The following is a 47962-nucleotide window of genomic DNA, read 5'->3' on the forward strand; positions in this document are numbered from 1 at the left end:
AGGCAACAAAACACCCCCCCCCCCCCCCCCCCCCCCCCCCCCCCCCCCCCCCCCCCCCCCCCCCCCCCCCCCCCCCCCCCCCCCCCCCCCGCGGCGGAGAGCTCAGGGGCGCCGGTTCTCCGGGAGCTGCACCCCGGCCCGGTTGGGCTTGTCGGTGGGGTGGGCGTAGCGGATCCGCTCCGGCGGCAGGGGGAAGCTGTGGTCCTCACCGAACGGGGACAGCGAGCCGGCCATCTCACCGAGCAGCTCGGTGACCGGCGGGCCGGCGTTCTCCGACTGTCCCCAGGTCGGCTCGACCAGGTGGGCGTGCTTCTCCTTGCGCTTGGCCATGTCGCCTCCGTGCTCCGGGCGCACCCCGGGGGTGCGCGTCCCCGCCATTCTCCCGTGCGCGGGCACCTACCCGCAGGAGGCCTCCCCCGACACGGTCAGCGCGGCCGCCGCGCGACGCGGGCGCCGAACAGCGTGGGCAGCCCCTCGGCGGTGAGCACCCACTGCCCGCCGCCGACCGGCGCGGCGCGCACCTCGCCGCCGTCGAGGGCCTGCACCTGCCGGGTGCGCCAGACCGAGGTGCTGACCAGGCGCAGCCGCACGGGCTCGTCGTCGGGGTCCCACTCGTCGTAGCCCTCCGGCTCGAAGGCGACGATGGCCGGGCCGGCGATGCGCAGCAGCCCGCGCTGCCACGGGACGGCGGACAGGGCCCGACGCCAGCGCAGCGCGCGGGCCAGCCCGCCGAGGCCCGCGGCGACCGCGCAGGCGCCGCCGACGGTGAGCGCGACGACGACCAGCCCGGCCAGCGGCACCGGGCGGCCGCGGTCGTCGGCGAGGCTGACGGCGACCGCGCCGAGCAGCACGGCGAGGACGACGGCGATGGCGCCGCCGACGAGCCAGCGCAGCGCGCCGGCCCGGTAGCCCTCGAGGGCGGTCCGGGTGTGCGGGTCGTCGGCGGCCGGGAGCACGCCGTCATCGTCGCAGGGCACGGGCGGTGTCCCGGGGGGTGGACGTAACGTGGTCCGGATGCCTGCCGACCGTCCCGCCACGCTGGCCGCGTGGCTGCGCACCCGCAGTGACGCACAGCTCGCGGCGCTGCTGGCCGCCCGTCCCGACGTGGCGCGCCCCGCACCGTCGGACGTCGTCGCGCTGGCCAGCCGGCTGGCGGTGCCGGTCTCGGTCGACCGGGCCCTCGACGACCTCGACGCCGCCACCCTGCAGGTGCTCGACGTCGTGCTGCTCGCGCCCACCGACGGGGTGGAGGCCGCCGAGGTCGTGGGCGCGCTGCGGGGGCTGCCCGAGGACGTCGTCGCGGCCGCGATCGAGCGGCTGACCACGCGGGCGCTGCTGTGGGGCGACGACGTCGTGCACGCCCCCGACCAGGTCCGCCGCGCCGTCCGCTACCCCGCGGGGCTCGGGCGCCGCGCCGCCGAGCTGCGGGTGACGCTGCCGGCCGACCTGCCCGCCGCGGTCGCCGCGCTGGAGCCGGCCGAGCGGCAGGTGCTCGAGCGGCTGGCCGGCGACCGCCCGGTGGGCCACCTGCCCGAGGCCGGCGGCGGGACCGCCTCCCCCGCCCGGCGGCTGCTGCAGGCCGGGCTGCTGGCCCGCATCGACGCGCTCAACGTGGAGCTGCCGCGCGAGATCGGCCTGCTCCTGCGCGGCAGCGAGCCCCTCGGCCCGCCGCGGGTGGAGCCGGAGCCGGCCGTGGTGGACCGCGACCCGGCCGTCGTCGACCGGCAGGCCGCGGGCGCCGCGCTGGAGGCGGTCGGGCGGATCGGTGAGCTGCTGGCGGTGCTCGAGGAGGAGCCGGCCGGGCTGCTGCGCAGCGGCGGGGTCGCCGTCCGCGACCGCAAGCGGCTGGCCAAGGCGCTGACGGTGTCGGAGGCCGACGCCGGCTGGCTGCTGGAGCTGGCGTTCTCGTCCGGGCTGCTCGACGTCGGCGGCCCGCACCGCGACGAGTGGCTGCCCACCCGCGGCTACGACGTCTGGCGGGAGCAGCCGCTGGCCGACCGCTGGGCCACCCTGGCCGCCGGGTGGCTGGGCAGCACCCGGCTGCCGTCGCTGGTCGGGCAGCGCGACGTCGCCGGCAAGGCGGTCAACGCCCTCTCCCCCGACCTGGTGCGGCACACCGCGCCGTCGATCCGCCGCTCGGCGCTGGAGGCACTGGCCGGGTACCCGCCGGGCCGCGGCCTGGCGCCCGACGACCTGGTGGCGCTGCTGCGCTGGCGCACCCCGCGGCGGGGCGACCGGCTGGCGCCGGTCCCGGACATGCTGGCCGAGGCCGCGCGGATCGGCGTCCTGGTGGGCGGGGTGCTGTCCTCGGGCGGGCGCGGGCTGCTGGTCGCCGGCGAGGAGGGCGCGGCCGACGGCATGCAGGGGCTGCTGCCCGAGCCGGTCGACCACGTGCTCGCCCAGCCGGACCTGACGCTGGTGGCGCCCGGGCCGCTGGTGGCCGAGCTCGCCGACACCCTCTCCATCGTCGCCGACGTCGAGTCCTCGGGCGGGGCGACGGTGTTCCGGGTGTCGGAGGCCTCCGTGCGGCGGGCGCTGGACGCCGGCTGGTCGGCCACCGACCTGCACGAGTTCTTCACCCGCGCCTCGCGGACGCCGGTGCCGCAGGCGCTGGACTACCTGGTCGACGACGTCGCCCGGCAGCACGGCCGGCTGCGGGTGGGCTCGATCGAGTGCTACGTGCGCTCCGACGACCACGGCCTGCTCTCCCAGGTCCTCGGCGACCGGCGCACCGCGAACGCCGAGCTGCGCCGGCTGGCGCCCGGGGTGCTGGTCAGCGGGCTGGGTGCCGACGAGGTGCTCACCGTGCTGCGGGCCGCCGGTTACGCCCCGGCCGGGGAGTCGCCGGGTGGCGCGGTGCTCACCCGCCCACCGGCGCGGCCGCGCGCGGCCGGGCGCCGTCCCGGCTTGCCGACGGCCGCCGCGGCCCGCCCCCTGACGGCGGCCGAGGCCGACGCGACCGTGCGCGAGATCCGCGCGGGCGACGCCGCGCTGGCGGCCCGGCCGGCGGCGCCGGTCCGGCAGGTCCCGGGCGTCACGACCGCGGGCACGCTGGAGGTGCTGTCCCGCGCGATCCGCGACGGCGTGCCGGTGTGGCTCGGCTACGTCGACGCGCAGGGCAGCGGCAGCCAGCGCGTGGTGCAGCCGGTGTCACTGGCCGGTGGTTTCCTCCAGGGCTGGGACGAGCGCCGGCAGGAGAACCGCACCTTCGCGGTGCACCGGATCACCTCGGTGGCGCTGGTCGAGGAGGAAGCACCGGCCGCCGGCAACGGTTGACCTGACAGACGCCCACCCGCCGAGGAGAGGCCACCCATCCCGTGAACGACGGACCCCTCATCGTCCAGTCGGACAAGACCCTGCTGCTCGAGGTCGACCACCCGCAGGCCCGCGACTGCCGCGCGGCCATCGCGCCGTTCGCCGAGCTCGAGCGCTCGCCCGAGCACGTGCACACCTACCGGGTCACCCCGCTGGCGCTGTGGAACGCGCGCGCCGCCGGGCACGACGCCGAGCAGGTCGTCGACGCGCTGGTGCGGTACTCGCGCTACCCGGTGCCGCACGCGCTGCTGGTCGACATCGCGGACACGATGGACCGCTTCGGGCGGCTGACGCTGCAGAACAACCCGGTGCACGGGCTGGTGCTCACCACCACCGACCGGGCGGTGCTCGAGGAGGTCGTCCGCTCCAAGCGGGTGGCCCCGATGATCGGCGCACGGATCGACCCCGACACCGTCGTCGTCCACCCCTCCGAGCGCGGCCGGCTCAAGCAGGCGCTGCTCAAGGTGGGCTGGCCGGCCGAGGACCTCGCCGGTTACGTCGACGGGCAGGCGCACCCGATCGAGCTGGCGCAGGACGGCTGGCACCTGCGCGACTACCAGCAGGAGGCCGTCGAAGGCTTCTGGGCCGGCGGCTCTGGCGTCGTCGTGCTGCCGTGCGGTGCGGGCAAGACGCTGGTGGGCGCCGCGGCGATGGCCGAGGCCAAGGCGACCACGCTGATCCTGGTCACCAACACCGTCTCGGGGCGGCAGTGGAAGCGCGAGCTCATCGCGCGCACCTCGCTCACCGAGGACGAGATCGGCGAGTACTCGGGCGAGCGCAAGGAGATCCGCCCGGTCACCATCGCCACGTACCAGGTGATGACCACCCGCCGGAAGGGCGAGTACCGGCACCTGGACCTGTTCGACGCGCAGGACTGGGGCCTGATCGTCTACGACGAGGTACACCTGCTGCCCGCGCCGATCTTCCGGCTCACCGCCGACCTGCAGTCCCGCCGCCGGCTGGGGCTCACCGCCACGCTGGTGCGCGAGGACGGGCGCGAGGACGACGTCTTCTCCCTCATCGGGCCCAAGCGCTACGACGCGCCGTGGAAGGACATCGAGTCGCAGGGCTACATCGCCCCGGCCGAGTGCATCGAGGTGCGGGTCGGCCTCGACGACGAGGAGCGGATGACCTACGCGGTCGCCGAGCCCGAGGAGCGGTACCGGATCGCGGCCACCGCGACGTCGAAGCTGCCGGTGATCCGGCGGGTGCTCGACCGGCACCCCGACGAGCAGAAGCTGGTGATCGGCGCCTACCTCGACCAGCTCGAGGAGCTCGGGCGGGCGCTCGACGCCCCGGTCATCCAGGGGTCCACGACCAACCGGGAGCGGGAGAAGCTGTTCGACGCCTTCCGCCGCGGGGAGGTCAAGACGCTGGTGGTCTCGAAGGTCGCCAACTTCTCGATCGACCTGCCGGAGGCCGCGGTCGCCGTCCAGGTGTCGGGGACGTTCGGGTCGCGGCAGGAGGAGGCGCAGCGCCTCGGGCGGGTGCTGCGGCCCAAGGCCGACGGCCGCCAGGCGCACTTCTACACGGTGGTCAGCCGCGACACCCTCGACGCCGAGTACGCCGCCCACCGGCAGCGGTTCCTCGCCGAGCAGGGCTACGCGTACACGATCGTCGACGCCGCCGACCTGGCCGGCCCGGGCGAGGTCAACGGGCCCGACTGGGTCGACGAGCCCGCCGACTGACGCTCACCCCGGCCACGTCCGCGGCCCCCTGGTCCTCGCGACCCGGGGGCCGCGGTCGTCCCAGCCGCCGGCGTGCCGGCGGAGGACCTCGGCGGCGTCCTCGCCGATGCGGCGCACGAGGTCGCCGGCCGGCTCGGCCCGGCACAGGACGTGGCCCTGGCCCGCCCACAGGTTGACCGCCTCCGCATCACCGGCCGCGCGGGCGGCGGCGCGCAGCGGGGTGGTCAGGTGGTGCACCTCCGGATAGGCCGCCGGCGCCGCGGCGGAGTGCTCCGCGAGGAAGCGGTTGACCAGGCCGCGGGCGCGGCGTCCGCTGAAGGCGCGGGTGAGCGCGGTGGGGGTGGCGGTGCCGAGCGCGGCGCGGTGCATGGCGCTGGTGCCGGCCTCGGGGCTGAGCAGGAAGGCCGTGCCGAGCTGGGCGGCCTCCGCGCCGGCGACGAGGACCGCGGCCACGCCCGCGCCGTCCATCAGGCCGCCCGCGGCGACGAGCGGGAGGTCGACGGTGTCGCGGACGAGCCGCAGGAGCGTGAGCAGGCCGTACTCCCCCACGCCGTCCTCGTCGGAGGGGCCGCCGCGGTGACCGCCGGCCTCGATGCCCTGGACGACGAGCGCGTCGGCGCCGGTGGCGCGGGCATCGGCCGCCTCCTGCAGCGTGGTGACGGTGACCAGGACGGTGGCGCCGGCGTCGTGCAGGGCAGACACCATGTCGGGGCGGGGCAGGCCGAAGGTGAAGGACACGACCGGGACGCGTTCCTCGACCGCGACGGCGACCTTGGCCTCCCAGGCGTCGTCGTCGTGGACCGGGTCGCCGAGCTCGACACCGGCCCTCCTCGCGTCCTCCCGCAGCTCGTCGGCGTAGCGGCGGACGGCCTGCTCATCGCCGGGTGGGCCGGGGACGAAGACGTTGAGCCCGAACCGGCGGCCGGTCAGGGCGCGCGTGGCCCGGATGTCGTCGCGCACCGCGTCCGGCGTCCTGTAGCCGGCGGCGAGGGAGCCGAGCCCGCCGGCCTCGCTGACCGCGGCGGCCAGCGCCGGCGTGGACGGCCCGCCGGCCATCGGCGCCTGCACGATCGGGCGGTCGAGCTCCAGCACCACGGTGTCCTCCCCTGAGCGCTCCTCGCGGGCACCCTCTCACCGCGGCGCGGGACGCCTGCGGGAGGTCAGTACGGCGGCGGCTGGGTGGTCGCCGTCAGGCCGCTGGGTGCGGTGACGGCGAGGGTGCCGTCGGGGGCGAGCGTGTGGGTCCAGCCGGCGGCTTGGTGCTTGCCGCGGTGGTGGCCGGTGCAGAAGCCGGTCAGGTTGGCCGCGGCGGTGGGTCCGAGGGGCCAGGGGGTGGCGTGGTCGAGCTCGCCTGTCTTGGGGACGGGGCGGCGGCAGCCGGGAAAGCGGCAGCGGCGGTCGCGGGCGCGCACGTGCCGGTTCAGGGCGGCGCCGGGCCGGTAGCCGTCGGTCTCGCGCGGTGCGGCCAGACCGGTGCCGGCGCGGGCGGCGCGGTGCAGCTCCGGTAGATCGGTGAGGGTGAGCAGAGCGCCGGTGAGGGCGTCGGTGACGGCGATCCGGGGCCGGTCGGCGAGCCCGCCGCCGGCGGTGCGGTGCAGCAGGTCGGCCAGGTCCAGACGGGCGTCCTCGGTCGTGGCGGCCAGGGCGGTGATCGCGTCAGCCGCCGCGGTCACGCGGCCGGCCGGACTGTCGGCCCAGGCGGTCTCATCGCTCGCGTCGGCGCGCTCGGCGGTGGCCACCAGGCAGCGGGCGTGGCCGACCGCCTCCTGCGCGGCGAGCAGCGCGGAACCGGCAGCGGTCACCGCCTCGTCGGCGCGCGCCCACCACCCGTCGGGCACAGGTTCTCGTGCCGGCGGGGTGTGGGAGCCGGGATCGGCCGGATCATCGTGGTCGGGGTCGAGGTCGTCCCACGGTGGTGGCCATCCCGGTGGTGGCCCGGGGTCGTCATCGTGGGCGGGGTCGAGGTCGGCGTAGAGCTCACCGGTGGCGACGCGGCGTTCGATCTGCGCCCACCAGGCGGCGTCGGCCTCCATCTCGGCGACGTGCTGGGCGATGACGGCGTCGCTCAGGCCGCGCAGCGGGTCCTCGCCCTTGACGAGGCTCACGCTACCGGTGGCGGTTGCGGTTCCGGCGCTGTCGTCCGTGGTCCCGGCGTCCGGGGTCGTCTCGCCCGCGGATGCCGGCGCGGTGGTCCCCTCGTCCTCCGACGCGGCGCGGGCGTCGGAGGAATTGGCGTCCACGGCGGCGGTGCCGGCGGGCGCGGTGCCGGCGGCCTCGTCGGCACCGGTGCCCCCGGCGGGTGCCGAGGCGTCCTCGGCGACGGTGACTCGTGCGCCGGTGAGGGCGGCGAGCAGAGCGCGCACCACTTCGGCGGGGACGACCTGGCCGTCGATCTCGCACGGCTGGTCCCCACCGAGCAGCGCCCCCACGGGGGCGACCACGGTGAGGACCACCTGCACCGGGGACAGCCCGTTCTGCCCGGGACGGAGCACCAGGTCGAGCAGCGCGTCGGCCATCTTCTGACCGCGGGTGCGGCCGTCGTCCGGGAGGGCGTCGGCGTAGGCACCGAGCGCGGCCATCAGCGCTGCGGCCTCCGGGGTGGTCAGCAGCGCGGTGACCACGGCCATCCCGTCGCAGCTGTCGGGGCGGCAGGACAGCCCGCGCCGCTTCACCGCCCGCGCCAGGTCGTCGGCCGCGGAGCGGGCCTTCCGCTTGAGCACCTCGCGGCGGGCCTTGTCCCGCAGCTGCGCCGGCGTGCACACCGTCCCGCGCCGGGCGGCCCACGCCAGCAGGTCCCGCTCCAGCGCCGCGCGCACGGTGTCGTCGGCGACCGACGCGACGTGATCCACCAGCGCGCTCACGTGACCGGCGTGCACCGCCCCGGACTCCAGCGCATCCAGCGTCGCCGGCAGCCGGTGCACCAGGGTCAGCGACCGCACCAGCAGCGCCTCGGCCGCGGTCGCGGTCAGCGACAGCGCCACGCACAGCTCCTGGGTGGCCCACTCGCTCACCGACCGCAGCAGCTCCGGCCGCACCGCCCACCGCTCGGCCGCCATCGCCCCCCGCGTCCCCTGCGGCCGATCGGCCGACGCCGGACGGGACAGCGCGAACGCCGCCACCGCCCGGTAGCGCAGCGCCGACTGCCGCGACACCTCACGATCCGCGGCCTGCACCAGCCCCAGCGGACCCCGCGCCCACCCGACCGGCGGCGCGGGCGCCGCGGCGGTCAGCACGTCGTCCACACCCCGGAACCTACGGGCCACCACCGACAGAAAGCGCAGGTCAGAGGCGGTGGACCGTCACCTGATCGGGTGACACGCCGAAACGAGACGCCGACGTCCAGATCCCCCCGTTTGCCGGGCGACGACCAGCGGGCACCGACCACCCCATGGACGCCGACATCAGGCTCACGGTGGACGGCGAGCTGCACGAGCTCACCGTGGACACCCGCACCACCCTGCTCGACCTCCTGCGCGAGCGGCTCGGCAACACCAGCCCGAAGAAGGGCTGCGACCACGGCCAGTGCGGCGCCTGCACGGTGATCCTCGACGGCGAGCGCGCCCTGCTCTGCCTCGCCCTCGCCGTCGCCCACGACGGCGCGGAGATCACGACGGCGGACGGCCTGGCGCCCGAGGGCGAGCTCCACCCGGTGCAGCAGGCCTTCCTCGACCACGACGCCTTCCAGTGCGGCTACTGCACGCCCGGTCAGGTCTGCTCCGCCGTGGGCCTGCTCCGCGAGGTCGACCGCGGCTGGCCCAGCCACGTCACCGAGGACCTCACCGGTGACCCCGACCTCAGCGACGCCGAGGTGAGCGAGCGGATGAGCGGCAACCTGTGCCGCTGCGCCGCCTACGCGAACATCACCCCGGCGGTGCGGCAGGCCGGCGGTGCCCGGTGAAGCCGTTCGCCTTCGCCCGCCCGGGCGACGTCGCCGAGGCCGTCCGCGAGGTGGCCGCCGAGCCCGGCGCCGTCTTCCTCGGCGGCGGCACCAACCTCGTCGACCACCTCAAGCTCGGCGTGGCCCGGCCCGACCTGGTGGTCGACGTCCGCACCCTCACGTCGCGGGAGATCACCGACACCGACGACGGCGGCCTGCTGGTGGGCGCCGCCGTCAGCAACAGCGAGCTCGCCGCCGACCGCCGGGTCCGCGAGCGGTACCCCGTCCTGACCCAGGCACTGCTCGCCGGCGCGAACGGGCAGCTGCGCAACCTGGCCACCGTCGGCGGCAACCCGCTGCAGCGCACCCGCTGCGTCTACTTCCAGGACGTCACCACCGCCTGCAACAAGCGCGAGCCCGGCAGCGGCTGCTCGGCCGTCGGCGGCTACACCCGTTACCACGCCGTCCTCGGGGTCCCGGCCGCGCTGCCCGACGCCACCGCGCCGGAGACGTGCATCGCCACGCACCCCTCCGACATGGCCGTGGCGCTGGCCGCCCTCGACGCCGTCGTCCACGTCCTCGGCCCGCAGGGCGCGCGCACGCTGCCCTTCCGCGAGCTGCACCGGCTCCCCGGCGACGACCCGAGCCGCGACACCGTCCTCGGCCACGGCGACCTCGTCACCGCGATCGAGCTCCCGCCGCTGCCGATGGCCGCCCGCTCGGCCTACCGCAAGGTCCGCGACCGCGCGTCCTACGCCTTCGCGCTGATCTCGGTCGCGGCCGCGCTCGACCTCGACGGCGACACCGTCCGCGACGTGCGCCTCGCCCTCGGCGGCGTCGCGCACGTCCCCTGGCGCGCCACCCGCGCCGAGGGGGTGCTGCGCGGCGGCCCCGCCACCGAGCACGCCTTCCGCGCCGCCGCCGAGGCCGAGCTCGCCGCCGCCCAGCCGCAGCCCGGCGTCGACGGCGGCAACGGCTTCAAGATCCCGCTGCTCACCCGCACGATCACCGCCACCCTGCGCGGCCTGACCGAGGGAGCCACCTCGTGACCGACCTCCTGGAGCCCCGCGCGATGGGCCGCGACCTGGTCCGCCGCGACGGCGTCCAGAAGGTCCGCGGCACCGCCACCTACGCCTACGAGACGCCGGTCGAGTCGCCGGCGTTCTGCCACCCGGTGCAGGCCACCGTGGCCCGCGGGCGGATCACCGGCCTCGACACCTCCGCCGCCGAGGCGCTCGCCGGCGTCCTCGCCGTGCTCACCCACCAGAACGCCGAGCGGCTGGCCTCCACCGACGACGCCGAGCTGGCCGTGCTGCAGTCCCCCGACGTCGCCTTCCGCGGCCAGGTGGTGGGCGTCGTCGTCGCCGAGACCTCCGAGCTGGCCCGGCAGGGCGCCGACCTCGTCGTCGTCACCTACGCCGAGCAGGAGCACGACAGCGCGCTCACGGTGGACCACCCCGGCCTCTACGCCCCGGAGAAGGTCAACCCGTCCTACGACACCGACGTCGTCCAGGGCGACGTCGATGCCGAGCTCGCCGCCAGCGCGGTCGTCGTCCGGCAGACCTACGCGACGGCGATGGTGCACAACAACCCGCTCGAGCCGCACGCCTCCACGGCGCTGTGGAACGGCTCCTCGCTCACGCTGTGGGACTCCACCCAGGGCGTACACCCCGACCGGAAGGCCGTGTGCACGGTCTTCGGACTGGAGGAGGAGCAGGTCCGGGTCGTGTGCCCGTACGTCGGCGGCGGCTTCGGCTCCAAGGGCACCCCGCACGCCAACGTCGTCCTGGTGACCATGGCCGCCCGCGCGCTGCCCGGCCGCCCGGTGAAGCTCGCGCTGACCAGGCAGCAGATGTTCAGCCTCGCCGGCTACCGGACGCCGACGATCCAGACGATGCAGCTCGGCGCCGACCGCGACGGCCGCATCCGCGCGCTGACCCTCGACGTCGTCGAGCAGACCTCCCGGATCAAGGAGTTCGCCGAACAGACCGGCGTGCCCGCCCGGATGATGTACACCGCGAACGCCCGGCGGACGACGCACCGGCTGGCCGCGCTCGACGTCCCGGTGCCCTCCTGGTTCCGCGCGCCCGGCGAGTGCCCCGGCATGTTCGGCCCCGAGGTCGCGATGGACGAGCTGGCGCACGAGCTCGGCATCGACCCGGTCGAGCTGCGTGTCCGCAACGACCCCGAGCGCGACCCGGAGACCGGGCAGCCGTGGTCGAGCCGGCACCTGGTCGAGTGCCTGCGCGAAGGGGCCGAGCGCTTCGGCTGGGCCGGGCGCGACCCGCGGCCGGGCGTGCGCCGCGAGGGCCGGTGGCTGGTCGGCACCGGCGTCGCGTCGTCGGTGTACCCGACCATGCGCCAGGCGCAGTCGACCGCGACCGTGCGCTTCGAGGACGGCCGCTACGTCGTCGAGATCGGCGCCGCCGACCTCGGCACCGGCGCCTGGACGGTGCTGCCGCAGATCGCCGCCGACGCGCTCGGGGCCGACGTCGACGACGTCGAGGTGCGCATCGGCGACACCCGCTACCCCATCGCCTCGGTCGCCGGCGGCTCGTCGGGCACGAACACGTGGGGCTCGGCGATCGCCGTGGCGGCGCGGGAGTTCCGCGGCAAGTTCGGCGCCGACCCGCACGACGGCGACGAGGCGTCGGGCCAGGTGGACCAGGCCGACAGCGACGACGAGCACGCCAGCTACGCGTTCGGCGCCCAGTTCGTGGAGGCGCGGGTCGACGTCGACACCGGCGAGGTCCGGGTGCCGCGGCTGCTCGGCGTCTTCGCCTGCGGGCGGATCCTCAACCCGCGCACCGCCCGCTCGCAGTTCATCGGCGGCATGACCATGGGCCTGTCCATGGCGCTGCACGAGAACAGCGTCTGGGACCCGCGCATCGGCCAGGTGGCCAACCACGACCTCGCCGAGTACCACGTCACGGTCAACGCCGACGTCGGAGACGTGCAGGCGCACTGGCTCGACGAGGACGACCCGTACGTCAACGTCATGGGCGCCAAGGGCATCGGCGAGATCGGCATCGTCGGGACGGCGGCCGCGGTGTCCAACGCCGTCTGGCACGCCACGGGGGTGCGGGTGCGGCACCTGCCGGTCACCCTCGACCGGCTGCTGACCGCGCTCCCCTGAGCCATCATCGACCGGTGGCCGCCAGGGACCTGCAGGACCTCCTCCGACGCCGGCTGTGGGAGCTCGGCGAGACCGTGCACGAGGCCTCCCGCCGCGCCCGCGGCGCGGTGGGTCCCGAGGTGCTCGAGCGGCTCGCGCACGCCCGCGGCTGGGCGCTGATCAGCCCGTGGATGGCGACGCAGCTCGCGCGCGCCCTCGACGTGCCGGAGAACCGGGTGCGCCGCGCCGCGGGCCTGCCCGAGGTGGCCGACCCGCGCACCGACGTACCCACCGGGCCGCACCTGCGGCTGGTCCACGGCGGCGGCTCCCGCCCCGGGACGGGTGAGGCCGCCGGGACGTGACGGACCGGTCCGGCAGGCGTGTGAGGAGCGCCACGCCGCGACCGCGCCACATCGCGAAACCGCAGGTCAGCCGCGCGTGGACCGCCGCGTATACGACGTCCTCGCGGAGGCACGCGGGAGGTGGCCGGTCGGGCGTGTCTCGCGGACGCCAGGCAGGATGGACCCCGAGATGGCGAGCGCAGCACGGGCCGGGGCGGTCGCCCCGCAGACGACCAGCCGACCGCTCCGGGCATGGCAGCAGGCCGCCCTCGAGCGCTACGAGGACGCATCCCCGAAGGACTTCCTCGTCACCGCGACCCCGGGTGCGGGCAAGACGACCTTCGCCCTGACGCTGGCCGCGCGGCTGCTGCAGCGGCGCGAGGTCGCCCGCGTGATCGTCGTCTGCCCCACCGACCACCTGCGGCTGCAGTGGGCCGACGCCGCCGACCGGCTCGGCATCGTGCTCGACCCCGGGCTGACCAACGCCGTCGGCCCGGTCCGCGCCGGCACCCAGGGCTACGTGACGACGTACGCGCAGGTGGCGGGCAAGCCGATGCTGCACGCGGCGCGCGCCACCGCCGTCAAGACGCTGGTGATCCTCGACGAGGTCCACCACGCCGGCGACGGCCTGTCCTGGGGCGAGGCGATCGAGGAGGCCTACGGCTTCGCCGCCCGCCGTCTCTGCCTGACCGGGACGCCGTTCCGCACCAAGCCCGACGAGCGGATCCCCTTCGTGCGCTACGAGGAGGACGGCTTCGAGGGCGACTCGGCCGAGGGCGCCGGGCTGGTCAGCCGCGCCGACTACACCTACGGCTACAAGGAGGCGCTGGCCGACAACGTCGTCCGCCCCGTCGTCTTCGCCGCCTACACCGGCACCGCGCGCTGGCGGAACTCCGCCGGCGAGGTCGTCGCCGCGTCGCTGTCGGAGGCCGGCACCCGCTCGGTGGAGATGGCCGCCTGGCGCACCGCGCTGGACCCCAAGGGCCAGTGGGTGCCGCACGTCATCGCCGCCATGGACGACCGGATCACCCACCTGCGCGAGGAGGGCGGCATGCCCGACGCCGCCGGGCTGATCCTCGCCAGCGACCAGGACGACGCCCGCGCCTACGCCAAGATCGTCCGCCGGGTGACCGGCAAGGCGCCCGAGCTGATCCTCTCCGACGACCCAAAGGCGTCGAAGAAGATCGAGCGGTTCGCCACCGGCTCGGCGCGGATCGCCGTCTGCGTCCGGATGATCTCCGAGGGCGTCGACGTCCCGCGCGCCGCCGTCCTCGCCTGGATGACCTCCTACCGGACGCCGCTGTTCTTCGCCCAGGCCGTCGGCCGCGTCGTCCGGTCGCGGGCCTCGCACGAGACCGCCACCGTGTTCCTCCCCGCCGTCCGGCCGCTGCTCGGCCTGGCCGCGTCGATGGAGAAGGAACGCAACCACGTCATGCCGCCGCCGAAGGCGCAGGACCCGGAGGCGCTCGACCTCGACCCGCTGCCGCCCAAGGAGCGCGAGACGGTCGGGCTCAAGCAGTGGGAGGCGCTCGAGGCCGACGCCCGCTTCGCGCACGTGCTGCACGGCGGGACGGCCCACACCGGCTCCGACGGCTCGGTCTCCGTGGCGCCCGAGGACGAGGACTTCCTCGGCATCCCGGGCCTGCTCACCGCCGAGCAGACGGCGTCGCTGCTGGCCCGCCGCGACGACGAGCTGCGGCTGCGGATCGCCCAGCGGGTGCACGACGACGACACCGGAGAGCTGCCGCTCGTCGAGGACCACCCCGACGAGGACGAGGCCGGCCGCTCCTGGCGCGACGCCGCCGAGCTGCGGCGGGAGGTCAACCGGCTGGTCGCCCGCGTCGCGGCGAAGACGTCGCGGCCGCACGGGGTGGTGCACACGGAGCTGCGCAAGTCCGTGCCCGGCCCGCCGTCGGCCTCGGCGTCGGTCGAGGTGCTGCGCGCCCGCCGGGAACGCCTCCGCACCATGCTGTGACACGGCGGTCCTCCGGACCGCACCGCGGCCAGGAGCCGTCCCCCACCCGGGCAGAGCCCAGCCGGCCGCTCGTCGGGGACCCTCCGGGCCCCGCTCCTCCCGGACCACGCACTCAGGAGACGGGTAGCAGACCTCTCGACGCCGCGACGGCGACGGCCTCCGTGCGGGAGCCGGCGCCGAGCTTGGCCAGGATGTTGCTCACGTGCACGCTGGCGGTCTTCTCGCTGATGAAGAGCTCGCGGCCGATCTGCCGGTTGGTGCGGCCGCGGGCGAGCAGCGCCAGCACCTCCGTCTCGCGCGGGGTGAACACCGCCGCCACGTCGACCACCCGGCCGGCGCCGGGCAGCTCGAAGCGGGCCCGGCGGGCCAGCGCGGTCACCGCGTCGAGCAGCGGCGCCGCGCCCAGCGAGCGGGCGGTCGCGGCCGCCTCGGTCAGCGGCGCGAGCGCGGCGTCGCGGTCCCCGGCCGCCACCAGCGCCTCCGCCAGCCGCCACCGGCAGCGGGCCTCCTCGTAGACGTGCCCGTACCCGAAGGCCTCGACGGCGGCCGCCCACAGCGCCGGCTCCGCCCGGCCGGCCAGCCGCGCGGCCTCGGCCTCCATCCGCGCCAGCCACGCCGTCGCCTCGACGCCGTGCGGGCCGACGGCGCGCGTGTGGTCCTCGACCGCCTCGCGGCCCAGCGCGAGCAGCGCCTCCCCCGCCGCCGTCCACTCCGCCTCGGCGGCCGCGTCCCCGGCGAGCCGGGCCGCGGCGGCGGCGTCGCCCACCGGGGCCAGCGCCGTGGTGACCAGCCGGAGGACGGCGAGCCGCTCCGGGCCCCACAGCCGCCGGAGCGCGGCGTCGGCGTCGGTGGCGGCGCGCACCGCGGTGGCCGGGTCCGCGGTCCAGGCGGCGTGGTCGATCTCGGCGCCCGCGGTGGCCAGGAGCAGCAGCACGTGCGCGTCGAGCCGGCCGACGAGCCCGCGCGCCCAGGCGATCCGCTCGGCCGCCACCGGGTCCCCGCGGCCGACCTGCACCAGCAGCCCCGCCGCCCGCACGTGCGCGGCCATCTCCGGCATCCGGGCCAGCCGGTCGGCCAGCGCCAGGCTGCCGTCCCAGTCGCCGCGGACGTAGCGCGACACGACGCCCAGGTGACGCAGCTCGGCGGCGTAGAACGACCACTCGACGCCGAGCTCGCGTGCCCGCGCCAGCCCGACGTCGCTCCAGCGCAGCGTCTCCTCCGACGCCCCGGCCTCGTAGGCGACGATCGCCAGGTTGAACAGCACCCGCATCTCGACGTCGGGGTCGCCGGAGCGGCGGGCCCGCACCAGGGCCTCCTCCAGCCGCGCCGGCAGCTCGTCGCCGCCGTGCGAGCGGGCCAGCGACACCGCGACGTCGGCCCAGGCGCTGTCGAGACCCAGCGCGTCGGCCGAGGCCAGCGCCTCCTCGGCGGCCGCGTCGCCCTCCTCGCGGCGGCCCACCTCGTAGCAGGCCCGCGCGTGGGTGGCCGCCGCCCAGGTCCGCGCCAGCGACGGCGGGTCGGCCGGCACCAGCGCCATCGCCGCCGACGTCTCGCGCACCGCGGCGGCCTGGTCCTCGATGCGGGCCAGCGCCTGGGCCAGCGTGTAGTGCACCTTGGCCCGCATCACCGGGTCGCCGTCGGGCCCGAGGACGTCCTGGGCCGCGCGCAGCAGCGCCACCGCCCGGTGCAGCTCGCCGCTGCGGCGGGCGGCGGCCGAGGTCTGCTTGAGCAGCTCCACCTGGCTGCGTCCCGCCCGGGCGGCGGCGTCCGGGACGGCCGGCCACAGCGCGAGCGCGGCCTCCAGGTGCTGCAGCCGCTCGGCCGGGGCGCCGGCGCGCCCCGCCTCGTCCGCGGCCTCCAGCGACGCCTCCAGGGCGCCGGGCAGGTCGTTGCTCTCCTGCAGGTGGTGGGCGCGCTCGGCCGCCGTGCCCGCGCCCGGGACGGCGGCCAGGTGCGCGGCCACGGCGGCGTGCAGCCGCACCCGCTCGCCGGGCAGCAGGTCGGCCAGCACGGCCTCGCGCAGCAGCGCGTGCCGGAAGCGGTAGGCGCCGTCGGGGTCGACGACGAGCAGGTGCGAGTGCACGGCCTCGGCCAGCGCCCGCTCGAGGTCGCCGTCGGACGGGCCGCCGACGGCGGACAGCAGTTCGTGCCGCACCCGCCGCCCGGCCACCGCGACCCCGCGCAGCACCTGCTGGGCGGCCGGGGACAGCTGCTCCACGCGGGCGAGCAGGACGTCGGTGAGCGCCCACGGCAGGGTCTCGCCCGCCAGGCCCGCGGCGAGCAGCTCCTCGGCGTAGAAGGCGTTGCCCTCGGCGCGGGCCACGACGTCGTCCACGGTGCGGTCGTCCACGCCGGCGGCCAGGCCGCGCACGAGCTCCTCGACGGCGGCGTCGGGCAGCGGGCCCAGGTCGAGCCGCTCGACGCCGGGCAGCCGCACCAGCTCGGCCAGCAGGGGGCGCAGCGGGTGGCGGCGGTGCAGGTCGTCGGAGCGGTAGGAGGCGACGACGGCGACCGGCTCGTCGTCCAGGCGGGCGAGCAGGTAGCGCAGCAGGTCGCGGCTGGAGCGGTCGGCCCAGTGCAGGTCCTCCAGCAGCACCAGCACCGGCGCCTGGGCAGCCAGCGACGCCAGCGCCGCCGCGACCGCCTCGAACAGCTGCAGCCGGCCGTCGTCGACCGGCGGGCGCAGCGCGCGCACCGCGGCGTCGAGGTCGGCACCGTCGGACTCGGCGGCCCGCGCCCGCGCGGCGAACAGCCCGGCGGCGCCCTCGCCCAGCTCGGCGGCCACGGGGCGCAGCAGGTCGACGAAGGGCAGGTAGGGCAGGCCCACCTCGCCGAGGTCGACGCAGTGCCCGGTGAGCACGCGCAGGCCGCGGCCGGCGGCCCGGGCGGCCAGCTCGTCGAGCAGCCGCGACTTGCCGACGCCCGCGTCGCCGGCCACCAGCACCGCCGAGCCGCGCCCGGCCACCGCGCGGTCGACGGCGGACTCCAGCGCGGCGATCTCCCGCGCGCGGCCCACCAGGGGTCGGTCCTCCCACCGCGGCACGTCGCCGATCGTGGCACGCACCGCGGACAGGACGGGCCGGCCCCGCTCCCGGGCCGCCCGCGCGGGGGACCTCAGGCCGCCCGCCGGGTGCGCCGCAGCCGCCAGGGGCCGCGCCGGGTGCGGGTGTTGTGCCCGATCGCCTGCAGCACCTCGCGCCGGTAGGCCAGCTCCGCCTCGAGCCCGGGGTTGGGGTAGATGCTCACGGCCGTCTCCTCGTGTCGTCGTCCCGTGTGGACGGCGACCACGGTCGGCCTGAGGCGGCACCCCGGGCATCGGTCGACCGGGCAGTCCTCGGGGTGCGAGGGGACCTGAGTGCGCCTGAGGGGACCTCAGACGCACTCAGACGGGCCTCAGCGCAGCTCGGTGCCCTTCGTCTCGGGCAGCGTGAGGATGCCGAGGAAGGCGACGACGGCGGCGCCCGCGACGTACCAGAAGAAGACCGTCGGCATGTCCCGGCCGGAGAGGAACGTGATCAGCAGCGGCGCCGTGCCGCCGAACAGCGCGACCGTCGTGTTGTACCAGGCGCCGATGCCGGTGGCCCGCAGCTCCGTGGGGAACAGCTCGCTCATGATCGCCGGCGCGAGCGAGGCCATCGCCGCGTACAGGCCCAGGCCGACGCAGAAGACCACGATCAGCGAGAACAGGTCGTCGCGGACCAGGTAGGACAGCGGGACGACGAGCACCGCCGTCGCCGCCGACCAGGCGAGCAGCACGGGCTTGCGCCCGACCCGGTCCGACAGCGCGCCGTAGGGGTAGCAGAGCCCGATGAACAGGGCCGTGCCGATGGAGAGCGCGATGAAGACGTCGTTGCCGTCGGCGCCCCGGAAGTCGATGGCGAAGGGCGTCAGGGCGCTGAAGAAGGTGTAGTAGCTCAGCGTCGACAGCAGCGTGAACGCGCACAGCTGCAGCACCGACCGCGGGTGCTCCTTGACCGTGCGCAGCAGCGGGTTCGTCGTCGCGCGCGCCTTCTCCGCGTTCTCCTCGAAGCTCTCGCTCTCCGTGAGGGAGCGGCGCAGCCACAGGCCGACGAAGCCGAGCAGCCCACCGACGGCGAAGGCGATCCGCCAGCCGTAGGACTCCAGCTGCGCGTCGTCGAGCACACCGGTGAGCAGCACGCCGAGCAGCGAGGCGAGCAGCAGCGCCGACCCGGTGGAGATGTAGAAGAACGCCGAGTACCGGCCGCGGCGCTCGGGCGGGGCGATCTCGGCGAGGTAGGCCGAGGCACCCGACACCTCGCCGCCGAGGCTGAGGCCCTGGGCGATGCGCGCGAGCAGCAGCAGGATCGGCGCGAACCACCCGACCTGCTCGTAGGTGGGCAGGACGGCGATCACCAGCGAGCCGCCGGCCATCAGCAGGATGGTCAGGAGCATGCCGGCCTTGCGGCCGCGCAGATCGGCGAACCGGCCGATGAGCACCCCGCCCAGCGGCCGGAAGAAGAACGCCAGCGCGTAGGTCGACGCCGTCCCGAGGAGCGCCAGCGTGCGGTTCTCCGACGGGAAGAACTGCCCGGCGAAGTAGACGAGGAAGGTGGCGTACACCGTCCAGTCGAACCACTCGACCGCGTTGCCGATGCTCGCCGACACCAGCGTGCGCACCGGCAGCCGGTGCTTCTCACCCGTCTGTCCCCGCACCGTCTGCGCCATGCCCCACGACGCTAGTGAGGGACGGCACACCCGGCAGGTCGAACCCGGCGCGCGGGGTCCGGCGGCCCGGAGAAGGCTGGGGACGTGGCCGACCTCTCCCCCACCGTCTTCGTCCTCTACGGCGCCACCGGCGACCTCGCCGCGCGCATGGTGCTGCCCGCCTTCGACCAGCTCGAGCGGCGCGGGCTGCTGCCCCCGGACTGGCGGCTGGTCGGCAGCGGCCGCGGGGAGCGGTCCGACGACGACTTCCGCGGCATCGTGCGCGACGCCCTCGCCGAGCACGGCGACGGCGAGCCCGCCGACGGCCTGCTCGACCGGCTGCGCTTCGCCGGCGGCGGGTTCACCCCCGACGACCCGGGACAGCTGGCCGATGCCGTCGCCGCGGCCCGCGAGGAGCTCGGCGACGACGCCCAGCTCGTGCACTACCTCGCCGTCCCGCCCGGCGCGTTCGAGGGCATCACCCGCGCGCTCGACGCCCACGGTCTCGCCGAGGGCGCCCGCGTCGTCTTCGAGAAGCCCTACGGCACCTCCCCCGACGCGTTCCGCGAGCTCGACGAGCTGGTGCACTCCGTCCTCGACGAGGAGCAGGTCTTCCGCATCGACCACTTCCTCGGCAAGGAGGGCACCCAGGACCTGCACGTCCTTCGCTTCGCGAACGGGCTGTTCGAGTCCGTGTGGAGCCGCGAGCACGTGGCGCAGGTGCAGATCGACGTCCCCGAGACCCTCGACGTCGCCGACCGCGCCGAGTTCTACGACGCCACCGGCGCCACCCTCGACATGCTGGTCACGCACCTGTTCCAGGTGGCCGCCGAGGTGGCGATGGAGCCGCCGGCCTCGCTGCGCCCCGCCGACCTGCAGGAGGCGCGGGAGGCGGTGCTCGCGGCGTTCCGGCCGCTGGCCCGCGAGGACGTCGTCCTCGGGCAGTTCGAGGGCTACCGCCACCTCGACGACGTCCCCGACGACAGCCGCACCGACACCTTCGTGGCCGCGCGGCTGTGGGTCGACACCGACCGCTGGCGCGACGTGCCGTTCCTGCTGCGCACCGGCAAGCGCATGGCTGAGGGCCACCAGCGGGTGACGCTGGTCATGAAGCGCCCCGACGGGCCGGCCGGCCCCACGCCCGGCGGCGGGAACACCGTGTCCCTGTCGCTGTCCGGCGCCGGCGAGCTGGACCTGGGCCTGGTGACCAAGCGGCCCGGCCCCGACCTGGAGATGGCGGTGGCCGAGGCGACGCTGGACCTGGGCAAGGTCGACGGCGGCGAGCCGCTGCCGGCCTACGCCTCGCTCATCCACGACGTGCTCGTGGGCGACCGGTCGCTGTTCACCACCGGCGCGGGGCTCGAGCAGGCCTGGCGGGCGGTGCGGCCGGTGCTGGAGGACCCGCCGGAGGTGCAGCCCTACGCGCCCGGCTCCTGGGGGCCGGAGGCCGCGAAGGGGCTCGCCGACCCGTGCGGGTGGGTGCTGGGGAGTTGAGGTCCGGACCGGGCTCTGGTCGCCTCGCGGCGAGTTGCACAACACGGCTCCAGGCCCCCGGCCGAGGCCGGGGCGGTAGTCCGTGGAGGCGGTATCCAATTGGCACCCGGGGACACAGAATCGCCCGGTCCGGACGACACCGAAGGTACCCCTCCCCGGGCGCCTGACACACGCCCGGCCCGATTCGCGGCGTCCGGCACCGGAGCGGGGCCGGGCCCGGGGTGCGTGCCAGACTGCCGAGCCGTGGCCGACCTGACCCCGACCGAGGCCGCCGTGCTCGACGCCGTGGACGGGGCCGCCGCCGTCGACCTCCTGTGCCGGCTGCTCGCCGTCCCCTCCGTCGGCGGCACCGCGGCCGAGTCGGAGGTGCAGCACCTCGTCGCCGCCGAGCTCGACGGGCTGGGCTGCGACGTCGACCGCTGGTCCATCGACCTCGCCGCCGCGGCGGCCGCGCCGGACGCGCCCGGCCAGGAGGTCGAGCGCGAGGAGGCGTGGGGCGTCGTCGGCACGCTGCCCGGCGCCGACGACGGCGCCCCCGCGCTGGTGCTGTGCGGGCACACCGACGTCGTCCCGACCGGCGACCGGGCGCTGTGGGACGGCGACCCGTTCATCCCGCGCCTGGTCGGCGGGGACGTGCTCGGGCGCGGCGCCTGCGACATGAAGGGCGGGGTCGCCGCGTCGCTGGCCGCGCTGGCCGCCGTCCGGGCGGCGGGCGTGCGGCTGCGCCGGCCCGTGGCGCTGCACAGCGTCGTCGGCGAGGAGGACGGCGGCCTCGGCGCCTGGGCGACGCTCGCCCGCGGGCACCGCGGCGACGCCTGCGTCATCCCCGAGCCCACCGATGGCGCGCTGGTCACCGCCGCGGCCGGGGCGCTCACCTTCCGGCTGGAGGTGCCCGGCCTCGCCGCGCACGCCGCGATGCGCGACCGCGGGGTGAGCGCGGTGGAGCTGTTCGCCGAGGTCCACGCCGACCTGCGGGCGTTCGAGACCGAGCGGCAGCGCGACGCCGACCCGCGCTTCGCCGGCGAGCGGTACCCGTACGGGCTGTCGATCGGCACCGTGCGCGCCGGCGACTGGGCCTCCACCGTGCCCGACCGGCTGGTCGCCGAGGGCCGCTACGGCGTGCGGCTGGGCGAGACGCCGGCCGCGGCCCGGGCGGCGTTCGAGGCGCGGGTCGCCGGCCTCTGCGCCGGGCACCCGTGGCTGGCCGCGCACCCGGTGCGGGTGACCTGGACCGGCGGCGCCTTCGCGCCCGGCGAGCTGCCGCCCGGCGACGCGCTGCTCGCCGACGTGCGCGGCGCGGTGGTCGACGCCGGGGGCCGGGAGCCCGCCGAGCGGGCCGTCAACGCCGGCACCGACCTGCGCCTGTACGCCGCCGCCGGCATCCCCGCCCTGCACCTGGGCCCGGGCGACCTGCACCTGGCCCACGGCCCGGCCGAGCGGGTGCCGGTGGCCGAGGTGACGGCGGTGGCGCGGGCACTCGCGCTGCTCACCGTGCGCCGCTGCGGGGTCGCGTGATCGGCCAGGCGGACTTCGCCGCGCTCACCGGCGACTCCCCCGCCGCGCGCGACGAGTGGGCCGCCGTCGTCGCCGCCTGGGGCGAGCCGCACCGCCGCTACCACGACCTGCGCCACCTGGCCGCCGTCGTCGGGCTGGTCGGCGAGCTGGGCGCGGCCGCCGCCGACCCGGTCGCCGTCACGCTGGCCGCCTGGTACCACGACGTCGTCTACGACCCCCGCCGCGGCGACAACGAGCGGGCCAGCGCCGACCGGGCGCGGGCGGGCCTCGCCGGGCTGGTGCCGGAGGCGCGGCTGGCCGAGGTGGAGCGGCTCGTGCTGCTCACCGCCGGGCACGCCGCCGAGCCGGGCGACGCGAACGGGGCGGTGCTGTGCGACGCCGACCTCGCCGTGCTGGCCGGCCCGCCGGAGGCCTACGCCGCCTACGCGTCGGCCGTCCGCGAGGAGTACGGCCACCTGGCCGACGACGTCTTCACCGCCGGGCGCATCGCCGTGCTGGAGTCACTGCTGCAGCTGCCCGCGCTCTACCGGCTGCCGGGCACCCGGGAGTGGGAGCCGCGGGCGCGGGCCAACCTGGCCGCCGAGCTCAGCCTGCTGCGCGGTCGCGCTTCCTGACCCGCAGGCCCGCCGCCGTCAGCCGGGCGAGCAGCTCGCGGGCGCCCACCGGCTCCGCGCCCGCGGCCACCGCGACGTCGTAGAGGTCCTCGGGGACGTCGTAGTGGTCGCCCTGGAACGCCCGCCGCGGGATGCCGAGCTCGGCGGCGACGAACGCGTGCAGCTCCTCGTGCGAGACGTCGCTGACCAGGTGGGACCACCGGCGGCCGCGCCACGGCCAGACGGGGCTGTCGATGAGCACGGCCACGGGCGCAGTCTGCCCTCCGGCTACGGTCGTCGCCGTGGGCAACGAGATCCGCTGGGGCGTCGTCGGGCCGGGGCGCATCGCGCAGAGCGTGATGGGCGACTTCGGGCACGTGGAGGGGGCGCGGCCGGTGGCCGTGGCGTCCCGCTCGGCCGACCGGGCGCAGGCGTTCGCGCAGCAGCACGGGCTCGAGCGGGCCTACGGCTCCTACGCCGAGCTCGTCGCCGACCCCGACGTCGACGTCCTCTACCTCGCCACCCCCCACCCGCAGCACCACGCGGTGGCGCTCGCGGCGATCGAGGCCGGCAAGGCGCTGCTGGTGGAGAAGGCGTTCACCGCGACGACGGCCGGCGCGCGGGAGGTCGTCGACGCCGCCCGGGCCAACGGCGTGTTCGTCATGGAGGCGATGTGGACCCGCTTCCAGCCGGCCGTCGTCCGGATGCGGGAGCTCATCGCCGACGACGCCATCGGCGAGGTGCGCTCCGTGCAGGCCGACCTCGGCGTCGACCGCGCCTACGACCCCGCCGACCGGCTGTTCGCCCTCGAGCTCGGCGGGGGCGCGCTGCTCGACCTCGGCGTCTACGTCGTCTCGTTCGCCCAGATGCTGCTCGGCGCCCCCGACCGGGTCACCGCCGCCGGGTCCACGTTCCCCACCGGCGCCGACGCCGAGGCCGCCCTGCTGCTGAGCTACGACGACGGCCGCAGCGCCACGCTGACCACCTCGCTGCGCTACCCGACGCCCGGGCAGGCGCGGGTGTTCGGCACCGGCGGCTGGATCGACGTCCTCCCCCGTTTCCACCACCCGGCCACGATCGTGCTGCACCGCACCGGCGCCGACGCGGAGGAGATCACCCTCCCGCCGGCGGGCACCGGCTACTCCCACGAGCTGGCCGAGGTGACGCGGTGCCTGCAGGAGGGCCGCACCGAGAGCGCCGTCATGCCGCTGGCCGACACCCTCGCCGTGCAGGACGTCCTCGAGCAGGCGGCGCACCAGCTCGGCGTCCACCACCGCGAGGACCCGCACGCGCTGTAGATCAGGCGGCCGCCCAGGCGGTGCCGGTGGCCTGCTCGGGCGTCGGCACGCGGGTCGGCGTGCGCCCGGCCCGCCGCACCGCGCCGGCCAGGGCCACGGCGTCGACGACGGCCGCGCCGCCCGGGTCGTTGTTGAGGTAGACGAACACGTCCTCGTCGTCGGCGTAGGTCGCCGCCAGGCGCTGCGCCCACTCCTCGAGCACCGCCGGCGGGTAGCCCCAGCCGTCCGCGCCCGTGTGCAGCCGCAGGTAGCCCCAGCCGGCGGTGCGCCACAGGGGGGTGACCGGCCGCTCGGCGCGGTCGGCCCAGCACAGCGCCGCGCCGTAGCGCTCGAGCAGGTCGCGCACCTCGTCGGTCTCCCAGGTGGCGTGTCGCGGCTCGACGGCCACGCGGAGGCCCGGCGGGAAGCAGGCGAGGCAGTCGCGCAGCAGGCCGGCGTCGGCCTTGAGCGTGGGGGGCAGCTGCAGCAGGACGACGTCGAGCCGGTCGCCGAGGCCCTCGGCGTGCTGCACGAGGCGGGCCACCGGCTCCTCGGGCTCGCGCAGCCGCTTGACGTGGGTGAGGAAGCGGCTGGCCTTGACCGCCCAGCGGTAGTCGGGCGGGGTGCGCTCGCGCCAGGCGGCGAAGGTCTCGCGGGCGGGCAGCCGGTAGAAGGCGGCGTTGCTCTCGACCGTGGCGAAGTGCTGCGCGTGGTGCTCCAGCCACAGCCGCTGCGGCATGCGCTGCGGGTAGAAGCGGCCGCGCCAGTCGCGGTACTGCCACCCCGACGTCCCGATCACCACGGCCACGCCGTCGGCCTACCCTGCGCCCCCAGGGCCGACGCACCCGCCCGTTCCGAGGACCTCCGCATCGACGCCCGCGACCACCGGGCGCTCGCCGACCGGTGGTGCACCGCCACGGGCTGCGTCCGCCGCGACACCTCGCCCGACGGGACGCCGCGCGAGCGGGACCGGCCCGTGGCGATCGAGGACCCGTCCGGCGCCGGGCCGCTGATCTGGCTCAACCCGGTGCCCGAGGAGAAGTGGCCGGGAACCGCGTGCCCCTCGACGTCGTCGGCGACTCCGCGGCGGGGCAGGCCGCCGGGGCTGACCCGACACGGTCCGCAGACGCCGACAGGGGCGGCCCCGCGCGATGCGGGACCGCCCCTGCCGGGCAGTGCTGGTGTTGCTAGGAGGCTGGACTCAGAAGTCCATGCCGCCCATGCCGCCGTCGGCGCCCGGCATGGCCGGGGCGGCCTTCTCCGGCTTGTCGGCGATGACGGCCTCGGTGGTGAGGAAGAGCGCCGCGATGGAGGCGGCGTTCTGCAGCGCCGAGCGGGTGACCTTGGCCGGGTCGATGATGCCGGCCGAGACCAGGTCCACGTACTCGCCGGTGGCGGCGTTGAGGCCGTGACCCACCTCGGAGTTGCGCACCTTCTCCGCCACGACGCCGCCCTCGAGGCCGGCGTTGACGGCGATCTGCTTCAGCGGGGCCTCGAGCGCGACGCGCACGATGTTGGCACCGGTGGCCTCGTCACCCTCGAGCTCGAGCTTGTCGAACGCGACGGCGGTGGCCTGCGCCAGGGCGACGCCACCACCGGCGACGATGCCCTCCTCGACGGCGGCCTTGGCGTTGCGCACCGCGTCCTCGATGCGGTGCTTGCGCTCCTTGAGCTCGACCTCGGTCGCGGCGCCGGCCTTGATGACGGCGACGCCACCGGCCAGCTTGGCCAGGCGCTCCTGCAGCTTCTCGCGGTCGTAGTCGGAGTCCGACTTCTCGATCTCGGCGCGGATCTGGTTCACCCGGCCGGCGATCTGGTCGCTGTCGCCGGCGCCCTCGACGATCGTCGTCTCGTCCTTGGTGACGACGACCTTGCGGGCGCGGCCCAGCAGCGAGATGTCGGCGGTGTCGAGCTTGAGGCCGACCTCCTCGCTGATGACCTGGCCACCGGTGAGGATGGCGATGTCGGTCAGCATGGCCTTGCGGCGGTCGCCGAAGCCGGGGGCCTTGACGGCCAGCGACTTGAAGGTGCCGCGGATCTTGTTCACGACCAGGGTCGCGAGGGCCTCGCCCTCGACGTCCTCGGCGATGATGGCCAGCGGCTTGCCCGACTGCATGACCTTCTCCAGCAGCGGGAGCAGGTCCTTGACCGAGCTGATCTTGCTGTTGACGACGAGCACGTACGGGTCGTCGAGGACGGCCTCCATGCGCTCGGGGTCGGTGACGAAGTAGGGCGAGATGTAGCCCTTGTCGAAGCGCATGCCCTCGGTGAGCTCGAGCTCGAGGCCGAAGGTGTTGCTCTCCTCGACGGTGATGACGCCTTCCTTGCCGACCTTGTCCATCGCCTCGGCGATGAGCTCGCCGATGGCGGGGTCAGCGGCGGAGATCGACGCGGTGGCGGCGATCTGCTCCTTGGTCTCGACGTCCTTGGCGGTCGAGAGGAGGTACTCGGTGACCGAGGCGACGGCCTTCTCGATGCCCTTCTTCAGGGCCATCGGGTTCGCGCCGGCGGCGACGTTGCGCAGACCCTCGCGGACGAGCGCCTGGGCGAGCACGGTGGCGGTGGTGGTGCCGTCACCCGCGACGTCGTCGGTCTTCTTCGCGACCTCCTTGACCAGCTCGGCGCCGATCTTCTCCCAGGGGTCCTCGAGCTCGATCTCCTTGGCGATGCTCACACCGTCGTTGGTGATGGTGGGAGCGCCCCACTTCTTCTCGAGGACGACGTTGCGGCCCTTGGGGCCGAGCGTCACCTTGACGGCGTCGGCGAGGGTGTTCATGCCCCGCTCGAGGCCGCGGCGCGCCTCTTCCTCGAAGGCGATCATCTTGGCCATGTGGTGATGTCCTCCATGCATGGATCGCTGCACGGCCGGGACCGGCGCCCGCGACGGACGACACCGGCGCCGCGGACGCTCCGTCGGTCCGCGCTCCGGTGCCTCACCGTTCCGACCTGATTGGCACTCGGCACTGTCGAGTGCCAATCGGAAGTCTGGCACTCGCACCTGCCGAGTGCAAGAACGGGGGGTGGGCGCCGGGTGTTCCGCCCCGGACGGGTCAGTCCTCCCGCGGGACCTCGAGCCACGCGCCCGTGACGGGGTCCCGGCGCTCCACCAGGACCGCGGCGTCCCCGGTGGGCAGCCACACCCGGTTGAGCCCGTCGTCGTACTTCAGCTCCAGCCCCGGCCGGCGTGCCAGCACCGGCGCGTCCTCCAGGAACGTGATGCCCCAGCGCGGCACGGCCGCTCCTCTCGCGCTGCCCACCGTCCCGCCCCGGACACGACCGAGGCCCGGCCCCCTGTCGGGGACCGGGCCTCGGTGTGCGGAGCGGCGGCTCAGGCGCTCTGCCCGATCCTCGCCTTCGCGGGCTCAGGCGACGCGGACGGCGTCGGCCTGCGGGCCCTTCTCGCCCTGGACGACCTCGAAGGTCACCCGCTGGCCCTCGTCGAGGCTCTTGTAGCCGTCCATCTGGATGGCCGAGTAGTGGACGAAGACGTCCTGGCCGCCGTCGACGGCGATGAAGCCGAAGCCCTTCTCGGCGTTGAACCACTTCACGGTGCCCTGTGCCACGTGCGCTCCCACGGTCGTGCGTGCGGACGGTCCCCGTGATCCGGGGACCGGGATCCAGCTCTTCCGCCCGTGATCACGTGCGTGGAACTGACCGCGCGAGACGGTACAACAAGGAGGCCGATGCGGGGAGATCCTGCCCACACGACTCGGCCACGATCGGGTCGGGGATGTCACCCGACCGGATCGGCGCTGACCGCGACTCTACGCCTCAGGAGATGAGGCCCGCCGACCGGACCGACCGCAGCGAGGGCTCCACGCGGTGGGTGAACCCGACCACCGGCAGCAGCGGGTCGAGGGTCTTGAGGCCCTCCCCGGTGTTGAGGACGACGGTCTCCTCCGTCGGGTCGAGCCGGCCGTCCTCCACCAACTGCCGGAGCACCGCGACGGTCACGCCGCCGGCGGTCTCGGCGAAGACGCCGGTGGTGCGGGCGAGGTCGCGGATGCCCTGGACGATCTCGTCGTCGCCGACCCGGCCGACCGACCCGCCGGTGCGGCGGATGGCGTCGAGCGCGTACGGGCCGTCGGCGGGGTTGCCGATGTTCAGCGACTTCGCGATGCCGGTGGGCTTGACCGGCTTGACGACGTCCCAGCCGTTGTCGAAGGCGGTGGCGATCGGGTCGCAGCCGGCCGACTGCGCGCCGAAGACGCGCCACTCGGTGTCGGCGACGATCCCGGCCTTCACCAGCTCCCGCCAGGCCTTGTCCACCTTGGTGAGCAGCGAGCCCGACGCCATCGGGATGACCACCTGGGCCGGGATGCGCCAGCCGAGCTGCTCGGCGATCTCGTAGCCCATCGTCTTGGAGCCCTCGGCGTAGTAGGGCCGCACGTTCTGGTTGACGAAGGCGGTGTCCTCGAACTCGTCGGTCTCGGCGAGCTCGCTGGTGAGCCGGTTGACGTCGTCGTAGGAACCGTCGACGGCGACCAGCGTCTGGCCGTAGACCGCCGACTGCACGACCTTGCCGGGCTCGAGGTCGGACGGGATGAAGACGAAGGAGGGCAGGCCCACGCGGGCGGCGTGCGCGGCCACGGAGTTCGCCAGGTTGCCGGTCGAGGCGGCGGCGATCTTGCGGTAGCCCAGCCGCTTGGCGGCGGTGGCGGCGAGGCTGACCACGCGGTCCTTGAACGAGTGCGTGGGGTTGGCCGAGTCGTCCTTGACCCACAGCCCGCCGGTGATGCCGAGCTCGGCGGCGAGCCGGTCGGCGCGGACCAGCGGCGTCATGCCCGGGTCGAGCGAGACGCGGTCGGCCGGGTCCTGGCCCACGGGCAGCAGCGCGGCGTAGCGCCAGATGTTCTGCGGGCCGGCCTCGATCTGCTCGCGGGTGACGGCGGCCATGAGCTCGGGGTCGTAGTCGACCTCCAGCGGGCCGAAGCACTCGGCGCAGGCGTGCTCGGCGATGAGACCGAAGGTGGCGCCGCAGTTGCGACAGACGAGGCCGCGGGCGGGGCTGGGCGGCACGGGGCCGCCGCCAGCGGAGTCGGCCTGGAGGGCGGTGTTGGACCCGGTGGAGCTGGGAGCGGTCAGGGTCATGCGACGACTACCTCCTCATCTTCCCCGCGTCGGGCCGTCGAGCCGCGCGGGACGGAATTGGCACCTCTCGCCGCTCACGCGAGCGCGGTTGCCGGGGCTTCGTCGGGCCGTGTCCCTCTGCCCCTCTGGATGAGTGGAACGCCCCGAGTCTACCCGGGGTCCGGAGCCGCTCCCGGTCCCGGCCATGCTGGGCGTGTGGCAGCGCGCATCGTCTACACCGACCTCGACGGCACGATGGTCGGCCCTCGGGGGTCGTTCTGGCACGCCTCCGACGGCTCCCCCACCGCCGAGCCCGCGGCCGCCCTGCTCGAGCTGCACACCGCCGGGGTCGCGCTGGTGATCGTCAGCGGGCGGACCGCCGACCAGGTCACCGAGGCCGGGCGGATCTTCGCCGCCGACGGCGCGATCGCCGAGCTCGGCTCGCTCGTCACGTGGAAGGGCGGCCGGGAGCGCCACCAGCTCACCGGCGCGCTGCCCGCCGAGCACGCCGGGCGCACGCCGATGGACGTCATGGCCGAGCTCGGCGTCGTCGACGCGCTGTGCGCCGCCCACCCGGGCCGGCTGGAGTGGCACGCGCCCTGGCACACCACGCACGAGGGCGACGCGCTGCTGCGCGGCTACGTCGACCCGGTCGCCGTCGACGCCTGGCTCGCCGAGCGCGGCCTGGGCTGGCTCACGCTCAAGGACAACGGCGCCATCCCGGCGACGGCGAAGCTGGACCTCGCGCCCGAGGGGCAGCTGGCGCGGGTCTACCACCTGATGCCGCGCGGCATCTCCAAGGGCGAGGCGATCGCCTGGGACCTCGAGCGGCGCGGCGTCGACCCCGCCGACGCGGTCGCGATCGGCGACAGCGCCAGCGACCTGGAGATGGCGCCCGCCGTCGGCCGGCTGTGGATCACCGCGAACGGCGCCGAGGTCGAGGGCATGGAGGCGATGCTGGCCGCCGTCCCCAACGCGTCGGTGACCGACGAGGCGATGGGCGTCGGCTGGGCCCAGGCGGTGCGGGCCTCGCTCTAGCTCGTCACGTCCCGCCGGGAGAAGGAGCGGAACGCCAGGGCGGTGAACACCGCGGCGTAGACCAGCGACTGGATGACACCGCGGAACAGGTCGGAGGAGTCGACCGGCGTCTGCAACAGGTCGGTCCAGGCGAACTCCTCCGCCGTGGGGAACCAGTCGCGGATGGCGCCGAGCTGCTCGACCTGGTCGAGGATCGCGAACACGACCATCGTGAACACCGCCCCGCCGACGGCGGCCAGCGGCGCGTCGGTGACCGTGGACAGCCAGAACGCGAGCGCGCCGACGACGAGCAGGTGCACGGCGAGGTAGCCGAGCATCCCGGCCAGCCGGAGCAGGCCCTCGCCCTGCGACAGGGTGACCCCGATCGGCGTGCGGATGTCGTCGAAGCCGAACGCGATGCCGCCGGCCACGACGGCGACGACGGCCAGGGTGAGCAGCGCGAGCACGGACAGCACGAGCGCGGCCGTCCACTTCTGCCGGAGCAGCCGCATCCGCGGCACCGGGGTGGCCAACGTGTACCGCAGCGACCCCCACTGCGCCTCGCTGGCCACGGTGTCGCCGAAGAACAGCGCGTAGACCACGACGAGGAAGAACGACGTCGTCGCGAACAGCACGAACAGCGTGAAGTTCAGCCCGCTGGAGGTGGCGACGTCGACCAGGTTGATCCGGGTGTTCTCCGAGGCCTCCTCGCTGGCGCCCAGCTGCAGGGCGGCGATGAGCACCAGCGGCAGCGCGACCATCAGCGCGAAGACGCCGATGGTCCGGCGGCGCTTGAACTGCCGGCGCAGCTCGACCGACAGCCGCAGCGTGCGGCCGGGCCGGTACCCGGCGACGGCGCCGGTGGGCTGGACGTGCTCGGTCACGACTCGACTCCGGCCTCGGTCCGCTCCTCGCTCGCCGGCGCTCACTGCGGTGCTCCCGGGGCCGTCGTTCTCGTGGTCGGTGGTCACGACTCCCCCACGAGGGCCAGGAACGCGTCCTCCAGGCGGCGGCGCGGCGTGAACTGGTCGACGGCGACGTCGGCGGCCACGAGCGCCTGCAGCGCCTGCGCCCGCGAGGTCTGCGCGCCGAGGTCGGCGACCAGGCCCTCGTCGGTGCGCTCGACGCCCACCCCGGGCAGCCCGGACAGGACGGCGGCCGCGCGGTCGGCGTCGCCGTCGTCGGCGAGCCCCACGAGCACCGCGCCCCCAGTGCCGATGATCTCCTCGACCGTGCCCTGCGCGATCTTCCGCCCCCGCGCCATGACCACCACGTGCGTGCACGTCTGCTCGATCTCGCTGAGCAGGTGGCTGGAGACGATGACCGTGCGGCCGCTGGCGGCGTAGGACTGCAGCACCTCGCGCATGGCGTGGATCTGCGGCGGGTCGAGGCCGTTGGTCGGCTCGTCGAGGACCAGCAGGTCGGGCAGGCCGAGCATCGCCTGCGCGATGGCCACCCGCTGGCGCATGCCCTGGCTGTAGCGGCGCACGGGGCGGTCGATGGCCGCGCCGAGGCCCGCGACCTCGATCGCCTCCTCCATGTGCGCGTCCTCGGCCGGCCGGCCGGTGGCGGCCCAGTAGAGGGTGAGGTTGTCGCGGCCGGACAGGTGGGGCATCAGGCCGGTGCCCTCGACGAAGGAGCCCAGCCGCGACAGCACCGGCGCCCCCGGGCCGGCGGCGTGCCCGAAGATGCTGATCCGGCCGGCGTTCGGGCGGATGAGGCCCATGAGCATGCGCAGCGACGTCGTCTTGCCCGCGCCGTTGGGCCCGAGCAGGCCGAGCACCTGGCCGCGGCGGACCTCGAAGGAGAGGTCCTCCACCGCCACGAAGCCGTCCTTGTAGGCCTTCGTCACGCCCTCGAAGCGCAGCGGCACGTCCTCGCCGTCGGGCTCGACCGCGGAGGTGACCCGGCGACGGCGGCGGCCCCACAGCGTCGCGGCCGCCCAGCTCAGCAGGCCGAGGAGGACGACGGCGCCGAGCAGGAGCCACCAGCGCGAGGTGCCGCCGTCGGCCTGCGCCTGCCCCTCGACCGTGGGGACGGCGAGCACGCTGCCGCCGTTGCCCGCGCCGGCCAGCGCGACGGAGTAGACGCCGGCCTCGGCCGGGAGGGCGAAGGCCTGGTCGGTCGAGGAGACGACGACGCGCATCGTGTGCCCGGCCTCGAAGCGGTGCACGATGCCCGGCAGCGTCACGGTGACCTCGGTGGGCGCCGTGGGGTCGGCGGACAGCCCGGTCAGCGACAGCGGCGCCACCAGCCCGCCGGGCAGGGTCTGCGCGCCGTCGGGGCCGACGTCGTAGAGCTTGGCGAACAGCGTCGCGGTGCCGCTGGGCGAGGCGACGGCGAGCTCGACGGTGGGCGCGCCGACCACCTCGACCGCCTCGTCGAGCGGCTCGGTGGAGAAGGCGGCGAACTGGCCGGGGATCTCCACGGCGGTGCCGGCCAGCGCGGAGGCGATCGACCCGAGGCCGGGGACCGTGGTGATCGCGGCGGGGGTGCCGCCGGCGGGGGTGACCACCGGCTGCAGCGGCCCGTCGAGGGCGAGGTCGGTGCGCTGCGCGGCCGCGGCGCCGTCGAGGCCCGGGTAGGTGGCGGCGACGACGCTCTGGGTGCCGCCCTGCACGTCGCCCAGCGTGCTGCCGAGGCCGGTGGGCGCGGGGTACCGGAAGCCGGTGCCCGGGTCCTCGCCGCGCTCGGGGTCGCCGTCGTCGCGCAGGTGCCAGGAGAACCACCCGGCGACGAGGTCGCGCAGCTCCGCGGTGTCCCGCTCGGACGCCTGCGAGTCGTGGCCGCCGGCGTACCAGACCACCGTGACCTCGGTGCCGTTGGCGGCGATCCCGCGGGCGTTGGCGTCGGCCTGGCTGAGACCGAACAGCGAGTCCTCGGTGCCCTGCACGAGCAGGGTCGGCGCGGTGATCCGGTCGAGGACGGCGGCCGGGCTGCTGCGGTCGAGGACGGCGGCGACCTCGGGCGTGAGCGTGCCGGTGGCCGCGGCGGCCTGGTAGGCGGCGCAGATGTCGGCGCGGAACCGGCCGCAGGTGAGCGCCTGCTCCACCGCGGCCGGGTCGACGCCGGAGAGGTCGGGCAGCGACGGGGCGGACGCCGGGGCCGCGCCGCCGGTGTCGGCGGAGGTGTCCTCGGTGGTGCCGTCGTCGTCGCCGGCGTCGCCCGCTCCCCCGCCGCCGAGCGCGTCGAGCAGCCCGCCGGTGGGGACCGAGCCGACGCCGAAGAACAGCCCGGCCCACAGCCGCTTGTAGACGCCGGTGTCCTCGGTCTGCGGCGTCGCGGCGGGCGTCGTGGGCGGCTGGGCGCCGTCGGCCTCGCCGGTCTGCGACGGGAAGAGCGCGGCGGTCAGCGAGTTCCAGGTGATCTGCGGCGCGATGGCGTCGACCCGGTCGTCGTAGGCGGCGCCGAGCAGCGCGAGCGCCCCGCCGTAGGAGGCGCCGGCGACCCCCACGCGCGGGTCGCCGTCGCCGTCGAGGAGGACGTCGTCGCGCCCGGCGAGCAGGTCGAGCAGCGTGGAGAGGTCGGCGACCTCGTAGCGCGGGTCGTCGAGGCCGATCTGCCCGGTGCTCTCGCCGAAGCCGCGCGCCGAGTAGGTCAGGACGACGAAGCCGCGGCCGGCGAGGTCCTGTGCGTCGTCGGCCACCGAGCGCTTGCTGCCGCCGAAGCCGTGCGCGAGGACGACGGCCGGTGCCGGGGCGTCCGCGGTGGCCGAGGCCGGCAGGTAGAGGGTGGTGTCGAGCTCGACGGCGTCCGCGCCGGAGCCGGAGGGGACGCGGGCGTCCTCGGTGCGCACGTCCTCGGCGGCCGCCGCGGTGCCGGGGAGCGAGACGAGGACGGTGCCGGTGACCAGCAGGGCGAGCACGGCACCGAGGGCCGCGCGGGCGGAACGCACGGAGCGGCCAACGGACGGTGTCGCGCCGGGGTTCCGGCGGCGGCCGTGCGGTGGGTCGCAGGCGACCGTCAGGACTGCCACTCGCCGGTGACGACGACGACCAGGCCGGGGTCGGCCACGCCGGGGACCTCGAAGAACCGGTCGGCCGGCCCGCCCTGCACCGCCGGGAAGGCCTCCATGAGCTGCAGCGCGGACTGGCGCTGCGTCTCGTCGCCGGCGTCGAAGAACACGGTGGTGACGGCGACGTCGCCGCCCTCGTAGGCGCCGACGCCGGCCGAGGTCCAGCCCTGCGCCCCGAGCCGGGCGGCGACGTCGGCGGCCAGGCCGCTGGTCGACGTCGCGTTCAGCACGGTGACCGGGACCCGGACGGGCGTGCTCGGCGCCTGCTCGACCGGGGGCAGCGGCTCGACCGACAGCGGCGGCAGCGCCCCGCTCGGCGGCGCGGTGGGCGCGGGCGCGCTGCTGGTGGACGGCGGGGTGGTGGAGCCGGCCTCCTGCGCCGCCGGGGAGGTGAAGCTGTAGACGCCGAGCACGACGAGCGCGACCACCACGACGGCGAGCAGCAGGAGCCCGGTGCGGCGCCCGCGCGGCGGGGCGTCCTCCCCCTCGGCGGCGCGCAGCGCGGCGCGGGAGACGCCGGCGCGGCGGGCGGCCTTGCGGCGCTCGGCCTCCATGGCCTGCCGCTCGGCCTCGCGGGCCTGGCGCTCGGCGCGCATGGCGGCGCGGTTGCCGACGACGCCGGTGCCGCCGGTGGCCGGGCCGGTCTCGGGTCGCCCGGGCCGGCGCTCGTCCCGGTCGCCGTGGTCGTCCCGGTCCTCGCGGGTGCGGACCGGCTGCCGGTCGGGGATCGCCTCGGTCAGCGGCGCCGCGGCGCGGGCACGGACCGGCTCGCGGTCGGGGATCGCCTCGGTCAGCGGCGCCGCGGCGCGGGCGCGCACCGGCTCCCGCTCGGGGATGGCCTCGGTGAGCGGCGCGGCGGCGCGGGCGCGGGCCGGCTCGCGGTCGGGGATCGCCGTGGTGGCCGGAGCGGGCGGCGCGGCGGGCCCGGGGGCGCCCGTCGGGCGGCGCCAGTCGCGGTAGGGCGTCGCGCCGGGGCCGGGGACCACGGCGGGGGCTGCCGCGGTGGCCGGCGCGCCGGGCGGGGCCGCGGGGGCCTGTGCCGCGGGAGCCTGCGGCGCGGGGGCCGGGGCCTCCGGGGACCGCTCCGGCCGCTGCCGACCGGCGGGACGGTCGGCAGCGGGTGCGTCGGCGGCGGGGCTGGGCACCGCCTGGAACGGCGCCACGGTGGTCTGGGGCGCGGCCGGTCGGGCCGGGGCCTGCGGCTCGGGCTTCGGCGGCGGCGCCGGCAACCGCACCGCGGTGGGCGGCACGACCGGCACCTGCGGGGCCGCGGGCGCCGACGCGGCGGGCGGCTGGGCGGCCGGCGCCTGACGGGTCGACCCGTTCACCGGCGGCGCGGCCGGGGTGCGGCCGCGTCCGGGCGGGGGCGCGGCGGGCTGCGGGCGGGCCGGCGGGGTCTGCGCCGGCGCCTGCGAGGTGGCGGGCTGCGCGGGGGCCGGCGGGGGCGCGACGGGCGGTGCCGCCGCGGGCCGGGGCGGACGGGCGGACGGGCGGGCCGGGGCCGGGGGGCCTCCGGGGCCACCGGTCAGCGAGCGGCGCCGGTCGGTCTCGTCCCCGAGCAGCGCGTCGCGGCGCCGGTCGGCGCGGCTGCGCAGCGGGCCCGGCGTGGTGGGGTGATCGCTCAGGTCCCCGAATCCGGGGGCGAGGGTGTCGGCCCCGAACTCGGGCACCGGGCGGTCGGCGGGCTGGTCGGTGCGGCGTCGCCCACCGGCCACCGGGGCTGACGGCCGGTCCGGTTGGTCACCACCTGACGCCGCATGCCTGCCCACGGTGACCAAATCTAGATGGCCGGAGGGCCCTTGCCCAGGAGGGACGGCGAACGGCGCGCGCGCCGCGCGGTGCGCAGACGCCGCAGCCGGCGCACCAGCATGGGGTCGGCGGCGAGGGCGGCGGGCCGGTCGACCAGGGCGTTGAGCACCTGGTAGTACCGCGTCGGCGGGACGCCGAACTGCTCGCGGATGGCCGTCTCCTTGGCGCCGGCGCGGCGCCACCACTGCCGCTCGAAGGCCAGCATCTCGTGCTCGCGCCGGGTCAGGCCCGCGGGCTGCGCGGGGACCTCGCCGGACGCCGTGCCACCGGGCGGGGAGACCGCGGGGGCTGGGTCGGGGGTCATGGTCGGTCCGTTCGATCGGGGGGAAGCCGTCACCCACGACGGTAGGCCCGGGTACCGACGTTCCGCGCGTGTCGGGCGGGGCTTCAGGCGACGGCCGGCACCTGCTCGGCCGCCGCGCGCCGGCCGGCTGCGCGGGCGGCGCGCAGGCTGTCGACCGTGAAGACGGCCAGTGCCGCCCAGACGATCGCGAACCCGGCGAGCCGCGCGGGCGGCATCGGCTCGTGGAAGACGAAGACGCCCAGCGCGAGCTGCATCAGCGGCGTCACGTACTGCAGCAGGCCGATCGTCGACAGCGGGATGCGCCGGGCCGCCGCGGCGAACAGCAGCAGCGGCACCGCCGTCGCGATGCCCGAGGCCATGAGCAGCAGCAGGTGGCCGGCGCCCTCGCTCCCCGCCGTCCCCCGGCCGGTGCCGTGCAGGACGCCGAGGACGACCAGCGCCGGCACGAAGGCCACCGCCGTCTCCACGAACAGCCCCGGCGCGGCCTCGACCCGGACCAGCTTCTTCAGCAGGCCGTAGGCGCCGAAGGTCGCCGCGAGCGCCAGCGCGATCCACGGCGGGCGGCCGTAGTCGACGGTCAGGACGACGACCGCGACCCCCGCCAGGCCCACCGCCGTCCACTGCAGCGGCCGCAGCCGCTCGGCGAAGACGACGACGCCGAGCAGGACGCTCACCAGCGGGTTGACGAAGTAGCCGAGCGAGGTCTCGACGACGTGACCCGAGTTGACGCCGTAGACGAACACCAGCCAGTTGGCGGCGATGAGCACCGAGGCGCCGGCGAGCACGAGCATCGTGCGCGGGTCGGTGACCGCGGCGCGCACCAGCGGCCAGCGGCGCAGCGCCGTCAGCAGGAGGGCGACGAACAGCAGCGACCACACCACCCGGTGGGCCACGATCTCCACCCCGCCGGCGGGCTCGAGCAGCGGGAAGTACAGCGGGAAGCAGCCCCACAGCAGGTAGGCCGACAGCCCCGCCGCGGTGCCCGCCCGCCGCTCGTCCACGGCGGGCACGCTACGCCCGGGGGATCAGCCGGCCTGGATGTAGTCGACGAGGTGGGCGCGCTCCTCCTCGAGCTCGTCGAGGCGGGCCTTGACGACGTCGCCGATCGAGACGATCCCGAGCAGTCGGCCGTCCTCGACGACGGGGACGTGCCGCACGCGGCGGTCGGTCATCGTGCGGGCCAGGTCGTGCACCGAGGCGCCGGGCGGGCAGGTGTGCACCTCGGCGGTCATGAGCGCCGACACCGGCCCGTCGAGGACGGCGTCGCCGGAGGCGTGCAGGGCGCGGACGACGTCGCGCTCGGAGAGGATGCCGGCGACCCGGCCCTCCCCCGGCGAGACGACGAGCGCGCCGATGCCGTGGCCGGCCATCAGCGCGAGCGCCTCCCGGACGCCGGCGGCGGGGTCGACGGTGACGACGTCGGGACCCTTGCGGTGGAGCAGGTGGGCGATGCGCACGTGGAGTCCTCCCTCCGGCCGGGCCGCAGTCTGCTCCGCGGCGGCCCGGCCGGAGGCGGCCGCGGCACGGGCCACGCCCGGGGCGCGTGTCCCTCACGCGGTGCCGCGGGACGTGACGCTGCGCAGGCGCACGGGTGCCAAGAGGGGCCTACCGTCGTCGCGTGCGCACCATCCGGCACGACGCCCCCGTGGCGTCCCCCTCGGCCCTGCAGTGGCTCCGCTACGCCCTCGGTGCCCGGCTGCCCCGCGACCTGTCCGCCTGGGTGCTGTCGGACACCACCCGCCCCGGCTGGGTGCGGCGGCACGTCACGCGCTCGCTGGTCCAGCTCTCGCCGCTGGTGGTGCTCTGCCTGTTCGTGCCGGTGCCGCTGGTCTACCGGCTGACGGCGGCGCTCGGCGGGGTGCTCGTCGGCCTCATGTACTCGATGGCGTTCATGGTGGAGACCACCGAGCACCGCGTGGCCAAGGCCGGCTACCCCGCCGGGACCGCGGCGCGGATCCGCGAGGAGCGCGCCGAGCGGCGCCGTGACGCCCGGGTGGAGGCCCGCTTCCCCTACCGCGTCGGCGGGGCCGGCAGCTTCGACTGAGCCGACGGGGGGACTCGAACCCCCAACCGCCCGATTACAAGTCGGGTGCGCTACCAGTTGCGCCACGCCGGCGGGACCCGGGACGCGTCCCGGCACCACGAGGATAGGGACACCGCGGGCGGGACCGCGGCGGACGGGTCGAGTCCGCGCCCGGTCTGCCGATGATCCCGACGTGGCACCGACCGACGACGGGACCTCGCTCCTGCCGCTGGACCGCACGCAGCTCGACGCGCTGCGCGGGCACGTCGAAGCGCTGCTCGCCGCGTCCGGCTGCGACCAGACCACCCGCGCCACCGACGCGTGGGCCGCCCGGCACGGCATCGCGCTCGACCGCCTGCACGAGGGGCTCGAGGAGTACGGCGGCTTCTGCGACTGCGAGGTCGTGATGAACGTCGACCCCGCGGTGGTGTTCGAGCCGGCGGCTCAGGCGGCCGCGTCGGTGCCCGCGGCCGGGCCCTCCCGCAGGTAGCCCGCCGGGTCGCTGCCCAGGGCGCCGTCGGCCAGCCACCGGGAGAAGCCCTCCGGGTCGCGCCGCTCGAGCTCGTCGAGGACCTCGTGGCGCCGGCGCACGACCGACTGCCGGGTCGACGGCTCCAGCCGCCCGGCCAGCGCCGTGGAAGTGCTCAGCCACTCCCGCCCGAGCGCCGCGGTCGACAGCGTCGCCACCGGCGGGGAGAACGTCACCGTGGCGCCGGCCTCCGCCGGCCGCGGACCGCCCACCGGGCGGGGACCCGCCGACAGCCCCGAACCGGACGACGGCCGCGCCGGGACGGCGTTGCGCCGCGGCGGGCGCCCGGTGTGCAGCAGCCACAGCCCGAGCCCGCCGACGGCGAGCACCGCACCGGCCAGCACGGTGAGCACCGGGCCGCCGAGCGCGGCGGTGCCGGAGAGGAACAGCAGGACGCCGATCGTGGCCACGCCGGTGCGCCAGGCCGCCTCGAGCGGGGTGTGCCCGTCGGCGGGCGCACCGGACTCGGCCCCCGACTCCCGCGCGACGCCACCGGCGAGGCAGGCGGTGACGACCGCGGCCAGCCCGACCGCCAGCAGACCGGGCGGTCGCAGGGCGAGCCCGCCGACCACGGCCACCGCCGTCGCGGTGAGGGCGGCGAGCCCCAGGAGCAGGCGGGCGGGCAGACCGCGGTCGGACACGAGCAGCCTCCGGGAGGGCAGGCCGGGCAGGGGGCGCCCGGCCGCTCCCAGGGGACCGGCCGGGCTCCCCCACTACCCCGCGACCGTCCGGTCGCACACCGTGCTCGGGCGTGTCGCGGCGCGCCGCGGACCGCACGGCAGGATCGCCGCGCGTGGGGACCTCCGTCGTCGAACCCGGCCTGCCTCTGGCCGTCGTCCTGGTGCTGCTCACCGCGCTGGCCGCTGTCGCCGGGCGGCTGTCGGGACTCGGGCAGCAGCGGCCGGTCGTCGTCGCGGCGCTGCGGGCCACCGTTCAGCTGGCCGCGGTCTCGGCGGTGCTGCTCGCCGTCGTCCGCTCGCTGTGGCTGTCGGCGGCGTTCGTGCTGCTCATGGTCGCCGTCGCGTCGGTCACCGCGGCCGGGCGGGTCACCGGCCTGCCGCTGCGGGCGCCCGGGGCGGCCGGGCGCGTGGCGACGGCGGCGCTCGCGGTGGCCGGCGGCGCCGCGCCGGTCGTGGCGCTGGTGCTCGCCAGCGGCACCGTCCCGCTGCGCGGCGAGGCCGTCGTCCCGGTCGCCGGCATCGTGATCGGCGGGGCGATGACGGCGACGTCGCTGGCCGGCCGGCGCCTGCGCGACGAGCTGACCGGCCGCCGCGGCGAGGTCGAGGCCGCGCTGGCCCTCGGGCTGCTCCCCCGCGACGCCGTCCTCGAGGTCGGCCGCCCTTCGGCCGCCACCGCGCTCGTGCCGCCGCTGGACCAGACCCGCACCGTCGGGCTGGTCACCCTGCCCGGCGCCTACGTCGGCGTCCTGCTCGGCGGCGGCAGCCCCGTGGCCGCCGGCGCCGCGCAGCTGCTGGTGCTGGTCGGGCTGCTGGCCGCCCAGGTGCTCGCCGTCTGGATCGTCACCGAGCTGGTGGCCCGCGGCCGGGTGCTGGCCGGCCTCCCCCGCTGACCGGCGTCCAGACACCTCACAGGCGGTCCGCAGGGCGCCACCAGACCCCGCGGCGACAGTCGGTCCCGAGGCGGCGGAGTGCCGCCCCAGGAGGAGGACCGAGGACGATGACCGGACAGCAGCCCCACACCGACCCGTCGCAGCAGCCCACGGGCGCGACCCCGGCGTGGACGCCGCCGCCGTCCGGCGGGACCTGGTACCCGCACGGGATGACCGCCACCGCGACGCTGCCCCCGCCGCTCGTGCCCGCCGCCCCGGCCCGCCGGGCCGGGCGGGTGCGGATCGGCGTCGCCGGGTTGCTCGCGGGCGCGCTGATCGGCGGCGGCGCCGGGGCCGGCGTCGTGGCGCTGACCACCGGCGGCGCGACCGCGGGCACCAGCCCGGTCGCCGCCCAGTCGGTGGTCATCCAGGACCCCGACAACGCCACCGCGGTGACCGCCGCGGCCGCGAAGGCCTCGCCCAGCGTCGTCACCGTCTACGTGACCAGCGGCTCCGGGTCGGGCAGCGGCTCGGGCGTCGTGCTCACCGACGACGGCTACGTCCTCACCAACAACCACGTGGTGACGCTCGACAGCTCCACCGACGGCGCCACCGTCCAGGTGCGCACGTCCGACGGCACGCTCTACGACGCCAGCGTCGTCGGCACCGATCCCACCTCCGACCTCGCGGTGATCCGGCTGCAGGACGCGAGCGGGCTCACCCCGGCCACCTTCGCCGACTCCGACGACGTGCAGGTCGGCGACCTCGCCGTCGCGATCGGCGCCCCGCTGGGCCTGTCGGACACCGTCACCGACGGCATCGTCAGCGCGACGGACCGGGCGGTGGCCACCGGGTCCACCCAGGACGACGCCACGGTCATCGACGCGCTGCAGACCGACGCCGCGATCAACCCGGGCAACTCCGGCGGCGCGCTGGTCGACGCCGCCGGCGAGGTCATCGGCATCAACACCGCGATCGCCTCGGTGGCCTCCGGCGCCCCGGGCTCGTCGTCGCAGAGCGGCAACATCGGCGTCGGCTTCGCGATCCCGAGCAACACGGCGAAGCGGATCGCCGACGAGATCATCTCGACCGGCAGCGCCACCCACGCCGTCCTGGGCGTGAGCGCGCAGACCGCCACCGACGGCAGCGCGAGCAGCGAGGTCGGCACCGGCGCCCAGGTGGTGCAGGTGCAGCCCGGCGGCGCGGCGGCCGACGCGGGCCTGCAGGCGGGCGACGTCGTCACCGCCGTCGGCGACCGGCCGGTGACCACCTCCACCGAGCTCACGGCCGCGGTGCGCAGCGCCGCCCCCGGCGACGAGGTGACCCTCACCGTCCGCCGCGGCGGGGAGACCACGACCGTCGAGGTGACCCTCGGCAGCAGTGCCGGCTGACCTCCCGGCCGCTCACCGGCACCCTCCCGCGCCGCTTAGGCTCAGGAGGGTGTCGTCGTCCGTGCCGCTGACCTCCTCGCTGGACGACCCCGCCCGCGCCGAGGGGCTGCGCCGGATGAAGCGGCTGGCCACCGGGCTGTTCCTGCTCGCCGCCGCGGTGTTCCTCGCCTGCGTGCTCATCGGCGAGGACGCCGGCGCCTGGGTCGGCTACGTGCGCGCGACCGCCGAGGCCTCGATGGTCGGCGCGCTGGCCGACTGGTTCGCCGTCACCGCGCTCTTCCGGCACCCGCTGCGGATCCCCATCCCGCACACGGCGATCATCCCGCGCAAGAAGGACCAGATCGGCGCGAGCCTGGGCACCTTCGTGCAGGAGAACTTCCTGACCCGCGCGGTGGTCGAGGACAAGCTGGCCACCGTCGACGTCCCCGGCCGGCTCGGCGACTTCCTCGCCGCCCCCGGCCGGGCGGAGCGGCTCTCCGGTGACGCGGCCGCCGCCCTCACCGGCCTGACCGACCTGCTCCGCGACGACGACGTGCAGGAGGCCGTGGCCGGGCTGGTCGACCGCCGGCTGCACGAGACCCCGGCCGCGCCGGTGCTGGCGCGGGTGCTGGAGCTGGTGGTCGAGGGCGACCGGCACCAGGAGGTGCTCTCGGCGGCGCTGCGGTTCCTCGGCCGCTTCCTCGAGGAGAACCGCGTCGTCTTCCGCGCCCAGCTCGGCGACGCCTCCCCCGCGTGGGTGCCCGACTGGGTGGACGACCGGGTGTTCGACCGGGTCTTCGCGGCGCTGCAGGGCTTCCTGCACGAGGTCGGCGACGCCCGCGACCACGAGCTGCGCCGGGTGTACGACGCCCGGCTGCGCGCCTACGTGCACGCGCTGCGCACCGACCCCGACACAGCGGCCTCGGTGGAGGCCTTCAAGAAGCAGCTGCTCGAGCACCCGGCGGTGCGCACCTGGTCCTCGTCGCTGTGGACCAACGCCAAGACGTCGTTCCTCGCCGCCGCCGCCGACCCGGACTCGGAGCTGCGGGCCCGCGTCACCGGGCTGATCCGCGACGGCGCCCGCGTGCTGCGGACCGACCCGCGGGTGCGCGAGCTGGTGCAGCGGCAGTCGGTGCGGGTGGCCGGCTACCTCGTCGAGCGCTTCGCCGGCGACGTCGCGGACGTCGTCGGCACCACCGTCGCCCGCTGGGACACCGAGGAGACCAGCCGGCGCATCGAGCTGCAGGTGGGCCGCGACCTGCAGTTCATCCGGATCAACGGCACCGTCGTCGGCGGCCTCGCCGGGCTGGTGATCTACACGGTCGCCCAGCTGCTGGGCTGAGACCTACCGCCGGGCCTGCGCGGCCGCGTACAGCGCGATGCCGGCCGCGACGCTGACGTTGAGGGACTCGGTGTCGCGGGCGATGGGGATGCGGACGACGACGTCGCAGCGCTCGCGCACCAGCCGCGAGAGCCCCGTGCCCTCGGCACCCACCACGAGCGCCACCGGGTCGGCCAGGCCGTCGTAGTCGTGCAGGTCCATCTCGCCGTCGCCGGCCAGGCCCACGGTCTGCAGGCCGGCGTCCTGGTAGGCGGCCAGCGCGCGGGCGAGGTTGACCGCGCGCGCCACCGGCAGCCGGGCCGCGGCCCCCGCGCTGGTGCGCCAGGCCGAGGCGGTCATCCCCACCGAGCGGCGCTGCGGCACGACGACGCCGTGCGCGGCGAACGCGGCCGCCGAGCGCACGACCGCGCCGAGGTTGCGCGGGTCGGTGACGCCGTCCATGGCGACGACGAGCGGCGGACGGCCGGAGTCGCGGGCGAGGGCGAGCAGGTCGTCGGGGTGCGCGTAGTCGTACGGCGGCACCTGCAGGCCGATGCCCTGGTGCAGCGCGCCGTTGGACATCCGGTCGAACTCGGCCTTGCCCACCTCGAGCAGCGGCAGCCCGCGGTCGCCGGCGAGCTGCACGGCCTCGGCGATCCGCTCGTCGGTGCGGGTGCTGTCGCCGGTGACGACGTAGAGCGCCGTCGCCGGGATCTCCGCGCGCAGCGCCTCCACGACCGGGTTGCGCCCGAGCAGCAGCTCCGGGGACTCCTCGGCGCGCTGGCGGCTGCGGTCGCGCTCGGCGCGGCGGCGGGCCTCGGCCTGCGCCCGGCGCTGCGCCGGGTGGCCGGTGCGCATCTCGGCCGGCGGGGTGGCCCCGCGGCCGGCCAGCGACCGGCGGTTCTTGCCACCGGTGCCGGCGGTGGCGCCCTTCTTGCCCGCGCCGCTCGTGCGGCCGCGGCGCTGGCTGTTGCCGGCCATCAGCGGGTCAGCTCCCATCGGGGTCCCTGCGGGGTGTCCTCGACCTGCAGGCCGAGGGCGGTGAGCTGGTCGCGCAGCGCGTCGGCCGCCGCGTAGTCCTTGCGGGCGCGGGCGGCCTGCCGCTGCTCGAGCGCCAGCCGGACCAGCCCGTCGGTGACGCCGGCCAGCCGGTCGTCGCCGCCGGCCGCGGCCCAGCGGGGGTCGAGCGGGTCGAGGCCCAGCACGCCCAGCATCCCCCGCACGGCGGCGAGCGCGGCGCGGGTGGCGGCGTCGTCCCCGTCGGCGAGGGCGGTGTTGCCCTGCCGCACGGTGTCGTGGACGACGGCGACGGCGGCCGGGGTGCCCAGGTCGTCGTCCATGGCGGCGCGGAACGCCTCGGGCAGCGAGCCCTCGAGGTCGACCCCCACCTGCTCGGCGGCGCGCTGCACGAACGACTCGATGCGGCGGTAGGCGGCGCCGGCCTCGGCCAGCGCGGCGTCGGTGAACTCGATCGTCGACCGGTAGTGCGGGGCGACCAGGTAGTAGCGCAGCTCGACCGGGCGCACGCGCTGCACGACCTCGTCGACGAGCGCGGTGTTGCCCAGCGACTTGCTCATCTTCTCGCCGCCGAGGGTGACCCAGCCGTTGTGCATCCAGTAGCGGGCGAACCCGTCGCCGGCGGCCCGGGACTGGGCCTGCTCGTTCTCGTGGTGCGGGAAGCGCAGGTCCAGCCCGCCGCCGTGGACGTCGAAGTCCGGGCCCAGGTAGCGCCCGGCCATCGCCGAGCACTCCAGGTGCCAGCCGGGGCGGCCGCGGCCCCACGGCGTCGGCCACGCGGCGGTCTCCGGCTCCCCGGGCTTGTGCGCCTTCCACAGCGCGAAGTCGCGGGGGTCGCGCTTGCGGTCGTCGGTCTCGGTGTCGCCGGCGGGCTCGAGGTCGGCGAGCCTCTGCCGGGTGAGCGCGCCGTACTCCGGGAAGGAGCGGACGTCGAAGTAGACGTCGCCGTCGACGGCGTAGGCGTGCCCGCGCTCGATCAGCCGCTCGATGAGCCCGACCATGTCGGGCACGTGGCCGGTGGCGCGCGGCTCGTAGGTGGGCGGCCGCACGCCGAGGACGTCGTAGGCGCGGGTGCAGGCCAGCTCGTTCTCGTAGGCCCAGGCCCACCACTCGACGCCGTGCTCGGCGGCCTTGGTGAGGATCTTGTCGTCGATGTCGGTGACGTTGCGGACGAGCGTGACGTCGAGGCCGGAGCCGCGCTCGAGCCAGCTCCGCAGGACGTCGAACACCAGGGCGGCGCGCACGTGCCCGACGTGCGGCGGACCCTGGACGGTGAGCCCGCAGACGTACATGGAGGCCTGGCCGGCACGCAGGGGCGTGAAGTCGCGGACCGCGCGGGCGGCCGTGTCGTACAGGCGGAGGCTCACTGCGCGGAGTCTACGGACCCGGTGCGGACGACCAGCGCCGTCGCGAGGGCGGCCCGGCCCTCCCCGCGCCCGACCAGCCCGAGCCCGTCGGTGGTGGTGGCGGTGACGCTGACCGGCGCCCCGAGCGCCGCCGACAGCACCGCCTCGGCCTCCGCCCGGCGCGGGCCGAGCTTCGGTGTGGGCGCGACCAGCTGGACGGCGGCGTTGCCGACCCGCCAGCCCGCCGCGGCCAGGGTCTCGCGCACGTGCTCGAGGACGGCGACGCCGCGCGCCCCGGCCCAGCGCGGGTCGTCGGTGCCGAGCAGGCCGCCGATGTCGCCGAGACCGGCCGCGGAGAGCACGGCGTCGGTGAGGGCGTGCGCGGCGACGTCGCCGTCGGAGTGCCCGGCGCAGCCGTCGGCGCCGGGCCACTCGAGGCCGGCCAGCCAGCACGGGCGGCCGGGCTCGACGGGGTGCACGTCGACGCCGAGGCCGACGCGGGGCAGCTCGGTCACCGGGCCACCAGCAGCTCGGCCAGCGCGAGGTCGTGGGCGACGGTGACCTTGGCGGCCCGCTCGTCGCCGGCCACGGTGCCCACGGGGACGCCGGCCGCGCGGACGACGGCCGCGTCGTCGGTGAGCTCGACGCCCTCGGGCAGCGCGTCGTAGGCCTCGACGAGGACGCGGTGCGCGAAGCCCTGCGGGGTCTGCACGCGGCGCAGGGTGGCGCGGTCGGGCGCGGCGGTGACGGTGCCGGTCTCGTCGACCACCACGGTCGTGTCGACGACCGGCAGCACCGGGACCACCGCGGGGGCGCCGGCGCGGAGCGCGTCGAGCACCCGGGCGACGACCGCCGGCGGCGTCAGCGGGCGGGCGGCGTCGTGCACGAGGACGGCGGTCGCCTCCCGGGGGACCCGGGCGAGGGCGGCGCGGACGGAGGCGGTGCGGGTGGCGCCGCCCTCGACGAGCTGGACGCCGGCCGGCAGGACCGCGGCGAAGGCGTCGTGCTCGGCCGCGGGGACCGCGACGACGACGTGGTCGACGCCGCCGTCGAGCAGCGTGGCCACCGCCCAGGCGACCAGCGCCCGGCCGCCGAGCGGGACGAGCGCCTTGGGCCGGTCGGCCCCCAGACGCAGACCACTCCCGGCCGCGGCGACGATGCCGACCGCGGACACGGGAGTGGTCTGGTGGAGCAGAGGTGCGGCGGAGCTCAGCTGGCGAGGACCTCGTCGAGGAGGACCTCGGCCTTGTCCTCGTTGGTGCCCTCGGCGAGGGCGAGCTCGCTCACCAGGATCTGGCGGGCCTTGGACAGCATGCGCTTCTCCCCGGCGGAGAGCCCACGGTCCTTGTCGCGACGCCACAGGTCGCGGACGACCTCGGCCACCTTGTTCACGTCACCGGAGGCCAGCTTCTCGAGGTTGGCCTTGTAGCGGCGGGACCAGTTGGTCGGCTCCTCGGTGTGCGGGGCCCGCAGGACCTCGAACACGCGGTTCAGCCCGTCCTGACCGACGACGTCGCGGACGCCGACGATCTCTGCGTTGTCGGCCGGCACGCGCACGGTCAGGTCGCCCTGGGCGACCTTCAGCACGAGGTAGGCCTTCTCTTCACCCTTGATCACCCGCGTCTCGATCGCCTCGATGAGCGCGGCACCGTGGTGCGGGTAGACGACGGTCTCGCCGACAGTGAAGCCCATGTGTGTGTGACCCCTTTCGCTGGTTACAGGTTAGCACGGCACACTGACGCCCGGAATGGCCCGACGGCGGATAAGCGCAGGTCAGAGGCCTGATGAACTCCCGGGAAGGGGTTGACAGGGAGTGGTCGGTGTGCGTGCGCGGCCCGTCCGGACCGGTACCGTGCGCGCCCTCGTGCTCGCCACGCACGCCCCTCCGGCGGCCGCCGTCACCGTCGTCGCGACGCTGCTCGCCGTCGCCGCGGCGCTGCCCGCGGGGCGCGTGGTGCTCGTGGGGCTGGCCGTCCTCGCAGGTCAGGCGTCCATCGGCTGGAGCAACGACTGGCTCGACGCCGACCGGGACCGCGCCGTCGCACGGGCCGACAAGCCGGTCGTGCAGGGCGCCGTCGACCCCGCAGTGCTGCGGAACGCGGCCCTCGCGGCGGCCGCGCTGGCCGCCGTCCTCTCGCTGCTGCTCGGCCCCCTGCCCGGCGCCCTGCTGCTGGTGCTCGTGGCCAGCGGATGGGCCTACAACGCGGGTCTGAAGCGGACCGTGCTGTCCGGGGTGCCCTACGTGACCGGCTTCGGCGCGCTGCCGGCGGGCGTGGTGGCCGCGGCGCCCGGGTCGCCGGCGGCGCCGTGGTGGCTGCCGGCCGCCGGCGCGGCGCTGGGCGCGGCGGCGCACCTGGCCAACGTGGCCCCCGACATCGACGACGACCTCGCCACGGGGGTGCGCGGCCTGCCGCACCGCCTGGGCGCGCGGGGCTCGGCGGTGGCCGGCGCGCTGCTGCTGGGCGGGGCGTCGCTGCTGCTCGTCCTCGGCCCGGCCGGCCCGCCGGAGTGGTGGGGCTGGGCCGGGCTGGTGCTGGCACTGCCGGCCGTCGCGGTCGCGGCGCTGGCCGGCACGCCCCGCTTCCGCCGGCTGGCGTTCCCCGCGGTGATGCTGCTGACCGTCCTCGACGTGGTGCTGCTGGTGCTCGGCGGGGGGGCCCGCCCACCCAGCCGGCCCCCCCCCCGACAACAAACAACCCCATACCGATTCGCTTTCCAATAACCTTGACCATCTCAA

At 76.3% G+C, this 47962-nt stretch carries 43 protein-coding genes, 1 tRNA gene and 1 riboswitch; of the genes, 18 read left to right on the plus strand and 26 right to left on the minus strand.

Annotated features, from left to right (window positions below; translation table 11 throughout):
• Positions 1-102: 102 nt before the first annotated feature.
• Both ACI79X_RS20090 and ACI79X_RS20095 read right to left on the minus strand, forming a co-directional pair.
• Entirely contained in the window at positions 103-330 is a 228-nt protein-coding gene (locus tag ACI79X_RS20090) for a hypothetical protein (RefSeq protein ID WP_073419490.1), read from the minus strand.
• A gap of 95 nt (positions 331-425) precedes the next feature.
• Entirely contained in the window at positions 426-977 is a 552-nt protein-coding gene (locus tag ACI79X_RS20095) for a hypothetical protein (RefSeq protein ID WP_457027188.1), read from the minus strand.
• A gap of 37 nt (positions 978-1014) precedes the next feature.
• Between ACI79X_RS20095 and ACI79X_RS20100 the strand changes: the two genes are divergently transcribed.
• Together ACI79X_RS20100 and ACI79X_RS20105 are read left to right on the plus strand one after the other, a co-directional pair.
• Positions 1015-3276 carry a helicase-associated domain-containing protein gene (locus ACI79X_RS20100; RefSeq protein ID WP_457027189.1) on the plus strand — a complete coding sequence of 754 codons (2262 nt, stop codon included), beginning with the start codon at positions 1015-1017 and terminating at the stop codon, positions 3274-3276.
• A 41-nt stretch (positions 3277-3317) separates the two neighbouring features.
• A complete protein-coding gene (locus tag ACI79X_RS20105; protein WP_457027190.1) occupies positions 3318-5003 on the plus strand; it encodes a DNA repair helicase XPB in 1686 nt (561 codons plus the stop codon).
• A 3-nt stretch (positions 5004-5006) separates the two neighbouring features.
• On the opposite strand, the gene ACI79X_RS20110 is transcribed toward ACI79X_RS20105, so the two are convergent.
• Positions 5007-6098 (minus strand): NAD(P)H-dependent flavin oxidoreductase, encoded by a 1092-nt coding sequence (locus ACI79X_RS20110; RefSeq protein ID WP_457027191.1) that lies wholly within the window; start codon positions 6096-6098, stop codon positions 5007-5009.
• Between the two features lie 65 nt (positions 6099-6163).
• Positions 6164-8245: a DUF222 domain-containing protein gene (locus ACI79X_RS20115; protein WP_457027192.1), complete on the minus strand. Its 2082-nt coding sequence runs from the start codon at positions 8243-8245 to the stop codon at positions 6164-6166.
• 146 nt (positions 8246-8391) lie between these two features.
• Here ACI79X_RS20115 and ACI79X_RS20120 point away from each other — a divergent pair, with 146 nt between their 5' ends.
• The 5 genes from ACI79X_RS20120 (at position 8392) to ACI79X_RS20140 (ending at position 14311) form a co-directional block, all read left to right on the plus strand.
• Entirely contained in the window at positions 8392-8901 is a 510-nt protein-coding gene (locus ACI79X_RS20120; RefSeq protein WP_457027193.1) for a 2Fe-2S iron-sulfur cluster-binding protein, read from the plus strand.
• Positions 8898-9929, plus strand: coding sequence for an FAD binding domain-containing protein (locus tag ACI79X_RS20125; protein ID WP_457027194.1), 1032 nt, complete (start codon positions 8898-8900; stop codon positions 9927-9929). Before ACI79X_RS20120 ends, ACI79X_RS20125 begins: the two co-directional genes overlap by 4 nt.
• Entirely contained in the window at positions 9926-12016 is a 2091-nt protein-coding gene (locus ACI79X_RS20130; RefSeq protein WP_457027195.1) for a xanthine dehydrogenase family protein molybdopterin-binding subunit, read from the plus strand. Before ACI79X_RS20125 ends, ACI79X_RS20130 begins: the two co-directional genes overlap by 4 nt.
• A gap of 14 nt (positions 12017-12030) precedes the next feature.
• Positions 12031-12357 carry a hypothetical protein gene (locus tag ACI79X_RS20135; RefSeq protein WP_457027196.1) on the plus strand — a complete coding sequence of 109 codons (327 nt, stop codon included), beginning with the start codon at positions 12031-12033 and terminating at the stop codon, positions 12355-12357.
• Positions 12358-12526: 169 nt separating this feature from the next.
• A complete protein-coding gene (locus ACI79X_RS20140) occupies positions 12527-14311 on the plus strand; it encodes a DEAD/DEAH box helicase (RefSeq protein ID WP_457027197.1) in 1785 nt (594 codons plus the stop codon).
• A 112-nt stretch (positions 14312-14423) separates the two neighbouring features.
• Here ACI79X_RS20140 and ACI79X_RS20145 read toward each other — a convergent pair whose 3' ends face one another.
• From ACI79X_RS20145 to ACI79X_RS20155, 3 genes are all read right to left on the minus strand, one after another.
• Complete coding sequence (locus ACI79X_RS20145; RefSeq protein ID WP_457027198.1) at positions 14424-17375, minus strand: helix-turn-helix transcriptional regulator; 2952 nt, start codon at positions 17373-17375, stop codon at positions 14424-14426.
• 50 nt (positions 17376-17425) lie between these two features.
• Positions 17426-17557, minus strand: coding sequence for a hypothetical protein (locus tag ACI79X_RS20150; protein ID WP_336030049.1), 132 nt, complete (start codon positions 17555-17557; stop codon positions 17426-17428).
• 147 nt (positions 17558-17704) lie between these two features.
• Positions 17705-18997, minus strand: coding sequence for an MFS transporter (locus tag ACI79X_RS20155; RefSeq protein WP_457027199.1), 1293 nt, complete (start codon positions 18995-18997; stop codon positions 17705-17707).
• 84 nt (positions 18998-19081) lie between these two features.
• Between ACI79X_RS20155 and ACI79X_RS20160 the strand changes: the two genes are divergently transcribed.
• The 3 genes from ACI79X_RS20160 to ACI79X_RS20170 all read left to right on the plus strand — a co-directional run bounded on the left by ACI79X_RS20160 (position 19082) and on the right by ACI79X_RS20170 (position 22599).
• Positions 19082-20470 (plus strand): glucose-6-phosphate dehydrogenase, encoded by a 1389-nt coding sequence (locus ACI79X_RS20160; RefSeq protein ID WP_457027200.1) that lies wholly within the window; start codon positions 19082-19084, stop codon positions 20468-20470.
• Between the two features lie 243 nt (positions 20471-20713).
• Complete coding sequence (locus tag ACI79X_RS20165) at positions 20714-21985, plus strand: ArgE/DapE family deacylase (RefSeq protein ID WP_457027201.1); 1272 nt, start codon at positions 20714-20716, stop codon at positions 21983-21985.
• Entirely contained in the window at positions 21982-22599 is a 618-nt protein-coding gene (locus ACI79X_RS20170) for an HD domain-containing protein (protein ID WP_457027202.1), read from the plus strand. Before ACI79X_RS20165 ends, ACI79X_RS20170 begins: the two co-directional genes overlap by 4 nt.
• Here ACI79X_RS20170 and ACI79X_RS20175 read toward each other — a convergent pair.
• Positions 22571-22846 carry a DUF4031 domain-containing protein gene (locus ACI79X_RS20175; protein ID WP_457027203.1) on the minus strand — a complete coding sequence of 92 codons (276 nt, stop codon included), beginning with the start codon at positions 22844-22846 and terminating at the stop codon, positions 22571-22573. The genes ACI79X_RS20170 and ACI79X_RS20175 overlap by 29 nt on opposite strands.
• A 34-nt stretch (positions 22847-22880) precedes the next feature.
• Here ACI79X_RS20175 and ACI79X_RS20180 point away from each other — a divergent pair, with 34 nt between their 5' ends.
• Complete coding sequence (locus tag ACI79X_RS20180) at positions 22881-23876, plus strand: Gfo/Idh/MocA family protein (protein WP_457027204.1); 996 nt, start codon at positions 22881-22883, stop codon at positions 23874-23876.
• A gap of 1 nt (position 23877) precedes the next feature.
• On the opposite strand, the gene ACI79X_RS20185 is transcribed toward ACI79X_RS20180, so the two are convergent.
• From ACI79X_RS20185 to thrC, 5 genes are all read right to left on the minus strand, one after another.
• Complete coding sequence (locus ACI79X_RS20185; RefSeq protein ID WP_457027205.1) at positions 23878-24663, minus strand: DUF72 domain-containing protein; 786 nt, start codon at positions 24661-24663, stop codon at positions 23878-23880.
• A 393-nt stretch (positions 24664-25056) separates the two neighbouring features.
• On the minus strand, positions 25057-26685 hold the full coding sequence (gene groL / locus ACI79X_RS20190) for a chaperonin GroEL (RefSeq protein ID WP_457027206.1): 1629 nt from the start codon (positions 26683-26685) through the stop codon (positions 25057-25059).
• A gap of 220 nt (positions 26686-26905) precedes the next feature.
• Positions 26906-27088 (minus strand): hypothetical protein, encoded by a 183-nt coding sequence (locus tag ACI79X_RS20195; RefSeq protein WP_457027207.1) that lies wholly within the window; start codon positions 27086-27088, stop codon positions 26906-26908.
• A gap of 129 nt (positions 27089-27217) precedes the next feature.
• Positions 27218-27418, minus strand: coding sequence for a cold-shock protein (locus ACI79X_RS20200; RefSeq protein WP_091218572.1), 201 nt, complete (start codon positions 27416-27418; stop codon positions 27218-27220).
• 208 nt (positions 27419-27626) lie between these two features.
• Complete coding sequence (gene thrC / locus ACI79X_RS20205) at positions 27627-28946, minus strand: threonine synthase (RefSeq protein ID WP_457027208.1); 1320 nt, start codon at positions 28944-28946, stop codon at positions 27627-27629.
• 12 nt (positions 28947-28958) lie between these two features.
• Positions 28959-29082: riboswitch (SAM riboswitch) on the minus strand.
• Positions 29083-29141: 59 nt separating this feature from the next.
• Here thrC and ACI79X_RS20210 point away from each other — a divergent pair.
• Positions 29142-29963 carry an HAD family hydrolase gene (locus ACI79X_RS20210; RefSeq protein WP_457027209.1) on the plus strand — a complete coding sequence of 274 codons (822 nt, stop codon included), beginning with the start codon at positions 29142-29144 and terminating at the stop codon, positions 29961-29963.
• On the opposite strand, the gene ACI79X_RS20215 is transcribed toward ACI79X_RS20210, so the two are convergent.
• The 6 genes from ACI79X_RS20215 to ACI79X_RS20240 form a co-directional block, all read right to left on the minus strand.
• Positions 29960-30826, minus strand: a complete 867-nt coding sequence (locus ACI79X_RS20215; RefSeq protein WP_457027210.1) for an ABC transporter permease — start codon at positions 30824-30826, stop codon at positions 29960-29962. The genes ACI79X_RS20210 and ACI79X_RS20215 overlap by 4 nt on opposite strands.
• 83 nt (positions 30827-30909) lie before the next feature.
• A complete protein-coding gene (locus ACI79X_RS20220) occupies positions 30910-33837 on the minus strand; it encodes an alpha/beta fold hydrolase (RefSeq protein WP_457027211.1) in 2928 nt (975 codons plus the stop codon).
• 68 nt (positions 33838-33905) lie between these two features.
• The gene (locus tag ACI79X_RS20225; RefSeq protein WP_457027212.1) at positions 33906-35627 is read right to left on the minus strand and encodes a LytR C-terminal domain-containing protein; all 1722 of its coding nucleotides are present in this window, start codon (positions 35625-35627) and stop codon (positions 33906-33908) included.
• A gap of 110 nt (positions 35628-35737) precedes the next feature.
• The gene (locus ACI79X_RS20230) at positions 35738-36070 is read right to left on the minus strand and encodes a DUF3263 domain-containing protein (RefSeq protein ID WP_457027213.1); all 333 of its coding nucleotides are present in this window, start codon (positions 36068-36070) and stop codon (positions 35738-35740) included.
• A gap of 83 nt (positions 36071-36153) precedes the next feature.
• Entirely contained in the window at positions 36154-37071 is a 918-nt protein-coding gene (gene rarD / locus ACI79X_RS20235) for an EamA family transporter RarD (RefSeq protein ID WP_457027214.1), read from the minus strand.
• A gap of 24 nt (positions 37072-37095) precedes the next feature.
• The gene (locus tag ACI79X_RS20240) at positions 37096-37527 is read right to left on the minus strand and encodes a CBS domain-containing protein (protein ID WP_457027215.1); all 432 of its coding nucleotides are present in this window, start codon (positions 37525-37527) and stop codon (positions 37096-37098) included.
• A gap of 161 nt (positions 37528-37688) precedes the next feature.
• Here ACI79X_RS20240 and ACI79X_RS20245 point away from each other — a divergent pair, with 161 nt between their 5' ends.
• Positions 37689-38114 (plus strand): DUF5313 family protein, encoded by a 426-nt coding sequence (locus ACI79X_RS20245; RefSeq protein ID WP_457027216.1) that lies wholly within the window; start codon positions 37689-37691, stop codon positions 38112-38114.
• Here the strand turns inward: ACI79X_RS20245 and ACI79X_RS20250 are convergent.
• Positions 38114-38186, minus strand: a tRNA-Thr gene (locus ACI79X_RS20250). The genes ACI79X_RS20245 and ACI79X_RS20250 overlap by 1 nt on opposite strands.
• Positions 38187-38286: 100 nt before the next feature.
• On the opposite strand from ACI79X_RS20250, the gene ACI79X_RS20255 reads away from it, so the two are divergent.
• Positions 38287-38583 carry a DUF2695 domain-containing protein gene (locus ACI79X_RS20255; RefSeq protein ID WP_457027217.1) on the plus strand — a complete coding sequence of 99 codons (297 nt, stop codon included), beginning with the start codon at positions 38287-38289 and terminating at the stop codon, positions 38581-38583.
• Here ACI79X_RS20255 and ACI79X_RS20260 read toward each other — a convergent pair.
• On the minus strand, positions 38538-39263 hold the full coding sequence (locus tag ACI79X_RS20260; protein WP_457027218.1) for a hypothetical protein: 726 nt from the start codon (positions 39261-39263) through the stop codon (positions 38538-38540). The genes ACI79X_RS20255 and ACI79X_RS20260 overlap by 46 nt on opposite strands.
• 152 nt (positions 39264-39415) lie before the next feature.
• Between ACI79X_RS20260 and ACI79X_RS20265 the strand changes: the two genes are divergently transcribed.
• The 3 genes from ACI79X_RS20265 to ACI79X_RS20275 all read left to right on the plus strand — a co-directional run bounded on the left by ACI79X_RS20265 (position 39416) and on the right by ACI79X_RS20275 (position 42883).
• Positions 39416-40192: an ABC transporter permease gene (locus ACI79X_RS20265; RefSeq protein WP_457027219.1), complete on the plus strand. Its 777-nt coding sequence runs from the start codon at positions 39416-39418 to the stop codon at positions 40190-40192.
• A gap of 107 nt (positions 40193-40299) precedes the next feature.
• Complete coding sequence (locus ACI79X_RS20270) at positions 40300-41562, plus strand: S1C family serine protease (RefSeq protein WP_457027220.1); 1263 nt, start codon at positions 40300-40302, stop codon at positions 41560-41562.
• 49 nt (positions 41563-41611) lie between these two features.
• On the plus strand, positions 41612-42883 hold the full coding sequence (locus tag ACI79X_RS20275) for a DUF445 domain-containing protein (protein ID WP_457027221.1): 1272 nt from the start codon (positions 41612-41614) through the stop codon (positions 42881-42883).
• A gap of 3 nt (positions 42884-42886) precedes the next feature.
• On the opposite strand, the gene rlmB is transcribed toward ACI79X_RS20275, so the two are convergent.
• Genes rlmB through ACI79X_RS20300 form a run of 5 tightly spaced genes read right to left on the minus strand, consistent with a single transcriptional unit; the run spans position 42887 to position 46917 of the window.
• A complete protein-coding gene (gene rlmB, locus ACI79X_RS20280; protein ID WP_457027222.1) occupies positions 42887-43861 on the minus strand; it encodes a 23S rRNA (guanosine(2251)-2'-O)-methyltransferase RlmB in 975 nt (324 codons plus the stop codon).
• A complete protein-coding gene (cysS, locus tag ACI79X_RS20285) occupies positions 43843-45246 on the minus strand; it encodes a cysteine--tRNA ligase (protein WP_457027223.1) in 1404 nt (467 codons plus the stop codon). Before cysS ends, rlmB begins: the two co-directional genes overlap by 19 nt.
• On the minus strand, positions 45243-45740 hold the full coding sequence (ispF, locus tag ACI79X_RS20290; protein ID WP_457027224.1) for a 2-C-methyl-D-erythritol 2,4-cyclodiphosphate synthase: 498 nt from the start codon (positions 45738-45740) through the stop codon (positions 45243-45245). The genes cysS and ispF overlap by 4 nt, the downstream gene beginning before the upstream one ends.
• The gene (ispD, locus tag ACI79X_RS20295; protein WP_457027225.1) at positions 45737-46399 is read right to left on the minus strand and encodes a 2-C-methyl-D-erythritol 4-phosphate cytidylyltransferase; all 663 of its coding nucleotides are present in this window, start codon (positions 46397-46399) and stop codon (positions 45737-45739) included. Before ispD ends, ispF begins: the two co-directional genes overlap by 4 nt.
• A 35-nt stretch (positions 46400-46434) precedes the next feature.
• A complete protein-coding gene (locus tag ACI79X_RS20300; RefSeq protein ID WP_073418385.1) occupies positions 46435-46917 on the minus strand; it encodes a CarD family transcriptional regulator in 483 nt (160 codons plus the stop codon).
• A gap of 160 nt (positions 46918-47077) precedes the next feature.
• Here ACI79X_RS20300 and ACI79X_RS20305 point away from each other — a divergent pair, with 160 nt between their 5' ends.
• Positions 47078-47947, plus strand: coding sequence for a UbiA family prenyltransferase (locus tag ACI79X_RS20305; protein ID WP_457027226.1), 870 nt, complete (start codon positions 47078-47080; stop codon positions 47945-47947).
• The last annotated feature ends 15 nt before the right edge of the window (positions 47948-47962 follow it).

It is taken from the genome of Geodermatophilus sp. SYSU D01119 (assembly GCF_054049975.1).

What these genes read in the sequence shown, in the direction of transcription:
- ACI79X_RS20090 (WP_073419490.1), bottom strand. Translation starts at nt 330, where the DNA reads ATGGCCAAGCGCAAGGAGAAGCACGCCCACCTGGTCGAGCCGACCTGG.
- ACI79X_RS20100 (WP_457027189.1), top strand. Translation starts at nt 1,015, where the DNA reads ATGCCTGCCGACCGTCCCGCCACGCTGGCCGCGTGGCTGCGCACCCGC.
- ACI79X_RS20120 (WP_457027193.1), top strand. Translation starts at nt 8,392, where the DNA reads ATGGACGCCGACATCAGGCTCACGGTGGACGGCGAGCTGCACGAGCTC.
- ACI79X_RS20140 (WP_457027197.1), top strand. Translation starts at nt 12,527, where the DNA reads ATGGCGAGCGCAGCACGGGCCGGGGCGGTCGCCCCGCAGACGACCAGC.
- ACI79X_RS20155 (WP_457027199.1), bottom strand. Translation starts at nt 18,997, where the DNA reads ATGGCGCAGACGGTGCGGGGACAGACGGGTGAGAAGCACCGGCTGCCG.
- groL (WP_457027206.1), bottom strand. Translation starts at nt 26,685, where the DNA reads ATGGCCAAGATGATCGCCTTCGAGGAAGAGGCGCGCCGCGGCCTCGAG.
- thrC (WP_457027208.1), bottom strand. Translation starts at nt 28,946, where the DNA reads ATGACCCTGACCGCTCCCAGCTCCACCGGGTCCAACACCGCCCTCCAG.
- ACI79X_RS20230 (WP_457027213.1), bottom strand. Translation starts at nt 36,070, where the DNA reads ATGACCCCCGACCCAGCCCCCGCGGTCTCCCCGCCCGGTGGCACGGCG.
- ACI79X_RS20270 (WP_457027220.1), top strand. Translation starts at nt 40,300, where the DNA reads ATGACCGGACAGCAGCCCCACACCGACCCGTCGCAGCAGCCCACGGGC.
- rlmB (WP_457027222.1), bottom strand. Translation starts at nt 43,861, where the DNA reads ATGGGAGCTGACCCGCTGATGGCCGGCAACAGCCAGCGCCGCGGCCGC.
- ACI79X_RS20300 (WP_073418385.1), bottom strand. Translation starts at nt 46,917, where the DNA reads ATGGGCTTCACTGTCGGCGAGACCGTCGTCTACCCGCACCACGGTGCC.